Source organism: Marinobacter sp. F4216 (assembly GCF_019931195.1).
Classification (GTDB): Bacteria; Pseudomonadota; Gammaproteobacteria; order Pseudomonadales; family Oleiphilaceae; genus Marinobacter; species Marinobacter suaedae.
This window is the reverse complement of the sequence record NZ_JAIOUO010000002.1, coordinates 630,494-688,164: the sequence shown is the minus strand read 5'-3', so window position 1 is coordinate 688,164 and position 57,671 is coordinate 630,494. Positions and strand designations below refer to the sequence as shown.

The 57,671-nt window shown below is 53.6% G+C and carries 55 protein-coding genes and 3 tRNA genes (1 of these 58 cut by a window edge); 10 read left to right on the top strand and 48 right to left on the bottom strand.

Annotated features, from left to right (window positions below; translation table 11 throughout):
- Positions 1-581: 581 nt before the first annotated feature.
- On the bottom strand, positions 582-1,706 hold the full coding sequence (locus K8I84_RS03695) for a glycosyltransferase (RefSeq protein ID WP_223793361.1): 1,125 nt from the start codon (positions 1,704-1,706) through the stop codon (positions 582-584).
- A gap of 689 nt (positions 1,707-2,395) precedes the next feature.
- Between K8I84_RS03695 and K8I84_RS03690 the strand changes: the two genes are divergently transcribed.
- Complete coding sequence (locus tag K8I84_RS03690; RefSeq protein WP_223793360.1) at positions 2,396-3,259, top strand: polysaccharide lyase; 864 nt, start codon at positions 2,396-2,398, stop codon at positions 3,257-3,259.
- A 20-nt stretch (positions 3,260-3,279) separates the two neighbouring features.
- Positions 3,280-4,278 (top strand): glycosyltransferase, encoded by a 999-nt coding sequence (locus tag K8I84_RS03685; protein ID WP_223793359.1) that lies wholly within the window; start codon positions 3,280-3,282, stop codon positions 4,276-4,278.
- Here K8I84_RS03685 and K8I84_RS16975 read toward each other — a convergent pair.
- From K8I84_RS16975 to K8I84_RS03670, 3 genes are all read right to left on the bottom strand, one after another.
- Entirely contained in the window at positions 4,275-5,618 is a 1,344-nt protein-coding gene (locus tag K8I84_RS16975) for an O-antigen ligase family protein (protein ID WP_223793358.1), read from the bottom strand. The two genes, K8I84_RS03685 and K8I84_RS16975, sit on opposite strands and share 4 nt — an antisense overlap.
- A complete protein-coding gene (locus tag K8I84_RS17035) occupies positions 5,611-6,102 on the bottom strand; it encodes a hypothetical protein (protein WP_223793723.1) in 492 nt (163 codons plus the stop codon). Before K8I84_RS17035 ends, K8I84_RS16975 begins: the two co-directional genes overlap by 8 nt.
- Before the next feature lie 275 nt (positions 6,103-6,377).
- A complete protein-coding gene (locus tag K8I84_RS03670) occupies positions 6,378-7,058 on the bottom strand; it encodes an FkbM family methyltransferase (protein ID WP_223793357.1) in 681 nt (226 codons plus the stop codon).
- A gap of 314 nt (positions 7,059-7,372) precedes the next feature.
- On the opposite strand from K8I84_RS03670, the gene K8I84_RS03665 reads away from it, so the two are divergent.
- On the top strand, positions 7,373-8,548 hold the full coding sequence (locus tag K8I84_RS03665; RefSeq protein ID WP_223793356.1) for an ATP-grasp domain-containing protein: 1,176 nt from the start codon (positions 7,373-7,375) through the stop codon (positions 8,546-8,548).
- Positions 8,549-8,555: 7 nt separating this feature from the next.
- Entirely contained in the window at positions 8,556-9,725 is a 1,170-nt protein-coding gene (locus K8I84_RS03660; protein ID WP_223793355.1) for a hypothetical protein, read from the top strand.
- On the opposite strand, the gene K8I84_RS03655 is transcribed toward K8I84_RS03660, so the two are convergent.
- From K8I84_RS03655 to K8I84_RS03585, 15 genes are all read right to left on the bottom strand, one after another.
- Positions 9,718-10,530, bottom strand: coding sequence for a polysaccharide deacetylase family protein (locus K8I84_RS03655; RefSeq protein ID WP_223793354.1), 813 nt, complete (start codon positions 10,528-10,530; stop codon positions 9,718-9,720). The two genes, K8I84_RS03660 and K8I84_RS03655, sit on opposite strands and share 8 nt — an antisense overlap.
- Before the next feature lie 178 nt (positions 10,531-10,708).
- Complete coding sequence (locus K8I84_RS03650) at positions 10,709-11,860, bottom strand: glycosyltransferase family 4 protein (protein ID WP_223793353.1); 1,152 nt, start codon at positions 11,858-11,860, stop codon at positions 10,709-10,711.
- A gap of 97 nt (positions 11,861-11,957) precedes the next feature.
- Positions 11,958-13,268: a FemAB family XrtA/PEP-CTERM system-associated protein gene (locus K8I84_RS03645; RefSeq protein WP_223793352.1), complete on the bottom strand. Its 1,311-nt coding sequence runs from the start codon at positions 13,266-13,268 to the stop codon at positions 11,958-11,960.
- A gap of 28 nt (positions 13,269-13,296) precedes the next feature.
- On the bottom strand, positions 13,297-14,166 hold the full coding sequence (locus tag K8I84_RS03640) for an XrtA system polysaccharide deacetylase (protein WP_223793351.1): 870 nt from the start codon (positions 14,164-14,166) through the stop codon (positions 13,297-13,299).
- Positions 14,167-14,203: 37 nt separating this feature from the next.
- A complete protein-coding gene (locus tag K8I84_RS03635) occupies positions 14,204-15,487 on the bottom strand; it encodes a hypothetical protein (protein WP_223793350.1) in 1,284 nt (427 codons plus the stop codon).
- Positions 15,480-16,382 carry a polysaccharide biosynthesis protein gene (locus tag K8I84_RS03630; protein WP_223793349.1) on the bottom strand — a complete coding sequence of 301 codons (903 nt, stop codon included), beginning with the start codon at positions 16,380-16,382 and terminating at the stop codon, positions 15,480-15,482. The genes K8I84_RS03635 and K8I84_RS03630 overlap by 8 nt, the downstream gene beginning before the upstream one ends.
- Entirely contained in the window at positions 16,379-17,905 is a 1,527-nt protein-coding gene (locus K8I84_RS03625) for an XrtA system polysaccharide chain length determinant (protein WP_223793348.1), read from the bottom strand. Before K8I84_RS03625 ends, K8I84_RS03630 begins: the two co-directional genes overlap by 4 nt.
- A gap of 53 nt (positions 17,906-17,958) precedes the next feature.
- Positions 17,959-18,600 (bottom strand): XrtA/PEP-CTERM system exopolysaccharide export protein, encoded by a 642-nt coding sequence (locus K8I84_RS03620; RefSeq protein WP_223793347.1) that lies wholly within the window; start codon positions 18,598-18,600, stop codon positions 17,959-17,961.
- Between the two features lie 61 nt (positions 18,601-18,661).
- Positions 18,662-20,074 carry a TIGR03013 family XrtA/PEP-CTERM system glycosyltransferase gene (locus K8I84_RS03615; protein ID WP_223793346.1) on the bottom strand — a complete coding sequence of 471 codons (1,413 nt, stop codon included), beginning with the start codon at positions 20,072-20,074 and terminating at the stop codon, positions 18,662-18,664.
- Positions 20,075-20,523: 449 nt separating this feature from the next.
- Positions 20,524-21,705: a 2-methylaconitate cis-trans isomerase PrpF gene (gene prpF, locus K8I84_RS03610; protein WP_223793345.1), complete on the bottom strand. Its 1,182-nt coding sequence runs from the start codon at positions 21,703-21,705 to the stop codon at positions 20,524-20,526.
- On the bottom strand, positions 21,702-24,299 hold the full coding sequence (gene acnD / locus K8I84_RS03605; RefSeq protein WP_223793344.1) for a Fe/S-dependent 2-methylisocitrate dehydratase AcnD: 2,598 nt from the start codon (positions 24,297-24,299) through the stop codon (positions 21,702-21,704). Before acnD ends, prpF begins: the two co-directional genes overlap by 4 nt.
- Positions 24,300-24,374: 75 nt before the next feature.
- Positions 24,375-25,508, bottom strand: a complete 1,134-nt coding sequence (gene prpC / locus K8I84_RS03600) for a 2-methylcitrate synthase (protein ID WP_223793343.1) — start codon at positions 25,506-25,508, stop codon at positions 24,375-24,377.
- Positions 25,509-25,535: 27 nt separating this feature from the next.
- Positions 25,536-26,423 (bottom strand): methylisocitrate lyase, encoded by an 888-nt coding sequence (gene prpB, locus K8I84_RS03595; protein WP_223793342.1) that lies wholly within the window; start codon positions 26,421-26,423, stop codon positions 25,536-25,538.
- Between the two features lie 62 nt (positions 26,424-26,485).
- On the bottom strand, positions 26,486-27,166 hold the full coding sequence (locus K8I84_RS03590; protein ID WP_223793341.1) for a GntR family transcriptional regulator: 681 nt from the start codon (positions 27,164-27,166) through the stop codon (positions 26,486-26,488).
- A 186-nt stretch (positions 27,167-27,352) separates the two neighbouring features.
- Entirely contained in the window at positions 27,353-28,444 is a 1,092-nt protein-coding gene (locus K8I84_RS03585; protein ID WP_223793340.1) for a ShlB/FhaC/HecB family hemolysin secretion/activation protein, read from the bottom strand.
- A 304-nt stretch (positions 28,445-28,748) separates the two neighbouring features.
- On the opposite strand from K8I84_RS03585, the gene galU reads away from it, so the two are divergent.
- The gene (gene galU, locus K8I84_RS03580; protein ID WP_223793339.1) at positions 28,749-29,585 is read left to right on the top strand and encodes a UTP--glucose-1-phosphate uridylyltransferase GalU; all 837 of its coding nucleotides are present in this window, start codon (positions 28,749-28,751) and stop codon (positions 29,583-29,585) included.
- A 15-nt stretch (positions 29,586-29,600) separates the two neighbouring features.
- On the opposite strand, the gene K8I84_RS03575 is transcribed toward galU, so the two are convergent.
- Positions 29,601-30,017 carry an XRE family transcriptional regulator gene (locus K8I84_RS03575; RefSeq protein WP_223793338.1) on the bottom strand — a complete coding sequence of 139 codons (417 nt, stop codon included), beginning with the start codon at positions 30,015-30,017 and terminating at the stop codon, positions 29,601-29,603.
- Between the two features lie 295 nt (positions 30,018-30,312).
- On the opposite strand from K8I84_RS03575, the gene K8I84_RS03570 reads away from it, so the two are divergent.
- Positions 30,313-30,389: transfer RNA gene (locus tag K8I84_RS03570), tRNA-Val, on the top strand.
- Between the two features lie 81 nt (positions 30,390-30,470).
- Entirely contained in the window at positions 30,471-31,289 is an 819-nt protein-coding gene (locus K8I84_RS03565) for an RluA family pseudouridine synthase (RefSeq protein ID WP_223793337.1), read from the top strand.
- Positions 31,290-31,307: 18 nt separating this feature from the next.
- Here K8I84_RS03565 and K8I84_RS03560 read toward each other — a convergent pair whose 3' ends face one another.
- From K8I84_RS03560 to dapA, 5 genes are read right to left on the bottom strand one after another with little or no spacing between them, the layout of a single operon-like run.
- On the bottom strand, positions 31,308-32,315 hold the full coding sequence (locus K8I84_RS03560; protein ID WP_223793336.1) for an NAD-dependent epimerase: 1,008 nt from the start codon (positions 32,313-32,315) through the stop codon (positions 31,308-31,310).
- 13 nt (positions 32,316-32,328) lie between these two features.
- The gene (locus tag K8I84_RS03555) at positions 32,329-33,069 is read right to left on the bottom strand and encodes a TIGR04219 family outer membrane beta-barrel protein (RefSeq protein WP_223793335.1); all 741 of its coding nucleotides are present in this window, start codon (positions 33,067-33,069) and stop codon (positions 32,329-32,331) included.
- A gap of 35 nt (positions 33,070-33,104) precedes the next feature.
- Positions 33,105-33,818, bottom strand: coding sequence for a phosphoribosylaminoimidazolesuccinocarboxamide synthase (gene purC / locus K8I84_RS03550; protein ID WP_223793334.1), 714 nt, complete (start codon positions 33,816-33,818; stop codon positions 33,105-33,107).
- Between the two features lie 48 nt (positions 33,819-33,866).
- On the bottom strand, positions 33,867-34,964 hold the full coding sequence (gene bamC / locus K8I84_RS03545; protein ID WP_223793333.1) for an outer membrane protein assembly factor BamC: 1,098 nt from the start codon (positions 34,962-34,964) through the stop codon (positions 33,867-33,869).
- Positions 34,965-35,001: 37 nt separating this feature from the next.
- Positions 35,002-35,880 carry a 4-hydroxy-tetrahydrodipicolinate synthase gene (dapA, locus tag K8I84_RS03540; protein ID WP_223793332.1) on the bottom strand — a complete coding sequence of 293 codons (879 nt, stop codon included), beginning with the start codon at positions 35,878-35,880 and terminating at the stop codon, positions 35,002-35,004.
- Positions 35,881-35,954: 74 nt separating this feature from the next.
- Between dapA and K8I84_RS03535 the strand changes: the two genes are divergently transcribed.
- The gene (locus tag K8I84_RS03535) at positions 35,955-36,422 is read left to right on the top strand and encodes a peroxiredoxin (protein WP_223793331.1); all 468 of its coding nucleotides are present in this window, start codon (positions 35,955-35,957) and stop codon (positions 36,420-36,422) included.
- A gap of 7 nt (positions 36,423-36,429) precedes the next feature.
- On the opposite strand, the gene K8I84_RS03530 is transcribed toward K8I84_RS03535, so the two are convergent.
- Entirely contained in the window at positions 36,430-37,509 is a 1,080-nt protein-coding gene (locus K8I84_RS03530; RefSeq protein WP_223793330.1) for an AI-2E family transporter, read from the bottom strand.
- Between the two features lie 16 nt (positions 37,510-37,525).
- Complete coding sequence (locus K8I84_RS03525; RefSeq protein WP_223793329.1) at positions 37,526-37,753, bottom strand: sulfurtransferase TusA family protein; 228 nt, start codon at positions 37,751-37,753, stop codon at positions 37,526-37,528.
- Between the two features lie 165 nt (positions 37,754-37,918).
- Here K8I84_RS03525 and K8I84_RS03520 point away from each other — a divergent pair, with 165 nt between their 5' ends.
- Entirely contained in the window at positions 37,919-39,388 is a 1,470-nt protein-coding gene (locus tag K8I84_RS03520) for a M48 family metalloprotease (RefSeq protein ID WP_223793328.1), read from the top strand.
- Positions 39,389-39,393: 5 nt separating this feature from the next.
- Here the strand turns inward: K8I84_RS03520 and nadA are convergent, their stop codons facing one another.
- The 15 genes from nadA to aspS form a co-directional block, all read right to left on the bottom strand.
- The gene (nadA, locus tag K8I84_RS03515) at positions 39,394-40,455 is read right to left on the bottom strand and encodes a quinolinate synthase NadA (RefSeq protein WP_223793327.1); all 1,062 of its coding nucleotides are present in this window, start codon (positions 40,453-40,455) and stop codon (positions 39,394-39,396) included.
- Positions 40,456-40,644: 189 nt separating this feature from the next.
- Positions 40,645-40,720: transfer RNA gene (locus K8I84_RS03510), tRNA-Lys, on the bottom strand.
- A gap of 71 nt (positions 40,721-40,791) precedes the next feature.
- Positions 40,792-40,867, bottom strand: a tRNA-Lys gene (locus tag K8I84_RS03505).
- Between the two features lie 82 nt (positions 40,868-40,949).
- Positions 40,950-41,717 (bottom strand): tol-pal system protein YbgF, encoded by a 768-nt coding sequence (gene ybgF / locus K8I84_RS03500; RefSeq protein ID WP_223793326.1) that lies wholly within the window; start codon positions 41,715-41,717, stop codon positions 40,950-40,952.
- Between the two features lie 24 nt (positions 41,718-41,741).
- Complete coding sequence (pal, locus tag K8I84_RS03495; protein WP_223793325.1) at positions 41,742-42,311, bottom strand: peptidoglycan-associated lipoprotein Pal; 570 nt, start codon at positions 42,309-42,311, stop codon at positions 41,742-41,744.
- A gap of 62 nt (positions 42,312-42,373) precedes the next feature.
- A complete protein-coding gene (gene tolB, locus K8I84_RS03490) occupies positions 42,374-43,687 on the bottom strand; it encodes a Tol-Pal system beta propeller repeat protein TolB (RefSeq protein ID WP_223793324.1) in 1,314 nt (437 codons plus the stop codon).
- Between the two features lie 15 nt (positions 43,688-43,702).
- A complete protein-coding gene (tolA, locus tag K8I84_RS03485; RefSeq protein WP_223793323.1) occupies positions 43,703-44,707 on the bottom strand; it encodes a cell envelope integrity protein TolA in 1,005 nt (334 codons plus the stop codon).
- A gap of 22 nt (positions 44,708-44,729) precedes the next feature.
- Complete coding sequence (gene tolR, locus K8I84_RS03480) at positions 44,730-45,176, bottom strand: protein TolR (protein ID WP_223793322.1); 447 nt, start codon at positions 45,174-45,176, stop codon at positions 44,730-44,732.
- 35 nt (positions 45,177-45,211) lie between these two features.
- The gene (tolQ, locus tag K8I84_RS03475) at positions 45,212-45,901 is read right to left on the bottom strand and encodes a protein TolQ (RefSeq protein ID WP_223793321.1); all 690 of its coding nucleotides are present in this window, start codon (positions 45,899-45,901) and stop codon (positions 45,212-45,214) included.
- Between the two features lie 14 nt (positions 45,902-45,915).
- Positions 45,916-46,338: a tol-pal system-associated acyl-CoA thioesterase gene (gene ybgC, locus K8I84_RS03470; RefSeq protein WP_223793320.1), complete on the bottom strand. Its 423-nt coding sequence runs from the start codon at positions 46,336-46,338 to the stop codon at positions 45,916-45,918.
- 7 nt (positions 46,339-46,345) lie between these two features.
- On the bottom strand, positions 46,346-47,377 hold the full coding sequence (gene ruvB / locus K8I84_RS03465) for a Holliday junction branch migration DNA helicase RuvB (protein WP_223793319.1): 1,032 nt from the start codon (positions 47,375-47,377) through the stop codon (positions 46,346-46,348).
- 150 nt (positions 47,378-47,527) lie between these two features.
- Positions 47,528-48,160 (bottom strand): Holliday junction branch migration protein RuvA, encoded by a 633-nt coding sequence (gene ruvA / locus K8I84_RS03460; RefSeq protein ID WP_223793318.1) that lies wholly within the window; start codon positions 48,158-48,160, stop codon positions 47,528-47,530.
- A gap of 30 nt (positions 48,161-48,190) precedes the next feature.
- Positions 48,191-48,718: a crossover junction endodeoxyribonuclease RuvC gene (ruvC, locus tag K8I84_RS03455; protein ID WP_223793317.1), complete on the bottom strand. Its 528-nt coding sequence runs from the start codon at positions 48,716-48,718 to the stop codon at positions 48,191-48,193.
- Positions 48,719-48,736: 18 nt separating this feature from the next.
- The gene (locus tag K8I84_RS03450) at positions 48,737-49,480 is read right to left on the bottom strand and encodes a YebC/PmpR family DNA-binding transcriptional regulator (protein ID WP_223793316.1); all 744 of its coding nucleotides are present in this window, start codon (positions 49,478-49,480) and stop codon (positions 48,737-48,739) included.
- Positions 49,481-49,545: 65 nt separating this feature from the next.
- Entirely contained in the window at positions 49,546-51,342 is a 1,797-nt protein-coding gene (gene aspS, locus K8I84_RS03445) for an aspartate--tRNA ligase (protein ID WP_223793315.1), read from the bottom strand.
- A 238-nt stretch (positions 51,343-51,580) separates the two neighbouring features.
- Here aspS and fabR point away from each other — a divergent pair, with 238 nt between their 5' ends.
- On the top strand, positions 51,581-52,201 hold the full coding sequence (fabR, locus tag K8I84_RS03440; protein WP_223793314.1) for an HTH-type transcriptional repressor FabR: 621 nt from the start codon (positions 51,581-51,583) through the stop codon (positions 52,199-52,201).
- Positions 52,202-52,216: 15 nt separating this feature from the next.
- On the opposite strand, the gene K8I84_RS03435 is transcribed toward fabR, so the two are convergent.
- From K8I84_RS03435 to guaB, 6 genes are all read right to left on the bottom strand, one after another.
- Positions 52,217-52,639 carry an HIT domain-containing protein gene (locus K8I84_RS03435; protein WP_223793313.1) on the bottom strand — a complete coding sequence of 141 codons (423 nt, stop codon included), beginning with the start codon at positions 52,637-52,639 and terminating at the stop codon, positions 52,217-52,219.
- Between the two features lie 2 nt (positions 52,640-52,641).
- Positions 52,642-53,985 carry a UDP-glucose dehydrogenase family protein gene (locus K8I84_RS03430; RefSeq protein WP_223793312.1) on the bottom strand — a complete coding sequence of 448 codons (1,344 nt, stop codon included), beginning with the start codon at positions 53,983-53,985 and terminating at the stop codon, positions 52,642-52,644.
- A gap of 63 nt (positions 53,986-54,048) precedes the next feature.
- Positions 54,049-55,038, bottom strand: coding sequence for a UDP-glucose 4-epimerase GalE (gene galE / locus K8I84_RS03425; RefSeq protein WP_223793311.1), 990 nt, complete (start codon positions 55,036-55,038; stop codon positions 54,049-54,051).
- An 8-nt stretch (positions 55,039-55,046) separates the two neighbouring features.
- Positions 55,047-55,574, bottom strand: a complete 528-nt coding sequence (tadA, locus tag K8I84_RS03420; protein ID WP_223793310.1) for a tRNA adenosine(34) deaminase TadA — start codon at positions 55,572-55,574, stop codon at positions 55,047-55,049.
- Positions 55,575-55,584: 10 nt separating this feature from the next.
- The gene (gene guaA, locus K8I84_RS03415; RefSeq protein ID WP_223793309.1) at positions 55,585-57,162 is read right to left on the bottom strand and encodes a glutamine-hydrolyzing GMP synthase; all 1,578 of its coding nucleotides are present in this window, start codon (positions 57,160-57,162) and stop codon (positions 55,585-55,587) included.
- Positions 57,163-57,224: 62 nt separating this feature from the next.
- A protein-coding gene (guaB, locus tag K8I84_RS03410; RefSeq protein ID WP_223793308.1) for an IMP dehydrogenase crosses the window boundary here: on the bottom strand, positions 57,225-57,671 show its 3' end. The gene runs 1,017 nt beyond the window's last position; the window shows 447 of its 1,464 coding nt (coding positions 1,018-1,464); the start codon falls outside the window, past its right edge — the gene reads right to left on this strand; it ends in the stop codon at positions 57,225-57,227.

Genomic DNA, 57,671 nt, shown 5'->3' with positions numbered 1-57,671 from the left:
CAATAAATTAAAAGCCTCTTTACTTAACGAATTGATGGAGACAAAGCCGGCAAGCTCATCAAGGATGATGCTGGATGCCTCCTCCGCAAATCGCACCTTCAGAAAAACTCAGCATAGAAGGACCCGACAGAACTCGCCAATATGAAGCACCGAACTCAATGGTATTGGCTAGGTAGTCGCTCGAAGCGACGCCGAATTGAACCTAGTGAGCTGATGGGAGTGCGCGTATTTGCCAGGAAACCCAACGACGGCACTAAAAGGAAAACGCTTCAGGCAGTGAACGATCATCTATAAGATTGGTAGTTCACTAGACATGGTCTGGCAGAAAATATTCACATTGGCTAGGAATAATCCAGCAATTTTACCACGTTAACTCCCTAATATCCTGAAGAACAAATCAAAAACACACATCGCCTGTCAAGAGGCTAGGTAGAAAAACATAATCCTCATCGGATTGCTTGAATAGTTATAAGACCTGTCACTAAGACAACCCGATTTCATCCCTCGGATTTTTCCTACTGTCCCGTTTCGAAAAGTTATTTTAGGACGGCCATAAATGGAAATGCACCAAAACTAGAAACTCAAAGACGCCTTGTAGGCTCCCAAATCCTATAATCTTTCCCAATCATGAAATCTTTAAAGGCAGAAAATACCGCAAGATTATACGCGACAAACAACCGACCATTTAACAATATTACTTGGCGCATTTTCGGATGCACCAAAATTAATAAAAAAATAAGCGTCACCACCCCAATCAAATTCCAACTAATTTGACCGAATAAATAGCCCAAAAAAATCAGCATCGATAAAGAAAACGCTAATGGAGAAATCCATCTAAGTATTTTATGACTGAAAAGCTGCACCCCATACCATCCGTATTTACGCGCGTTAAACAAGTGTTTATATTGGGCCAGCGTAGCCAGACCATGGGCTATAGTTCTTACCTTTCGATGGTACTCACTTCTCACACTCTCAGTCTTCCGATAGCTTCCAATGGTTCTTTTTTCAACAATAGCCTTATAGCCATCGGTAACACACTGGAAAGAAATTCCAAGATCAGAGCATATCGAAACAGGGACCTTTTCAAACAGGCGCTTTCTTGTAGCGAACAAAGACCCACTCACACCAACACTAGATGTCACAATTGATTCGAGTAATCGGAGGGAACACACATATTTCAAGTGCAATTGCTCAAGCTTTGCAACACCAGTGTCAGAGTGATCTACCGAACTAACAGCACCGATCTTGGAGTCCTCAAAATGGCTGCAAAGATATTGTAAGCCATTCGAGTTGACGCTCGTCCCAGCATCAATGAAACATACGATATCATGAGATGCGGCCTTTACCGCTTCGTGAAGAGCTACCTCTTTTCCTACTCGCTTTGGCAAATAAATAACCTTAATCTCATTCGGGTCAATTTTATTTAGTAAAGCATTAGTGCGATCATTGGAGCCATCTGAAATTATAATTTTTTCCAGATATTCATCGGGATAGTTTATCTGACGCAAATTCTCGACTTTAGAGGCCAGTATATCTTGACCATTATGAATTGGAACAATAAGTGATACAGGGGGTAGTTTTAGGATTTTCTTTTCATTATCTACTGATGGGTATCCTTTTACCATCGAAGCTAAAAATAAAATACCTGGATAAATAAAATAGGCATACAATGGTATCACAATAATAGCAAAGGAAATAATCAACATAACATCTCATCCATAAGATAGTTTCATTTATACAATAATTAAAACGTTTACAATCTCGTTCCTCAAAAAAATCCCGCAAAAAAACCATACAACCACATATCATTTTGCATTAATAAAACTAAACATTAATATAGAAAACCTATTTATCATCCCTTACCAAAAATCGACTAAAATAAATTAACCAAAGCAATAAAAAAACACAAAACGCATAAAAATAACATATTGATCATATACATATAAAAACTGCATTGAAATGATTAGGAATCAATTGAAAATTACACCCATTAACAATAGCTATCGCTAACCTCAAATTAATTACAAAAACTCACCCCTAGATCATTAACTAACTTTTAGTTGAAAAACTTATTTTGTAAAGGAAGTCTTGCTTCCGCCTTATGCCCGAAGGCTTTTTTCTTGCCACCCAAATAGCCCATCCGGTTAGAGACAAACGGCGCTAAAAAATGAAAAGAGATGCGTGGCTTTGAAAAAAACGTTTTTGTCCGTGCTTTGGGTGTGTATCTATCGGGCTTCGGGCTTAACACTGCGTTCTTTATCGCGGTTGCTCGTCCTTTCGGGACACCATGCTTTAGAGCGGAAGAATTCATTTCAGGTTTGGGACGATCAACTATACTTTCTTCGGTACTTTTTAGGTTCACCCTTATTCAGAGACTGGTTTTAGAGGCTGCGCCATGACTCAAGCATCGGTTTTCGCAAAGGTTGTTACGTTGGCAATACTGATCTCACTTACCGGATCAGCTATGGCCTGGACGCGGACACTTACTTTTGAACAAGGCACTATTGGCTCGAAGGCGCAAGGTGGGGGTGATGACGATTTCGATGATGCCGCCGGAGGCTCTTACATCACGAACGAAGAGGTCCTGTTGGGGAGTCAAGCCGCAAAACTGACTATAACCGAGGGGGCAACAGCTTTTGGTAAGTGGGGCGGGATCGTACATTTCCCTGAATTATTGAAGAAGGGTGATGAAATCTGGTTTAGCGTGAATTTGTACTTTCCCTCGGGCTTCAATTGGGATTCGTATGGCAGAGGCAGCCTGCTGAAATTTCTTCGAGTGCACGTACAAACCAGCAGCGGAGACAATTCTGGCTATAACGATTGGTATATGACACCAGAGGACACAGTAATTCCTCACCAGTTTCTCTATGAAGGCCAACAACAGTGGTTCCGGTTTGGGGCGGAGTCGGATGAAATTCAGAGAGGAAGATGGGAACACTATGAAATGTATATCAAGTTCGACAATCGATCGACTGACCAGGGAGGCACAGCGTTAGTGCGCGTTTGGAAAGACGGAAGGTTATTGGACGAAATCACGGGTGCAGAAACACTCAACAGTTCGACAGATACCTCAGACCGCGCTCATCTTTTCACCTATTGGAATGGGGGCGCCCCAAAAACACAGCACATGTATGCCGATCAAATCGTAGTCACTTCCGATCGGCCCTCAAACAGAGATGCTGCGGGGAACTTGATGGTTGGCCCCCCAAGCAGTTCCGGCGTAAGCCGACCACAATCACCCCAGTTAAATGTCCAATAATCTGCGAAAAGAACGCTAGTATGGAGCAGGAAATCATGGAAGATGCAATATGGATTACATGGGAACGCCAGATTCGAAACCAATCCACCAGTCAGTATTTCGGGGTTCCCCTATTTGAAATCATCCGGCCGACCTCCTCCCGAACAGGTCGCTATCTTAGTTGCGCCAAGCAAACCATTTCTATCATTTTCCGACAAAAACCCCGTATCTTATTTGCACAAAACCCATCTATTGTTCTCGCAATATTGGCTGTCGTATTAGGGAAGTTAATTCGGTGTAAAGTAGTTATCGATGCGCACAATACCGGCATTCACGGCCCGGAAAATGGGCCAAATTTCATTTCTCGCGCTAATCGGTATGTAATAAGAAAATCCGACGCCGTTATCGTCACCAATGCGGAGCTCGCTGAGTACGTTCAAAGTCTCGGAGGTCAGCCCATCATCCTTCCGGATCCCCTGCCTCGCCTTTCACCGCCCGACGATTTGAACACTCCTAGTGAACCAACTGATTCCCAAAAACTAAAAGCACTTTGCATAACGTCTTGGAGCGACGACGAGCCATTGTCTGAACTTCTCATTGCAGCAAAACGCCTCCCAGATAATGTAGATTTCTATTTTTCAGGCAATTTTAAAAGGTTCTTAAACTCAATTCCTATGGAACTACCCGAGAACGTTAAGTTAATGGGCTTCGTAGAAGAAGCAGCTTTTCAACGGCAACTTTTCGCATCCGATTTTTGTATCGATCTGACAAAGAGAGCAGCTTGCATGGTCTGCGGAGCATACGAAAGTATTTCAGCAGAGAAGCCCATTCTCCTATCGAATTTCGCTGCCCAGAGAAATTACTTCACAAAGGGAACTGTTTTTTGTGATAACTCAGTGGAGGGCATCATGGCGGGAATTCAGGAGTTGATTGACAAGATTGATGAATACAAAAAAGAGGCTTCTGAATTAAAACAGGAAATCCTCACCAAAGAGGAACAACAACGAGCTCAAGTTTTTTCAGAAATCCATAGCCTCTAGACGGATCGTATAGACGCTACAGAGTTTTGGCCTCGACTAGGCTCCCTCTCTCCTTTTGGAGAGGTTTTCACTGAATCACGATATACGATGTTATTCGCGCAAACAAACAATGCAAGATGAATCCAGAGAAATGGATAATATACGACCGAGACAAACTGTCCTGCGAATATAATCCCGAAAAGAGAAATATTAAAATAGGAGAAAACAAAATAAAAAAAACTCTTATCGTTCGCTTCTTTCAGCCGCTTTCTCGTTGCATTGGTTTTCCAAATACTATAGGCAAACATAAGAAGGTACACTGATAGCCCCAAATATCCGAGCTCAGCGCCAACCTGTATAAAAATATTGTGCGGCAACTCTGCGTATTCATAAAGCATATCTTCTCGATAAACACGTTCGTAATATGGGATGAAGTTAAAGTACCCCACACCTAGGAATGGGTGGTCATTTAACATATCTATTCCATGCTCCCAGTAGAGAAATCTTTGAATGGAAGTCCTGTCAGTGCCTGCATTCTCAAAACGCTCTTTTTGTTCGTCCGGAAGGATCGTCCAGAGAACGGACATTGCCAGAATGCAGGAAATCAGTACGCGAGGCCTGAATACCGCCTTCGCGTTCAAGACCAACAGTTGCAGAAACAGCGCGACCTGCCCTCCCCTTGAGCTAGCGCCAATAACAACCATCACCGCCGTGACAGGCATCAGTAGTACAATTGAATACCACTTTTTACTCGCTTTTTCCTTCAAGAAGTGTGCGAATGCCCAGGCCAACGGCCAAAAAACCAGCATTTGAATAGCAAGTTCTCCGGAATTCTGAAAAAAGCCTTTCGGCCCCATTAGCCCCCAATCGGTAAACGAAAACCCTCGAGCTGCCCATTTTAAGGAGAGTGACAATGAGAGTTTGAAAGAGGCCAGGAAGAAAATGCATAAAAATATAAAAAATCGCTTCTCCGTATTTACAATATTAATGATTAAAAAATAGATAATGAACCAAGTGTAGGAAAACTCGAGCTGTTCGTATGACAACGATGGCCAGTAGGCCAAAAAGCTTGACGAAAGGATGATCAGAAAGAACAAGATGATCATTATATTAATCGGCGTGGATACCCAGCGCACCGTTTTATCGGTGAAGCACCCCACAAGCGCGCCCAAAACGGTTAGCTGAGTCCAAGGCAGGAAATCAAGCCACGGATAAATGGACTGCGGACGAACATACTCAAAGAAAAAGTAGCCGCAGATCATCCAAAAGGCGAAGGACTCGCCTCGAAAATACCGCCACATTTTCATCAGCCGAAGCTGATAAAAATCGTCGATTGTAACCGTCTTCTTTTTTTTACTCACACAACTTCCCTACCGCTTCCATCACTTTCTGTTCACACCGAACAAAGAACTCATCGCTGCAGTTGAATGGGTCATGGATATAGGGATTTGGTGGAGAACAGTACGCGCCGGCCAAGGCCAGAGCATGACTGGGGCCAACTCTTCGTTGAAAAGAATCTATGTGGGAGGGTTCCATTACAACGATCAGATCACTGTCCTGAAACTCAAAGTTCTTCGCATTGACCGTGACATGATCATCAAGACTTAACCCATTAGCGGCCGCAAACTTTCTCGCTCTGGGATCCGCTGGATGACCATCGGTACAGTCCAGCCCACAAGACCGTGCCTCTCGTCCCAGGCTCCTTGCATACACTTCCGCCAAGGGGCTACGGCAAATGTTTCCACTGCAGATGAAAACCAGACGCTGGTTTTCATCTGGCTTCGCAGCAGGATAACGTCGGTAGGCTCCAACCGTCGCGAGTATCCCGTGGCCGATGAACCGCATGAGTCCATTTTTCGATCCGAAATATTCATAGACAAACCGACTCACAACGCAATCTCCATATCTTCCATGCCCCCTGCGAATCCCTCAATCACCTTCAAGATTAAGTCCCAAGGAGCAGCCTTTACGAAAACGCTCTCAGGAGCTTTCGAAAGACAGCTAGCGCATACTTTGGGTTATCTCACCAACCGTCGCAGTTACCGCGGCTATCAGGTTGATCAAAGTATAGTAAAGGACCTGCCTAAGGGACGCTCCTGAAGGTCATGACCGTCCTGTGGTTAATTATTCAGATTGCTGGGTTTAAAAAGGATATTGGGTGAATTTTTCAGTTTTTCGTACTCGTATCCCAAGCCCTTCAGATCGTTGATGATTTCCTGCGATCCGGTTTCAACAATGAGCACCGGACGCCAGCGCTCAATGAGCTTTTGCATTCCCTGTAAAACAAACGCTTCATGACCTTCCGCGTCTATCTTTATCAGGGCAACTTTTCGGCCTATCAGGAATTCATCCACCGGAACCGTTAACACTGACAAGCCAGTACCGCTGTCAAACTCAAGATGCGCCCGATAGTAATTACTCAGTCCGGTCGAAAACGCCGGCACCGCCATACCAGCCAAACCCAACTTGTCCGATACTGCTGCGTTGAAAAGAGAAACATTTTTGAGAGGAAACTTCTGGACGTTAGCCGCTAACAGGGAAAATGTTGTGGGTACCGGCTCGAATGCAATGACTCGCCCGGTGGGACCAACCAGCTCTGAAAACTTCTTCGTGTAATGCCCGACATTCGCGCCTATGTCGATAACCCAGTCGCCATCGTTGATCAGTTGGTCAAGAATTTCGTACTCTGGCTCGTCGGCAACGAAACTTCCTTTTTTAATCTGGCCACCGTAGTGGATACGTTTTAATTCGTCCTGCCAACTGTTCGGCAGTCTTGCAGCGAGTTTCTTAAGCGCATCCACACAGAGGCTCCTTCCTGGTCGTGTGCCAATCGATCATCCTGATTAATCATTGAACAATATAGCCTTATTACGGGCTTTGTCCATGCCAATCCTGCACCCGCACGAGGAAGATACAGGCCCGTTATTTTTTTCAGGCAAAGCAGTCGCGCCCAAGATCTGAAAACCTTCAACAGGGCAGACAGCAGCAAAAGTCCCTTTTCTCACATCCCTTCAGAAGCCAACCTTGAATATTGCTTTAATTGGAATTTGCAGCATTTTTGAAAGATAATAAAAGTGCTGCCTTAGCAAGGGAAAAACACAGGACGTTGCGATCCATGGAACCCAGAATTCTGGTGCTTGACGGAAACCAGAGAGCCTCTCTCGCAGCGGTCAGATCCCTTGGAGAAAAGGGATTGTGGGTAGCAGTCGGTGACAGTACTGACCGATGTATGGCCGGATTATCTCGGTTTTGCCAGAGGTCGATTACTTACCCCGACCCTTTTGAATCTCCTCGTTTCTTCTTCGAGGAACTGCTTCGTCAAATCGAAGCCCTGAAGATTTCCTTCATTCTTCCCATATCTGAAGCGACGACTTATGTAGTCCTCAAATATCGACAGGAGTTGCCGCCCCATCTGACACTTCCCTTCCCTGACGCAGATTCAATGGAACAACTTGCCGATAAGAATAAGCTGTTCAAGTTTGCTGACGAACACGGCATCCCGATTCCCGAGACAATCTTTTGCAACAACGTCGCTGAAGGGCTTCAAGCGCTTGAGAAAATCCACACCTACCCTGTCGTCTTGAAACCAGCCAAGTCGCGAATCTTGTTGCCAGATAGAATTTTCTCAACCCGCGTCATGACAGCGCAGTCGGCCGAACAGGCCGCTTCCCTTCTAAAACAGAACGATTTCTTCGAATTCCCCTACTCCATCCAGTCATTCATCGAGGGTGAGGGGCAAGGCGTATTTGCGCTGTTTAACCAGGGAGAGCCGGTATGCTATTTCTCGCATCGCAGGCTGCGTGAAAAGCCCCCTTCGGGCGGTGTCAGTGTTTTGAGCGAATCAGCCCCACTTGATGACAGGCTCAGAGAGTCAGCAGAAAAGCTGCTCAGGACGGCGAACTGGCACGGTGTGGCAATGGTTGAGTATCGGGTATCCAATGACGGACTTGGTTACTTGATGGAGGTTAACCCAAGGTTCTGGGGGTCTCTGCAACTGGCCGTAGATTCAGGTATCGATTTCCCCTGGTGGCTTTACCTGGTGAGTACAGGGAAATCAGTGCCTAAGGTCGAATACCAATATCGGCGTTTGCGCTGGATACTCGGGGACCTGGACAGATTGCTGATAATCCTTAAATCCCCGAGAAACAGGTACTCGATAAAGAGCAAACTTCTTGAACTCATCCGTTTCTTCAAGCCTGGCTTCAATACACGCCACGAAGTTAATCGCTGCCGCGATTTTAAACCCTTCGTGTTCGAACTGAAGCAGTACCTCCGGGCGCTGAGAGGCTAATCATTTCATGGAACAAGCCTACGTCATTATTCTTGCAAACGGGTTGAACGGCCTCGGTGCAGTACGATCAGCTGTTTATGCGGGGATTAAGACGTACACGCTTGTGGCCAACCCGAAGGACCTCACCGCCTATAGCCGATACAGCAAGCCCTTCCAGCTCATCCCGCTGAATCCCACGGTTTCTGAGGTAAGGCCTGCTCTGGACCGAATACGCAGTACAGAGGGGGCGCCCGGGGTCGTCTTGGCTTGCTCAGACTCGTCCGCAGAACTGATTGGGCAACTGAAAGACAGCGGGTATTCAGCTCACCACCTTATCGGTCCGACATCGGAAGCCACGAACATTCTCAATGACAAGAGGCAGGAGTGTCAGGTCATGGATTCCGGCGGAGTAACGTTGCCCAAGACCTATTACGACCTGGAAAGCGCCCCCCCGGAATCCTTTCCGGTTCTCGTCAAACCGCGATCCTTTCGCGAATACGAAGCACTGGGTTCAAAGAACCTAGTTCTGGATAGTCCGGAGGCGGCAGATGAATTCAGAGAAAAGTTCAAGGGCCAGCTGGACAAATTTATCGCCCAAGAAATCATCCCTGGCGACGATAACAATCTCTGGGTCTGCAATGTTACTTTTGATCTGAACCAGAATTTAAGCTCTTGTTTTGTATTTAACCGGCTCGGCACGATGCCTTCCCACTACGGCGTCACGTCGCTCGCTATCAGCCGCGACAACCAGACTCTGCGGGAAGAATGCGAACGCATCGGGAGAGCCCTTGGCTATACGGGACCCGCTATGATCGAATTCAAAAGGGATCCGTCATCCGGGAAGTACTACTACATCGAAACGAATCCCCGCCTCGGAATGTGTAATTGGTTCGACACCCGTTGTGGAATCAATAATGTGCTGGCATCCGCCAGGATTGCGAATGGTGATTCGGTTGATTTTCAACCTCAGAAAAATAATCGGATTTACTGGAATTTTTTGGGTGACCTTATCGCCAGATTGGAGAATCGCGAGAATATTCTTGCGATCGCATGGCTTTATCTCGGTCTATTAAGACGTCAACGGGTTGGCGCTCTTTTCTATTGGAGAGACCCGGTTCCGGCATTCAAGTATTCCTGGGATACGATGAAAAACACCGCATTACGAGTATTCAGAATAGTTCGAAACAAAGTTATCTAATCGCCCGAAGCCTCTCCTTAAATGCCTCAAACCGGTTTACGATCTGCTTAAACTGATCATGGTCCTCAGGCAACGAGAATCTTGGAATTTCATAAGGATTTCCGCCTTCCCTTACATACCCCGGAATGGTGCTGAACGACATGTTTACTCCCGCTTTCTTAAGATACTCGATAGCGATGGAGTCGTAATCTGATCTTCTTCCGGTTGGATAAGCAAACACTCTCACTGGGCCACCAACTTCATCCTCCACTCGGCGGAAGGACTCCCTGATTTCGAATGCCTGTTCTCCCGGCTCGAGTGACGCCAGGATCCTGTGAGAGTGGGTATGGGGATATACGCCGTGCCCGTTCCGAACCAGGGTTCTTGCATCATCCCAGGACATGGGAGAATAGTCTTCAGGGATATCTTTTGGAAAAGGAACATCCAACTGCTTGTACAACTCGGACTCCAACCAAGAGTACACCTTGGTTTGAGTCTCCTTTTTCAGACGATCTCGCAGGCCCCGGATCTGCTGGCCTTTACTCTTCGCATTCAGATCAATGGAATAACAATCACCCGAGGGAAGCTGTAGCTTCACCTCTTTCCGTTCCGAATGCGCCAGGCCGTAGGAAAGCTGATCGTCCCAGGGCCACAGTTTCTTGTCCAGAAAGCCCGTGATGACAAAAAAATTGAGTACGTATCCAAACTCATCGAATACTTTTGCGGCTAGCTCCGAGTGATCTGCGAAACCATCATCTATGGTAAACACCACGGATTTCGACGGAATGGACTGCCCTTCAGCGATAAACCGCCAGAGGTCCTCCATTGAAAGCACCTGATAGTTTCTGTCCCGCAGGTAGCTCAAGTGATGCCGTAACGTGTTTAACGACAGCCTTCCTGGCGCCTTTGTACCGTCTGTCGCAACCCGGTGAATCATGAAAACTGGTACAGACGGAGCACAGCACAAGCGAAAAACGCCGGTTTCGCCAAGGAGGTTAGCGACTCTAAGTGCGACACTTTTCATCATAGGACTGGTTCCCAAGGAGTTCCCTGTAGAGGCTCTCATACTCACGCAGCATGCGGGAGAGCCCAAATTTTTCCCTGGCCACTTCCGCTGCGCACCGGGTTATCTTTTCCCTTACCTTTTGGTTTCTTAACTCCATGAGAGCCGCGGAAATTGCCGCCGGGTCTCTGACAGGAACGAGCATGCCAGTCTGATGGTCATCGACGATTTCCTCCGGCCCCCCGCTTCGAGTGGCAACGATGGGGGTGCCGGCCATCATGGCTTCTACCGTTGATATCGAAAAACCTTCCGATACTGAGGGAAGCACAAATGCATCTGCCTGTCTGAGGATGTCTCTTATATCCTCCCGAAACCCCAGCCAATGGATATTAGGCACGCCTTTGGCGGACGATTCAGCTCGTTTCTGAAGCTTTTCGAATAGCCCCTTTCGTTGGTGTCCGACCACCACGAAATGCATTTTCGGCTCGACCGTGGCCATTTCGATCGCCGCATCAACGAGGTATTCATACCCCTTGGCAGGCCGAATGTTTCCCACCGACACGGTGAGGATCGAATCCTGGTCCAATCCCAGTTCCGCTTTGAGATTCTTGTCCGAAGATCCAGAAAATAAGTCTGGATCGACGCCATTGTATATGAGCTTAAGTTTGCTCTCGGGAAGCGTGCTCCGATCAGTGAGCTCCTGTTGAAGACGTTTCGATACGCAAATGATTTTCGAAGCGCCCCTGCCGATGCAGAAAAATTTTGCGCGAAGGAATCGCTCCTTCGCTGCGACGTCGACCGCTCCATGGAAGGTCGCAATCATGGGTTTTCTGCAGATTAACGCGAGTAAAGCCCCATACACATTGGAGCCCAAGAGGTGGCCATGAATCAGGCCCACGCGTTCCTGAGAAACGAACCTTCTCAGGACATTAATATAGTTGAGGTTAAAACTTCCCTTTGAATCAATAATATGGGGCTCTATACCGACCTCGCGAACCTTGTCAGCGACCCAGCCCTCACCTCTCAGAATTACAAGGTTACGCTGACCGACTTTCTGAAAGTGTCGCAAAAGGTTGATAAAGACCGTTTCCGCCCCCCCTGGCCCTGTTGTATCAATCAGATGCAGAACGGTTGCTTGGGAATATTCCTTCATTCCAAAAAAAACCTCCATGCCCCTGGCAGGCCGGTGTGACAGTCCCCACTGTTCACGATGCGGACCCAGATTTGAGAATCCTAATCTATGAATAACATCAAGGTAACGAATTCACGATCTTGGGCCCAATCAACCTGGTAATCCACACAGGCAATCTTCGCCAGACTTCTATGACCATCTTGAATTTTGGGTTATCGGGGTTCAGCGCCGGCAACTCCCCGCCTTCTGGCAAGACGTAATCCCAATGCATGGAAAGCTCTTGGGCTCCCCACTGCCTTTTGAATTTGTAGGTTCCGGACTCGGGCGAGCAGCGACCAAAATCGAAGTAGCGGAAGCCTTGCTCCATCGCGAACTCAAGGATGCGCCAATACATCGCCATATTTGCCCCTGTTTGGCTAACCCTACGAAGACTGGATGCCCAGGGAATCTCCATCCTGTCTCCGGATCCTGTCAGAAACGCACATGTGACTGCTTTACCATTCCTTCTCCCTATAACCAGCCAGACATTGTTACCCAAACTATCGAGCAGGTTACGAAAAAAGGGGCGTCCATAAACGGGCGTTCCGAGGTCTCGCATGTTGATGGCAAATACTCGATAAAATTCGTCCAGGAACTCTGCCCCGCCGATACTGAACTCGATGGACTCCCTCTGACCGCGGCGGATCTGTGCCCGGAGCTTCGGTCTGAAGCTATCCCAAAGGTCCCTGGGATTCGTGGGTAGTGGTAGCCAAAAAGTAACCTTGTGACTACGTTGGCGGAGCCCTAATCCACTGTCCCCAAAGTGCCGCAACTCCATATGTTTTGACTGCATCTCTGCTCGCCAGCAATCTGCAGCCTGAATCAGTTTTCGAGCCACATCTCCATTGTCTGCCAGCACTCCCCCGTAGTTGAAATACGGCACGGAAACCATGAAGTTCCCGAACAGATAACTGTTCATTTGGGTAACCGGGAGTACTCCGACCACCTGATCGCGCTTATCAATCGCCAAAAAGTAGCGAATCTGGTGTTTGCAGGTTGCCCCAATGAAAGAGGTCACAGCAGTACTATGCCAGATGGACCCGGCTGGATGGCCAGCCACGTACTGGTCAATGGGCAAGGAATGCTCATGACTCGCAACTTTCACCTCAAGAGGTTCCGTAACCGATTGATTGAGGATCGCCTGCGGCACAGAAATTTTGGGCGGAGACCAGGACTTTTCAATAGATTTGTTTTGGTTTTGCTTTACACGTTTCTTTAGGGCTTTTATTTCTTTGATATTTCTCTGTAATTCACCCAGCAAATCTTCAGCGGGCGCCGTCGACTCCCGGGCCTTATCAACCAACCTGCCAAGGCGTTTGTTCTCCTCTTGAAGAAAGGAAAGACGAGATTCCAGTTCTTCGTGAGGATTTGAGACGCTCTCCAGCTGCATACACCTTCCCCGGATGAAGTGGAACTCCTCAGACGGCAACTGGCTCTAAGGGAATGTTTGAACCTGACAACACCTTCGAAACCGGTCCGAAACTGAAGTCCCCCAACAATTTCTCCAATCGGCCATAACAGCGGTCAAGATTGTTATAGTGTCTGAAGCGAGAAAATGCCTTCACGTCGAGCCGTGGCTGACCCGGATCAATTTCCCAGGGGTGCAAATAGAAGATAAACGGCTCTCCAAGCCGGTTAATCTGGCCCAACCCCCATCGGCTCAACCAGTACGGAAACAGTCGAAAATAGCCACCACCTGCAATTGGTAGGCGATAACTACCAATGGAACAGGTGGAGAGTGGAAATTCCGTCAACTGGCCACCATTGGGGGCCTGAATTCGGTAAGGGGTGAAAGGGGTCCCGGGCATACCGTATCGATCATGGTGAACGGGAAATATCGAAGAATCCCAAGTGAAACCCTCATCGCAAAGCACATCTAGTGCCCAGAGTGACTTGGCCGTAATGGAATAACTCGCGGCTCTGTATCCTGTAACAGGCGCCCCGGTGATGTCTTCGAGAATGGCCTTGGATCTACGTGTTTCCTCTCGAAACACTTTTTCTGTTTGGGAATAGACCAACTGATGACTGTAGCCATGGCTGGCGATTTCATGCCCCGCTTGCTGTATCCGACGAACAAGGTGAGGCGAACGCTCCGCTACCCATCCGAGCACGAAGAAGGTTGCCTTCGTATCAAACCGTTCAAATAGCTCAAGAAGCCGATCCGTGTTCGATTCGACCCGATACTCCATCTGCGGCCAGTCGTCCCGGTCGACTGCTTCCGCCAGAGCTGCGACCTGAAAATAGTCCTCGACATCAATAGTAAGCGCATTTCTGATTTCACTGCTCACGACGGTTTCCCTGTCCTCGGTTTGCTGATCGAGCGGATTAAAGGTTGTATTCCAAGCCGAACAAGAACCAGGCTTCATCGTATCCCCGGTTATCTACATCACTTCTACGTTGCTCAAAACCGAATTGGCTCACAAACTCCAGCTGGCTGTTCAACCGAAAATCTATTCCCGCCACACCACGAAGTCCCTGATCCTCTGTTTCGTCGACCGTATAGCTTCTGTTGTCGTAGGAGCCTTCAAACCGGGCATTCATCTGACGTGTGATTGGCTGTAAAAACTCAACCCGAACGCCTTCCCCGGTCTCCTGATTGCCAATATCGAGGTAATCCGTCTGGTTGGCGAACAGAATGCCAGAGAGAGAGGATCCAGCACCGAAACGCTTCTCCAGTTTGATCTGTATCGCCGACACTTGAACCGCACTGGTTTCTTCCAGGTCAAAAATGACTTCGCCGAAACGAACGTCAAAGTCTGATGTCTGGTCCGTCAGTTCACTGCTCGCCTCTATCGACAGTGATGTGGTCGGATTGATGTCCCTGAGCAGACTGAAACTTCCGACGAATCCTTCGCTTTCCTGAACACGATCAATAAAAGATGTTTCAAGCAGGCTGTAACCAATAGAACCCGCCATACGAGTTGCAGCCCATTCCTTTGTTAGAGGAATCGACAGCGTCAACTTATCAATTTCTTCCTCTGTATCCAGAATTGCACGTTCGACGCTGGCGCTGAGACCGGCAGTAAAGGACTGACTGAATGAGTGGTTCCAACCAACAGTCCCCGTATACCTATTGCCATCGGTAAACGAGGGTTCCCTGTACTCTGTATTTTCGTATTGCAGGGAAAAAAACAGGTCATCGACAGAGGTGAGCCTGAAAGTCACGATGGGGCCGGTGCGAAAAATGTTTTTCTGGCTTTCCTGATCGGGAGTGCCAGCAGCGCGGCTACTCTGGAGCACGTCATCCAGGTAATCCTCGAAACGCCAGACGACGTTGCTGCCGAGACTGCAATCAGCAATGAAGTTCAAATAACCTGCCACTTCGGGATCAAACGTTTCATCAAGCCAGCGCTCATAACGCGCCTGGGAAATCAGGTCCGAATCACATCGGCCGGTATCCGAGGAATGGCTTATTCCGAGCAAAAGTCGTGATTCAACATCAACCACTTCATCTTGAAAGCTCTTTCGAGCGTTACTCGTTAACCTCGAATCAAAACCCAGCGACACGTTGGCCGGAGCAGCACTAACGCTGCTCACCGGTATTGTCGATGCCGCCAGCAGGACGGCTAAAACCTGTAGAAATCCCCTGCCCATCCTTGGCTCACCCATTTATCACGGCTCCAACGAACTTTTTTGGATTGAACGATGCTGCCGCATTTTCGACCACTCCCGAAGTCACACCACCATGGGGAACAACCAGCATCGAGTAATCACAGATTTCTGCCAGAATTCTTGCATCAGGCGATTCAGTAACCGGTGCCGTATCCAGAATAATAAACCTGTCGGGATACCGGCGCCTCACGGCCATTAGAAACTGCTTCATTCGAAACGACGTAAAAAACTCTCCCGGGTGTTCTCTTCGATTACCTGCTGGGATAAGCCTTAGCCTGGGAATACCCGTCGGGTAGATAATTCTTGAGATATCCAGATCCGGCTCGTCCAGAAAATCTGTTAACCCGGCTTCTGGTAACACGTCCAGTGTTGAGTGGAGGGTGGGCTCGCGAAGGTTACAATCAATGATAACGGCAGTTTTCGCCTGATCAAACGCGAAAGCAGCAGCCAGGTTAAGTGCAACAAAAGAGGCTCCGGCGCCCGTTTTTGTACCAGTAACAACCATGGTGAAGTTGTTGCCACCGGAATTCTCAAGCAATCGGGTTCTCAAATCCCGAAATCGATTGACCAGAGCCATATTGCTGGATTCCGGATAAATTATACGCCGCTCATCCATGTCGCCAGGCGTTAATCTCCGAGGCTCCTGCATTCTGACAATCTGTTTACTGATGACGTAGCGGTCGACTGCGCCCGGGCCTAACTCCAGCGAACTCGGCACCAACATGCGAGAATCATCCCACTCCCCATATGGGACCCCGTCCTTGTTCAACTCGCCCTTTTTTCTAAGCCAGTAGTTCCCTTCTTTATTGGCTGGTCTTTCTTCATTGCTGGATTCTGACAGCTCTTCGTTGAGGTCCCTAAGAGGGCCGCTGGTACCTTTCCGTTCACTCATCCGATCACTCCCATCACACCAGCTATGGCCACTGCCAGGTATGCAACAACCGCAACGACAGCCAACAAGCCCACTAATGTCGTCACTCGGCTGTCACGCCGTTTTTCAAAGGGGGTCTTTACCTCCGGCAGCTGAACCAAGACCGGAATTTCCATTTCTTCTTCCAGCTGTTCTCGAGCTCTGACTCGGGGATCGATCTGCAGAAGTCCGGCAACCAGCCCGAATGGCGCGGCCAATCCCAAAAAGAGGCCGGCGACAGCAAACATGGAGAACTGTGGCCCGGAGGCTGAGAGTGGGAACTGAGCCTTTTCATTGATGTGGTAGTTCAGGCCCTGGCCTTCAACATCCAGATGCATGGAAACCCGAGCCCTTTCACGACGCTTCAGAAGGTCATCATAAATTTCCTTGTTTACCTCCATGTCCCGGGTAAGCTCTGCGTACTGGGCATTGTTTGCTTGGACACGCTCCATCCGCTCACTTTGCTCATCAAGAAGTCGTTGGTAGGACCGAATTCTGGTACTGATCGTCTGAATGTTTGCTCTGGTTGAAGTAAGTTCTGACTGCACTTCCTGGTAAACCGGATTTGCAATTGCTTCGCCAGCGAGGGACTGAATCGGTTCTCCATTAGCTATGGCCCGCGCTCGCTGCTTGCGCAACTCTTCAAGCTGCTCACGCAATATGACGATATCCGGGTAGGTGTCGTGGTACTTGAGACGGAGATTGTCCAACTGCTCTTCCAGAGCACTGATTCGGTTTTGGAAGGCATCAGCAGACTGCCCCTGCATAATCATTGGGTTTAGCCGATCAAGCTCATTATCAAGGGAAACGGCGCGAGTCTCCAACTCGGATTTTTCCATTTCCGCCTGTTCGAGTTCAGCCCTGAGGTTCGCCAATCGATCATTGGCCTCGCCTTCCGTCCCTTCGACATTCTCCGAAAGAAACTGTTTGAGCCGCTCTTCGGCAGCAGCTAACTGAACCTCGTAACTTTTTACCTGCTTGTTGATAAAATCGTAGGCATTGCGGCTTTCAATCCGCTTACGCTCACTCGTTTCCTCGATAAAAAGCTGAGCAGCCTTCTGTGCGATCTGAAATGCACGCATCGGCGACCGGGCTTTGTAGGAAATAGAGAAGTAGCTGTCGCCACGAGGGACAACCTCGATATTCGTTCGTAAACCCGCAACCCTGGCCTCAAGTTTCTCCCGGGATATATCCGCAGCGTCTTCGCCAAATATTTCTTCGTCCTTGGCGATTTTCTCAATCACACTGCGGCCCCAAAGCAACTCCTGCGCCGCGGACGCCCGATCATTGATCTCCGTGGTAACGGCACTGCCTTCCATCAGGGGCTGAATAATGTTTTTATCGTCAATAAAAATGACGGTTTCAGAAGTATATTTGTAGGGCCATAAAAAGCCCGCAGCTAAAACACCGAAGCTCACAAGCACGAAGATCAGTAAAGCAAGCCATTTTCGACTACCGACCTCCCTAATCACTTCGCTCGGCAACTGGGAGAGAGGCACTGGCATAAGCTACATACCTACGGTTGGTTTTTGCTTGAACTCGCCCAAAACCTCAACGATCAAAAACTTCGCTCAGGAATACTGAGAATGTCGCCCGGACGAATCGCGTAATTGGTGGAGACATCTCCGTCGTTCAAAATGTCTTCCAGTCGTATAGGAATAGCGACAATCTCACCACCTACTTTCCTATACAGCATAGATTTGTTGAGCGCGGCAAAGGGAGTCGTGCCACCTGCACTCAGTACGATGTCCAGCACCGTCATTCCGGGCCTGTGGGGCATCGAAATGGGGTCTTCTACCGCTCCGGTAACCCTGACCCGATGGCTGAATTCGTGGCTTCCCATGGAGGTAACAACGATGCTGACCTGTGGCTGGCGTATGTATCTGGCAAGGCTGTTTTCTATGTCATCGGCCAGGGCCTGTGGTGTTCGACCCGCTGCCTGCACATCGCCGACCAGCGGCACGCTGATCTTTCCGTCCGGCCTGACCGGCACGGTGATGCTCAGGTCTTCATTGCGCCAGACAGAAACCTGCACCACGTCAGTGGCACCAAGCAGGTATTCGTCGACGCTTGTCGTGGTATTGACGCTGAGGGCTCTCTGGATTTTATCCCTTGAAGAGGCTGAGGGACCGACACAACCTGCCGCCAGAGCAGCTGACAGCAGGACAACAACAGCTGCGATAGGGAACTTCCTTGACATTGAAAATCCTCTTAATCAATCCTTGCTTTTTCGCGATGGGAGGACGAACACCGCCCCCGAACTACCGCGATCCTTTTTTGAACAGTACCACTTCTACTGTTTGAATTATAATCAACAAATCCAAAAGTAGACTTTGATTCTTGATGTAATATAGGTCATAACGCAGCTTTTCTTTGGTGTCTTCTTCATTATCTGCGTAGGCAAAACAAAGCTGCGCCCAACCCGTTACACCCGGCTTCACCCGATGTCGTTCACTGTAGAATGGGATTTTTTCCGAGAGTTCCTCAACAAAGACCGGCCTTTCGGGCCTCGGGCCTACAAAAGCCATCGTACCGTTCAGTACGTTGAAAATCTGGGGCAATTCGTCGATTCGCACTTTCCGGATAAAGTCCCCGACACGGGTAACCCGGGCATCATTTTTACTCGCCCAGACGGCACCGTTCTTCTCAGCGTCCGTAACCATGGACCGGAACTTATGAACCTTGAACACTTTTCCATTCAATCCGACGCGTTCCTGGCTGTAAAAAATCGGCGCCCTCAGACCATCCTCAATTTTGATGGCGATAGCCGTAAGCACCATGAGGGGAAGCGATACAATCAGAAGTGCCAGCGAGGCAAGAATGTCCAGTGAGCGCTTTCCAAAACCAAAGACCGAGGACACGGTGAACCCATCCGAGAAAACCAGCCACCCGTGAGTGAGCATTTCCAGGGCAACCTTACGTGACTCGCGCTCATAGAACGACAGAGCTTCAACGATTTTCACCCCTTCCATCTTGCACTCGAGAAGGTCCTCCATCGGCAGCCCCTTGCGGCGATCATCGACAGCCACGACGATTTCACTGACCGGATGTTCATGGATATAACGCTGCAGAGTGGTCGCCGGATGGAGCAAAAGCTCTTCTGGGACCTCCGTTTTTTCATCCGGCAGCGGTACGAAACCGGTTAACGTAAAACCTTTACGGTTAAACGGCGTTTTCAAATCCTCAAGTAACTGCTGAGCACGAAAGCCGGAGCCGAGCACCAGCACCTTACGCTTGAAGGCGTCTTTGCCCGCAACCGCGAAGAACACATACCGGACAATACCCAGCAGGAAGAACCCGAACACGGAAGCAGCGGTCAATACGCCACTCGACCCCAGGTACCAGAGCCACTCGCTGGCAAGAAGATAAGAGAAACCGGCGGCCGGAATCCCGATCACCAGCGCCATGATGGTCCTGAGCATCATGCCAGACATCCCCTCTTCCAGTCGGGACTGGTGAACCCCGACTGCAATCATGGTGAGAAGATTGACCGAGGAAAATACCGCTGCGGAAGGGAGGATCAAGGAGAGGTTTTCAAAGAAATAGGCATCGTCACCGAAGTAACGAAAAAAAGTAGCGAGCAGAAAACTGCAGACCAACACGGAGAAGTCGATCAGGCCCAGAATGACAAAGGGGACGTGAATGTAATGCCTGAACAATCTGACGTGAGCCACGTCGACTCCTTTTGTTATCTTTTACGGCCCCGTTCATCCATTGCAACGAAGCGTCGAAACAAGCATGAGTGTAATGCAATTTTTTGTAACTGCAACCACCTGTATCACGTTTGGTACGCTAGTTCTAGAGGCGACATCAAGCCCCCCAAGGCAGCGAGCAGCCTGTAAATAATCTTGACACAAGCCGAAAAAGGAAAAACAACAGAAATTAGTACGCTTTGACCAGAATCGTGCCGCCGGAAAACAAGGGGAAAGTTCTGAAAACGACTGTCGTCCCCGTGCTTAATTGGCAGAACAAAGTTTTCGGAGCAGCCATCACCCTGGCATCAATGGATGCACCGGGCCTTGCTGCAAAGTGGTGGGGAACCGGGAGAATATCCGAATCTCAGTTGGGCCTTTACCTGGAGTACCGCCGATCGCTGCCGACGGTACTTCAGGCAACGATAGCGCTAGGCCAGATGGTCCGAAGGGACGCGAACCCAGCCCTCCATCAGGATACGGGCACTTCGACTCATGGAGGCTTTTTCTGCCACCCACGCGTCGCCGTCTTTCCGAGCTGAAGCACCAACCCGCAACGTCCCTGAGGGATGACCAAAGGTCACCTCATGCCGCTCTCCCCCACCTGCAGCCAGATTCACCAGCGTGCCCGGTACGGCGGCGGCCGTGGCGATCGCGACGGCGGCCGTTCCCATCATGGCGTGGTGCAGCTTGCCCATGGATAGAGCGCGAACCAGAACATCAATGTCATCGGCTCCAATATCTTTACCACTGGAGGACACATAATCCGAGGGTGGAGCGATAAAGGCCACCTTGGGCGTGTGCTGTCGAGCCGCGGCTTCTTCGACACTGGAAATCAGCCCCATCCGCACCGCCCCATGGGCCCGGATCGCCTCGAACATGGCCAGCGCCTTCGGATCTCCGTTGATGGCATCCTGTAACTCGGTGCCGGTGTATCCAATCTCCTGGGCGTTGATGAAAATGGTCGGGATACCGGCATTGATCATCGTTGCGTTCAACATGCCAACGCCCGGAACCTCCAGCTCATCAACCACGTTCCCTGTCGGGAACATGGAACCCTCCCCGTCGGCCGGGTCCATGAAGTCGATTAGAACCTCAGCAGCAGGAAAAGTGACACCATCTAACTCGAAATCTCCGGTCTCCTGGACCTCGCCTGCCGTGACAGGTACGTGGGCAATAATAGTTTTCTTAATGTTTGCCTGCCAGATTCGTACAGTACAGATTCCGTTTTCCGGAATCCGCCCAGCATCAACAAATCCGCTGTTAATGGCGAACGCACCAACGGCAGCCGTGAGGTTCCCGCAGTTCCCGCTCCAGTCCACAAATGGCTTGTCGATCGACACTTGCCCAAACAGGTAGTCGACATCGTGCTCCGGCTGGGTGGGCTCGGACAGGATCACCGTTTTACTGGTGCTCGAGGTAGCCCCGCCCATTCCATCGATCTGCTTCTGGTAGGGGTCCGGGCTGCCGATTACCCTGAGTAGGAGCTTGTCCCGGGCTTGTCCCGGGACTTGCGCTGCTTCCGGCAAGTCCTGCAGCCGGAAGAACACGCCCTTACTCGTTCCGCCCCGCATGTAGGTTGCGGGGACCTTGATTTGTGGTACGTGTGTCATGCCGCCCCCTCAGCTTCGAGGAAGTCCTTGGCGAAGCGCTGGAGCACGCCCCCAGCCTGATAAATGGAGACTTCCTCGGCCGTATCGAGGCGGCAGATCACCGGAACATGCTCGGTGCTTCCGTTCTTTCGATGAATCACCAGAGTCAGCTGGGCCCGGGGAGCCGGCGTACCCTCGACGTCAAAGGTTTCGGTTCCGTCGAGAGCCAGCGTCTTGCGAGTCGTTCCTTCTTCAAACTGAAGAGGCATAACTCCCATTCCCACTAGATTGGTGCGATGGATACGCTCGAAACCTTCCGCCACGATGGCTTCCACGCCAGCCAGAGCCACACCTTTGGCAGCCCAGTCACGGGAGGAGCCCTGCCCGTAGTCAGCGCCAGCAATAACGATCAGAGGCTGCTTGCGGTCCATATAGGTTTCGATCGCTTCCCACATCCGGGTGACCTTACCTTCCGGCTCGACCCGAGCGAGGGAGCCCTGCTTAACGTTGCCACTGTCGTCCGTCACCATTTCATTGAACAGTTTCGGGTTGGCAAATGTGGCCCGCTGGGCAGTCAGATGGTCGCCCCGGTGGGTCGCGTAGGAGTTGAAGTCTTCCTCCGGCAGGCCCATTTTCGCCAGATACTCGCCGGCCGCACTGCTGGCCAGGATGGCATTGGACGGCGACAGGTGATCCGTGGTGATGTTGTCCGGCAGGATCGCCAGTGGCCGCATACCCTTGAGGGATTTCTCGCCAGCCAGTGCGCCTTCCCAATACGGTGGGCGGCGGATATAGGTGCTCTGCGGACGCCACTGATAAAGCGGGTCACTTGCAGCCTGGGCCTCCCTGGTCACATCGAACATCGGGATGTAGGTTTGACGGAACTGCTCCGGCTTTACCGAACTCTTGACGATGGCATCAATCTCTTCGTCACTCGGCCAGATATCCTTCAGGGTGACGGGGTTGCCGTCTTTGTCGTAACCAAGCGCATCTTTTTCGATATCAAAACGGATGGTTCCGGCAATCGCATAAGCCACCACCAGCGGCGGTGATGCGAGGAACGCCTGCTTGGCGTACGGGTGTATCCGGCCATCGAAGTTACGGTTGCCGGACAGTACGGCCACTGAGTACAGGTCCCGATCGATGATTTCTTCCTGAATCTTCGGATCAAGCGCTCCACTCATGCCGTTACAGGTGGTACAGGCAAACGCCACGACACCAAAGCCCAGGTCTTCCAGCTCTGGCAGCAAGTTGGCCTCTTCCAGGTACATTTTGACCGTCTTGGAACCCGGAGCCAGCGACGACTTGACCCAGGGTTTGCGAGTCAGGCCCAACTTGTTGGCATTGCGGGCAATGAGGCCCGCCGCCACCATGTTGCGAGGGTTGGAGGTGTTGGTACAGCTAGTGATAGCGGCAATGATGACGGCGCCGTCCGGCATCTTGTCGTCTTCCTGCTCCCACTCACCGGCAATGCCGCGCTGTGCCAACTCGGATGTCGGCAAGTGTGCATGAGGATTGGAGGGGCCTGCCAGCGTTCGCTCAACGGAAGAAAGATCAAACGTCAGGACGCGCTCGTATTCCGCGCTCTTCAGACTGTCCGCCCAGAGTCCCGTATGCCTGGCGTACTTCTCGACCAGCTCTACTTGCTCATCATCGCGGCCGGTCAGCTTCAGGTAATCGATGGTCTGGCCATCGATGTAGAACATCGCCGCCGTGGCGCCATACTCCGGCGTCATGTTGGAAATCGTGGCACGGTCGCCCACGCTCAGGCTGTCAGCGCCAGAACCATAAAACTCCAGATAGGCGCCAACGACACGCTCTTTTCGCAGGAACTCGGTCAGCGCCAGAACCATATCGGTACTGGTAATACCAGGTTTCAGCTTGCCGGTTAACTCGACACCAACGATATCCGGAAGCCGCATCATGGAAGCACGACCCAGCATCACACTCTCGGCTTCCAGGCCACCAACACCAACCGAGATAACGCCAAGAGCATCTACCATCGGGGTATGGCTGTCGGTACCCACACAGGTGTCCGGGAAGGCGACGCCATTACGAACCTGTACCACCGGCGACATCTTCTCCAGATTGATCTGGTGCATGATGCCGTTGCCAGGGGGAATCACATCCACGTTCTTGAACGCGGTTTTGGTCCAGTTGATAAAGTGGAAACGGTCGTCATTCCGACGATCCTCGATAGCCCGGTTCTTCTCGAAGGCATCCTTCTCGAAACCGGCATGCTCAACCGCCAGCGAGTGATCCACGATCAGCTGGGTTGGCACCACCGGGTTAACCTTGGCGGGATCACCGCCCTGCTCGGCAATGGCATCACGCAGTCCGGCCAGGTCCACCAGTGCCGTCTGGCCAAGAATGTCGTGGCACACCACACGCGCAGGGTACCAGGGAAAGTCCAGGTCACGGCGGCGCTCGATCAGCTGTTTGAGCGCGTCAGTCAACAGTTCGGGGTTGCAGCGGCGCACCAGCTGCTCGGCAAGAATTCGGGAGGTGTATGGCAGTTTGTCATAGGCTCCCGCCTGAATGTCCTCGACCGCCTGCCGGGTGTCGAAATAGTCGAGTTCGGATCCGGGAAGCTGCTTGCGATTTTGGGTATTCATGATCAAAAACTCACAAAAGAATGCTTTGACAGAAACAGAAAGGGCACCCTCGGTTCAGGGTGCCCAGGCCATGCATCAGGCCCGCTTCTCAATGGGCTGCCATTCACAGGATTCCGGCCCTGTGTAGTCAGCGCTTGGACGTATAATGCGGTTGTTGGCACGCTGCTCTTTCACATGAGCCGCCCAGCCAGACACCCGGGACATCACGAAAATCGGCGTGAACAGCTCGGTCGGAATGCCCATGAAGTGGTAGGCGGATGCGTGGAAGAAATCGGCGTTACAGAACAGCTTTTTCTCGCGCCACATCACTTCTTCACAACGGACCGAGACCGGATACAGCACGGTATCCCCCACTTCCTCGGCCAACTGCTCAGACCACTTCTTGATGATCGCGTTACGGGGATCGGAATCGCTATAGATCGCGTGACCAAAGCCCATGATCTTCTCTTTGCGCTCCAGCATGCCCATCAGGCCCTGCTCTGCCTCTTCCGGCGTCTGGAACTTCTGGATCAGTGCCATGGCCGCTTCGTTGGCTCCACCGTGCAGCGGACCGCGCAGTGAGCCGATAGCGCCGGTCACACAGCTATGAATGTCGGAGAGTGTCGAGGCGCAAACCCGTGCGGTGAAGGTGGAAGCGTTGAATTCATGCTCTGCGTACAGAATGAGCGAGACATTCATAACGCGCTCATGGAGCGCACTCGGCTTTTTGCCATGCAACAGCTCCAGGAACACACCACCAATGGAGTCGCTTTCGGTATTCGCAGTATCAATACGAACACCCTCTTGGGCAAACCGATACCAGTAGGTAATGATCGCCGGGAATACGGCCAGCATGCGGTCAATTTTGTCGTCCTGCTCGCTGAAGTCATTCTCGGTTTCGAGATTACCCAGCATGGAACAACCGGTCCGCATTACATCCATCGGATGGGCGTCTTTGGGAATCTGCTCAAGTACCAGCTTCAACGCATCCGGCAGGCTACGAAGGCTCTGCAGCTTGTCTTTGTATTCGTCCAGCTCCTGCTGGTTGGGCAGTTTGCCGCGCAGCAGAAGGTAGGCTACTTCTTCAAACTGGGCATTTTCCGCCAGATCCGTAATGTCGTAACCACGGTAGGTCAAACCAGCACCGGTCTTACCCACGGTGCACAGTGCCGTTTCGCCCGCCACCTGGCCGCGCAGCCCGGCACCACCTAATTTCTTTGCTTCTGCCATTGTCTCTCTCCCTTAATCTTTCGTGGTTTACGACTTGTTCTGGGCGAACAGCTGATCCAGCTTTTGCTCGAATTCGTGATAGTTCAGGAAATCGTAGAGCTCCATACGGGTCTGCATGAGGTCTACCACATCCTTTTGATCGCCTTTTTCGAGAATGTTCTGATAGACCGCAAGCGCTGCCTTGTTCATGGCCCGGAAGGCACTGAGCGGATACAGGACCATGCCGGCGCCAGCATCTGCGAGCTCCTTCTTGTTATAGAGCGGCGTGGCACCAAACTCGGTGATATTGGCGAGGAGGGGCACATCCAGCGCATCGGCGAACGCCCGGTAGTCCGACAGCTCATGAACCGCTTCGGCAAAAATGCCGTCAGCCCCAGCTTCAATACAGGCCTTGGCGCGATCAATCGCCGCTTCAAGCCCCTCTTTTTGGAAGGCATCGGTACGCGCCATGATGAAGAAATCCTCGTCCTGGCGAGCGTCGGCAGCGGCCTTGATACGGTCGACCATTTCTTCCTTGGAGACGATCTCCTTATTTGGACGGTGTCCGCAGCGCTTCTGGGCTACCTGATCTTCGATATGAACCGCGGCAGCGCCGGCTTTTTCCATCTCTCGAATGGTGCGGGCAATATTGAACGCGCCACCCCAACCGGTATCGATATCCACCAGTAAAGGCAGGTCCGTGGCGTTCGTGATCCGGCGAACATCCTCTACCACATCGTTCATGGTGGTCATGCCCAGATCCGGCAATCCATAGGAGGCATTGGCGACACCACCACCGGAAAGGTAGATGGCCTGATGGCCAACGCGTTCGGCCATCATGGCGGCGTAGGCGTTGATGGTGCCCACAATCTGCAGGGGCTGGTTCTCTTGCAGGGCCTTACGAAAACGGGCGCCGGGAGTCAGTTTGGTGGACATGTTATAAGCCTCTTGTTTGATTCTTTGTTTGTATCGGAATGCCATTTCCACATCCGATCCCACTAGATGGTTAAGACACCTTCCTGGATTTTTTTCTCAATATTCAGGCGCGCGGCGTTGATATGCCGCTTCATCAGAAATTCGGCGAGTTCGCCGTCTCTCTGGGCGATTGCCTCGACAATACGACGATGCTCACCCAGAGCCATGTGCGGGCGTCCTGCGGACGTACTCAAGCGGTAGCGATACATGCGAACCATGTAATAAAGGTCGCCCAGAAGCATTTGCGCCAGTTTGGTGTTCCGGCTTCCTGTCGCGATGCGGTGATGGAAATCATAATCGCCCTCGGCCTGGTAGTACGCCTGGCCACGGGCCTCGTCGATCATCCGTTCGTGACTGTCGAGGGTTGCCTTCAGATCAGCAATTTCGTCATCCGTCATGCGCTCTGCGGCCTGACGGGCAGCCAGCCCCTCCATGACCTCCCGAATTCGATAGAGTTCAACGAGTTCGCTGGCACTGAGAGAAACCACCTTCACGCCAGCATGAGGCCGCCGCACCAGCAACCCCCGGGACTCCAGCCGCCCCAACGCTTCCCGAAGCGGGCCACGAGTGAGATTGAAGCGGGAGCAGAGCTCCACTTCACCAATTTTTTCGCCCGGTGCAAGTTCACCTTTCACGATCGACGTTTGCAGACAATCAAACGCTTCATCGGCTCGGGTTTGGGACTGAATTGCCGCTTGAGACATATTTTGTTAACAATAAAAGTGTTTTCGAGAAGAAAACTACGCCCAACGGCATTTTTTGTCAACAAACTAACGCAGTCGGGCGGAAATTTTGTCGACAACACAGCCGACCAGCACGGCCAACGGTTGGAGGAATATAGAAGAGAGAACAAAGAACGCCGCCCTCAGGCGGCGCGGGAGTGCGTTCAGTTAGAGCGTGACGCGCACGGAAAGTGAAAAATCGGGGGAGTCTGGTTGCTCAATGGAATGGCCAGACGACTCAACCATGCGGCCTACGGAAAGGTTCGTTTCGACGTTTCGGGATTCCAGCTGCAGGGAAGCCTCAACAGAGCTTGCCCGCCCAAACTGGCCAGAGTTGGCCTCGTTACCCGGAATCCATCCGCGCAACGCAGCAAGCTGCAGCTTACTCTGAACGCCTTTAGCGCCAGGAACTTTGAACAAGGGGCTGTCTGCCTTGAGCTTCAGCCACCCGCCCTCTGGGCTGGACAGCGAACTGCCATTCAACCCGGATATCATTGACGACGACGCAACAACCACGTGCTCGCGACCTGGCAACTCAGACGGCGCAATCTGGTAATGCCCGTCCAGAGCAAACAGCCAGTTATTCAAAGGACGGCTGATTGACGAGGACAGGGAGGCTTTTTGGAAAACCGCAGACGACTCCTCCACCCCGGCTGAATCCTCGACCCGATGGAACTCGGAACCCGCGGATACCGCAAGACGGGTGCTCGCACTGAAACCAGCAGGCAGATCTCGGCGCCCATAAGCATCAACCGTCAGGGACGAGCGCTCTTCATTAGCGCTCTCATCCCAGCTTCCGGCCTCGAATCGTTGTTCATACTCACTTGCGTGGCGAACAACGGTTTTGAAACGGAGATCATTCCAAGTGAAGAGCGGGCGGGCAACGGAAACTACCATTGATTTCTGGTCCTGACGGTGATTAAAGCGCTCACCGCCGGACGTGGTGTCACCCTCAAAATCACGGCGCAGCATTTCAACACCAACTTGCGCGCTACCCATCGGAAAGCCGTAGCTAAAGCCAAGATTATCGGAGTCCTGATCGGCAAGACGGCTGACCCCGTTCTTGAACTTCACCCCAAACACGTGGTCGGTAAAAAAGAGTCCCCGGGTGTTCAGATTCAGATGACCATTAAAGTTGTCGCTGCTTTTCTCCGACGCGCCCGAAAGCTCAACCCGGGATTGCAGCCAATGAGGGAGACCGTCACTTGACGAAGTCGCCCATGCCTGCCCCGATAAAACGCACCACAACAGTGCAAACATTGAAACTTTCTTCACACGCCTACCTGAGTTTGCGACCCGCCTGCACGATCCGCGCAGAACTGTTCAAAAACCAACCAGGCGGCAATTTATTGGCTGGGAGGCCGCAAAACCAGAGCTGCTTTCCAAAAATAACAATTTGATTAACTTGGAATTATTTGGGCAAAATTTAGCCACTTTTCGACATGGAAAGCTTCAACTGTCCACATCCGGAACCAACTTGGCTACACTCGGCACAGTTCGTGAATAAATCTCAGTAAGCCGCGCGTTTGGCGCCCTGACTGACAAGGAAAAAAAGGATATCCAAATGATTAAAAAGTGCCTGTTTCCCGTGGCCGGCTACGGTACACGCTTCCTACCAGCCACCAAGGCCATGCCCAAGGAAATACTGCCGATTGTGAACAAGCCGCTGGTGCAATACGGCGTTGAAGAAGCCTCGGAGGCGGGCATCCATGAATTTGGATTTGTGACCGGCCGCGGCAAGCGGGCAATTGAGGACCACTTCGACATCAGCTACGAGCTGGAGCACCAGATTGCTGGCTCGGGCAAAGAAGACCTCCTGACCTCCATTCGCGATCTGATCAACCACAGTTCGTTTGCCTTCACCCGGCAGAACGAAATGAAAGGCCTGGGGCATGCAATCCTCACCGGGCGCAACCTGATCGGGGACAACCCCTTCGCCGTGGTACTGGCAGACGACTTCTGCATGGGACCTGAGGGGGATGACGGCGTCCTGGCCCAGATGGTCAAGCTCTACAACCAGTTCCGCTGCTCCATCGTGGCGATCGAAGAAGTTCCCGAAGACGAGACCCACAAATACGGTGTGATTGCCGGTGAGCCGATGAAGGACGGTCTCTACCGCATTACCGACATGGTCGAAAAACCAGCACCCGAAGACGCTCCCAGCAACCTCGCCATCATTGGCCGCTACATCCTGACTCCGGACATTTTCGAAATCATCGAACAGACCCCGCCCGGCAAGAACGGCGAAGTACAGATTACCGACGCTCTGCTCCATCAGGCGCAGAATGGCTGCGTACTGGCGTATCAGTTCAAAGGACGTCGGTTTGACTGCGGAAGTATCGATGGTTTTGTGGAGGCCACGAACTACGTTTACGAGAACGTGTACAAGAAAGGAAAATAATTCCTGAGGGCGCGCCTAGCGCCCCAGTGCCTGCATTACTTGGCGCCGGCTCTTGTTGGAAGCATGACGGAACCGGCGCACCAGATCGTACTCTTCATCCGTCAGCTGAACCCGCTTGATCTCCTGTTCTAGCTCCTTGAGTGCCTCAAACAGGTCGTCACTGTTGCTGAATGCCAGACCGGGCAGCTCAAGCTGACCATCTCCGCCCGGCTCTTCCAGGTCCAGCAACTCCTCCAGCGGCGTTTCTGTCTTGATGCAAAAATCCAGCAACTCCGTCACGCCTGGATAACTTCTCTGCCGGGCGTCCGAGGCCTCCCAGCTTTTCACCCGCGCCTCGTCTACGCCGCACAATTGCGCCACATCCCAATGGGAGAGCCGGCCAGTTTCCCGAACCTGGCGAAGGCGACGATTGAACGTTTGCAGATACCGCATAACTGACGTCTCACTGTGTGCAGGAGTTCTGAATTCGGGAAGGCCCAGTGACTCACCCAACCTCAGTACCACAAGATACTGAATTCCAGAACAAATGTAACCTCACCCGCCTCCATAACAGGGAACCCATGAAAGCGCCAGACGAATATGAGACCAGCTGCCGGGGCACCAAATCCCGGTTTTACCAACGTCTGAGCACGGAGTGACACGTACAGCCATGGCACACAAGTACCAGCCCAAAAAATTTGTTGACCGAAAAATGGAGAATCAGTATAGTGCGTCCCCGTTACGGGATAGGACCATAGCTCAGTTGGTTAGAGCGCTACCTTGACATGGTAGAGGTCCCCAGTTCGAATCTGGGTGGTCCTACCAATCCCTGAATTAAAGTCAGTTACTTACGGAAGACGTAGGAACTGGCTTTTTTTATGTCCGGCCATTTTCCGGAACCTGCCTATGAGAACAATCATCGACCTCACCGCAGAGCGCCCTCAGACAGCCGTCGACGCACTCAGCGAAGCCTCCGACCTCCCCAAGCAGCGCATCAAGGACGCCATGGCCAAAGGCGCCTGTTGGTGGACACAGAAAGGCAAGCGGGTTCGTCTGCGCAAGGCCAAGCGCGAGGTGAAAACCGGGACACGGCTGGAGCTGTACTACGATGACACGGTTCTAGCAAGAACCCCTCCACCGGCACAGCTCATTGCCGACTTCAAGCGCTATTCGGCATGGTTCAAGCCCCACGGCATGCTGTCCCAGGGCTCACAATGGGGGGACCATTGCAGCCTGCTTAGATGGGCAGAACAAGAACTCCAGCGAGACTGCCACCTGATCCACCGACTGGACGCCGACGCTGCCGGGTTGATGCTCATTGCCCATGACACAAAAGCTGCCGGTGCCCTGTCCCAGCTCTTTTCTGGCCGGCAGATGACCAAGCGATATGAGGCTCAGGTGATCGGTAAACTCGACGCCGAGAATCTTCGGGTCAAACAGCCCATCGATGGCAAGGAAGCGATCAGTGTTATCAACACGCTCTCATACAGCGAGCCAGATCACTCGACGCTGGTCAGCGTGGATATTGAAACAGGCAGAAAACACCAGATCAGAAAGCACCTCGCCCACCTTGGCCATCCAATTATTGGCGACCGCCTGTATGGCAAGCCGGCCAGCTGCTCTTTGCAACTGACCGCACGCTTTCTGGAGTTCGATTGCCCGTTGACAAGAAGGCGGATGACGCTGGAACTACCCGGTGATATCGGCAGCTCCAACGACGCTTGAGGACAAGCTCCAGAGGAGTTAAACTTGGTAGAAGTCACGATACCAGTCGACGAACTTCGCAATGCCTTCTTCAACCGATGTGTCGGGCTTGTAGCCCACGTCAGAGATCAGGTCATCGACATTGGCGTAAGTAGCCGGCACATCGCCCGGCTGCATCGGCAAAAGGTTTTTCTCGGCCCTCTTGCCGACTCGCTCCTCAATAATCTCGATAAAACGGGACAGTTCGACCGGATTGTTGCTGCCAATGTTGTAAAGCCGGTAAGGCGCCTTTGAGGTGCCCGGATCCGGTGTTTCACCAGACCACTCTGCGTTGGGCTCAGCGACATGATCCAGCGTTCGGATCACCCCTTCCACGATATCGTCGATATAGGTGAAATCCCGCTTGTGGTGGCCGTGGTTGAACACGTCAATGGGCTCACCGGCAAGAATCTTCTTGGTGAAGATGAACAGGGCCATGTCAGGCCGTCCCCAGGGACCGTACACTGTAAAGAAGCGCAGGCCAGTGGTGGGCAGGTTGTAGAGATGGCTGTACGTGTGCGCCATCAACTCATTGGCCTTCTTGGACGCGGCATAGAGACTGAGCGGGTGATCCACGTTGTCATGCACCGAAAAAGGCATGGCCTCGTTGGCACCGTATACGGAGCTGCTCGACGCATACACCAGATGCTTGACATCATGGTGACGACAACCTTCCAGGATATTCATGAACCCCACAAGGTTGGCGTCAATATAAGCGTGAGGATTCTCGAGGGAGTAGCGGACACCGGCCTGGGCAGCGAGATGCACCACCCGCTCCGGCTTGTGTTCCACAAACAGGGCTTCCATGGCACTTCGATCCGCCACATCCTGCCGTACCTCGGTGAAACCCGACCGGCATGTCAGACGCGCCAGTCGAGCCTCTTTCAGGCTAACATCGTAATAATCGTTGACGTTATCGACACCGATCACCTCGTCACCCCGGTCGAGCAACCGGTGTGCCAGGTGTGAGCCAATAAATCCCGCTGTTCCAGTAACGAGAATCTTCACCGTTTTCCTCTCCTTAGAAAGCTACACCGGCGCTGATAAACGGCCCGTCCAGCTCCACGTCCAGCCTGTCGCTGTCGTCTTCATAGTCGATTGCCATCTGGCGGTAGCCGGCTCTCAACTGAAGCACCGAGATTTCGTACTGACCATAGGCGTTGAAATCATGCACCGAGTCGCCGTCGAAGCTGATGAAGTTGCCCTCTGCACCAACAGAAACACCGGTCAACGGCAGTTCAAAACGTCCTGCAAGGTAACCCATGGGTACGACCGCATCCACCTTGGTTTCACTGACACTTGCGCCAGCCACCTGCTGAACGATCAACTCACCTGACAGGTCCCGCGCAGTAATACCAAGATCAAGGTTCACCCAGTTGTCCAGGACCTCGTAATACAACGTCAGATCCAACTGCTCGAGATCAAGCTCGGACCTGACGTCAGCACCACCGACTCCGATATCGATACCATCAAAATTGGAGCTCAGGCTGCCACGCCCATCAAGCTGTACCAAAGTGTAGTTCAGCCGCACGTTAGGCAGAACAGGAATTGGATGTTCCAGGTACAGAGAGGTATTTGCGTTGGAATCACTCTCAAGGTTGAGATCATTTTCGACATCAACCAGATCGTTACCACTGGCAGCCTGACCCGAAAGACCAGAATCCCAGTAGCTTACATTTGCGCCAAGTCCGACAACGTCCGCATGGACCTGATGAGGCGCCAGGAGAGCAGTTCCTGCCGCCACTACCATCAACTTACGCATAGCACACCCTTTTCGCTTTTTATTTGGACTGAGGATCAGTCGAATTGAATGCCCAGACGGCCTCCGACTTCCTCGTAGGTTTCAATGACTTCTCCCAATCCCTGGCGAAAACGATCCTTGTCCATTTTCTTCCTGGTTTCCTTGTCCCAAATCCGACAGCCATCCGGGCTGAATTCATCCCCAAGCACAACGGCGCCATTGCTGCGGCCAAACTCCAGTTTGTAATCCACCAGCAACATGCCAGCCTCATCAAACAGGGCCTTGAGCACGTCGTTCACTTTGTAGGTCAATTCCTTCATACGAGCGAGTTCATCGGCGCTCGCCCAGCCAAAACTGACCGCCAGAGATTCATTCACCATCGGGTCATGCAGTGCATCATTCTTGAGGAACAGTTCGAACGTAGGAGGCGTCAGCTCTTTACCTTCCTCCACCCCCAGTCGACGGCAAAGGCTGCCTGCCGAGACATTCCGCACTACACACTCGACGGGGATCATATCCAGGTTCTTGACCAGGGATTCGGTGTCCGAAAGAAGACCCTCGAAATGCGTCGGGATCCCGGCCGCTTCCAGCTTTTCCATGATGAAGGCGTTGAACTTGTTGTTCACCATGCCCTTCCGTTGAAGTTGTTCTTTCTTTTCGCCGTCAAAGGCAGACGTATCGTCCCGGAATTCGAGTACGAACAGGTTCGGATCATCGGTCTTGAAAACAGACTTGGCCTTGCCGGCGTATAGCTCTTCGCGCTTTTCCATCGAAATCTCCAGTGCTCCGAATTGGTTACGGGCACGCAGTAGCTGAATCTAGTAAAGGTATTCGAACAGTTCGCCCAGAAGATCCGAAGCGTTTCGATCCCCGTCGAAGCTCGCTTCCTGCTCAGCCGTCAAGGTGACAACCTCGGGCGATTCCTCAAGACGCAACGTGTGAGTATGTTGCGGCTGACTGTCGTCTCCGAACCAGTCGAACCAGCCAGAGTCACGCTCCTCTTCTGTCCGAAAATCGACGTGGAACCAGCCTTCGCTCCGGTTCAGGTCAACCACAGCAATACCGGCCTCTGTCAGTGCCCGGCGGATCTCAGCCCACGACCGACCAAAGTCCAGGTCCAGCCGGATGGCAACCGCCTGATCCTCTTCCGACACAAGTTTCACCAGCGGTTGGCTGACAATCCCGGAAGCCGCCCGGGAAAACGATTTCTGTTCGTCCCTGCCCTGCAGGAACTCCGCCATATCTGCCAACAGACGCTTCTGGAAGGCCAATTCGTCGGGCGAAGGCACCTCATTCCCTGACCAGGGCTTCAACACGGCCTCGTCACCAACTTCCAGCTTGCGTACCTGAATTTCCGTGGTTTTACGGCGCACCCCGGGCGACATCATGACCTGCAGTACAACCCTGGCCTCTTCCTGCACAGCCTCTTCGGGCAATTCCGCCAGATCCCGGGCTCGCTTACTGAAGTTAAGCAGATCGCTCTGAATAAGCCCCTGCTTCGGGTTATCACCGCTAATACCCAACCCACGGTCAATCATGTAGGCATTGGTCGCCGGCCACAGGCGTCCGGGAACGTCATTCACCAGCAGCCAGGCCTGCCCGTCCAACTCTTCCACCACATAATTTTCCTCAAGGATTTCCGACGTCATATCGGGTGGCTCGGGAATTTCGGCGGGGTAGAATTTGCTGGCATCGGCAACATTGATATCCCGAATGGGCATTGCCTGACTTATGCGGGATGAATCCGCCCCCTCAGGCACTTCCAGAGGAGGCAGTTCTCGGGCATCGACGTAGCGTTCAGAGCGGTCATCCATCAGACCGCAACCAGAAAGTGCGACACTGGTGAGCAGCATCCCGGAAGCCAGTGTCCGGGATTTCGACAATAGGTTGTTACGGGTTCCAGAAAGAACCGACATCAAGTTACTCCGGAGATAAAGGGCTAGTACAGTGAGCTCAGAGGGCGCCAGAGGCTCTCATCGCGTCCTCCACCTCACTGTGAAATTTTTCACTGAGCGGTGTCAGAGGCAAACGAATACCTTCGCTTATCATCCCCATTCGTCCAAGCGCCCACTTAACGGGAATCGGGTTGGCCTCAAGGAACAGCTTCCGGTTCAGCGGCATCAGCAACTCGTTGAGTCGCTCGGTCTCTTCGCGATTACCCGCGATCGCCGCTTCGCACAGATCAGCCATGCCTCTCGGTGCCACATTGGCGGTAACGGAAACATTACCCTTGGCACCGGCCAGCATCAGTTCAGCAGCGGTCGCATCGTCGCCCGAGTAGACAGCAAGACGTCCGTCGAGGGCCTCGATTAACTCGATCCCACGAGGAATATTGCCAGTCGCGTCCTTGATTCCAACAATGTTGGGGATATCAGCAAGACGCAACACCGTCTCGTTGAGCATGTCGCAGGCCGTGCGCCCCGGCACGTTATAGAGCATCTGGCTGATGCCCGGAACGGCCTCTGCAATGGCTTTGAAATGCTGGTACAAACCTTCCTGGGTTGGCTTGTTGTAGTACGGCACAACCAGCAAGCAGGCATCTGCACCCAGCTTGTGAGCCTCGGTCGTCAACTCGATTGCCTCACGGGTACTGTTACCACCGGTACCGGCAATCACCGGGATGCGTTTATTGACACGTTTTATGATGTGGCCAATGGTCTGACAATGTTCTTTAGGGTCCAGGGTTGCAGATTCACCTGTGGTGCCCACAGCCACGATGCCATGGGTGCCGTTTTCGATATGAAAGTCCACCAGTTTGTCCAACTCCTCCCAGTGAATCTCACCGTTCGGATGCATGGGCGTGACCAGTGCAACAAGGCTACCCGTAATCATAAAAGCTCCGTCTCAATAAAAGCGATATGGTAATGTTGGGCTCGAACTGACACAAGGGAATTCAAGGAGAAGTCATGTCATCCGTTGAACTGGGAAAACCCGTACCAGACTTTGAAGCCCAGGCCACAGGAAACCAGACGATTCGACTGTCCGACTTCCGCGGCAAAAATTTGGTCCTGTATTTCTACCCGAAAGACAACACCCCCGGATGTACCACCGAAGGCCAGGACTTTCGGGACCGAATGGATGCGTTTGCCGAGCTTAACACTGACATTCTGGGTGCCTCCAGAGATGGACTTCGTGCCCATGAAAATTTCAGAGCCAAGCATGACTTTCCATTCCACCTGATTTCAGACAAGGACGAGACTCTCTGCAAGCTGTTTGATGTCATCAAACTCAAAAAACTGTACGGCAAAGAGTATCTCGGCATCGACCGCAGCACTTTCCTGATCGACGGCGACGGCTTGCTTCGAAACGTCTGGCGTAGCGTCAAAGTAAAAGGCCATGCTGACGAAGTGCTGGAAGCCGCCAAGACGCTCTGACTCTCCGTTATGAGTGCTTTGGCTCCGGTGGGGGTACAAATTCCTTCACCGGCCAGGCAGCAAACACCGCCTTGAGCATAGTCGCCAGTGGAATGGCAAAGAACACCCCCCACAAGCCCCAGATACCACCAAAAAACAAAACCGCCACGATAATGGCTACCGGGTGAAGATTATTCACCTCAGAAAACAGGATCGGGACCAGCACGTTACCATCCAACCCCTGAATCACCCCATAAACCACCATCACCCAGATAAAATGGCTCCCCCAGCCGAATGCAAACAATGCGATCATCGCTACCGGTATGGTTACCACCGCTGCGCCAATGTAGGGAATCACCACACTCAGCCCTACCAAAAGTGACAACAGCGCGGCATAGGGCATTCCAAGGAACTTGAACGCCACATACGTCGCTATGCCGACAATAAGGATTTCAACCGCCTTACCCCGGACGTAATTGGCACACTGAAGGTTCACCTCATGCCAGATCCGAAACATCATGGGTCGTTGCTGGGGAAGCAGTTTGCCGACGGCGCCCAGCAGTACCTCCCGGTCTTTCAGGAAGAAGAACACAAGGATCGGCACCAGGACCATGTAGATCAAAAGTGCTACGAGATCCGGGATACTGGAGAGCGAGAACGAGACCAACCATTGGGTCATGTGACCGACCTCGGTCGATACCTGCTGATAGACCGTGTTAACCGCCTCGGCCGAAATCAGATGGGGATACTCATCCGGAAGCAGTTCCATATAGGACTGCATTTCCCGAATGATTCGGGGAGTTTCACCAGCAAGATTACTGACCTGCGTCCAGATAAGCGGCAGCAGGCCAAAAATGAATCCGACCAGAACTCCGAGGAAAACAAAGAAAACACTGAGAATGGCGACCAGTTCGGGAACACCCAGCTTGATCAGTTTGGTCACCAGCCCCTGAAGAATGAATGCGATGATGAGCGAGGCAATCGCTGGCGCCAGCATGGCGCCAAACCAGATCACAAACACCGTTCCTATCACCAGGATCAGGAACAGGATGACAGCCTCTTCATCCGAAAAATATTTGTGAGCAAGACCCCGTAATACGTTAATCATATGTGTCTCCGAAGCCCTATCCGCCGCACTTGATGACAAACCGGTACTTTCCCCCACCCTCACTGCTGCTCACCAGAGAGTGACGGGACAGCTCAATAAACGCAGGGATGTCGCGAGCCGAGCCGGAGTCTGTGGCAACCACCTCCAACTCCTCTCCCGCGACCATGGCGTTGAGCTCCAACTTGGTTTTCAACAGAGGCATCGGACACTGAAGCCCTGATGCATCCAACGTGCGATCAGCCATAAAACGGAAACACCTTGCCTGATATCAGTGTAAAAACATTCATGCAGGCATTATGCCGAGAGTGGTAATGTATTTCACTACAATAGTTTTTAATCGACGACACCGAACTTTTTGTCAATTATTCCTGTCACTAGGGCCACCGGAACCGAGGACGCTTTGCTGTACATGATCCGAAAGAAAAGCCTGCGATCCAGCCTGGTGCCAGCGGCAAGTCTGGCTCTCATGCTCACTCTGCCTTTCGATGCCGCGAAGGCCCAGGAAAATCCGCTCCCCACCATCGGCGGCGCTGGTGGCGGACTGATCTCGGACAAGCTCGAATCCGATATCGGCCGGCAGGTGATGACCTCGATACGACGGTCGACACCGAGAATCACCGACCCGCTGGTGTATGACTACCTGACCAACATAGTATACCGCCTGGTGCCATCAGCCCCGCTTCAGAACCGGGACCTCACCCTGACACTCATCGACAATGCGGGGATCAATGCGTTTGCCGTGCCGGGAGGAATTGTCGGCGTCAACGGGGGGCTGTTCCTGAGCGCGGGAACGGAGCAGCAGTTTGCGTCGGTGCTTGCGCACGAACTTGCCCATCTGAGCCAGCGACACTTCGCGCGCCGGATGGAACAACAGGAAGCCAGCGCACCACTGGCCATGGCTGGCATGATTGCAGGCATCATACTGTCTGCCGCCACGCAATCTGACATCGGCATTGCCGCCATCGCCGGCTCCCAGGCCTTGGCAATTCAAAACATGTTGGCCTATAGCCGCGCGCATGAGCAGGAAGCCGACCGTGTCGGGCTCGAGATTCTTGCCAATGCAGGCCTCGACCCCCGGGGCATGCCCGAAATGTTTGAAATCCTGATGCGTGAAAACCGGCTTCAGGGCAACCAGATCCCCGAATACCTGTCGACCCACCCCCTGAGCCAGAGCCGGGTAGCCGACACGCGCAACAGGGCCGAACAGTATCCTGAAGAACGCATCCGGGATGATCAGGAATACCACCTGATACGCAGCCGCCTGCAGGTAAGGTACGCATCCTCTCCACAGTTAGCGGTGGACACCTTCGAGGCTTACCTGGCACAGACTACAGAAACACGGAACGATGTCGCTCGCTACGGCCTCGCCGTTGCCTATCAGCGCAACAACCAGGCTGGGAAAGCGATTGAGATTCTGAGGGACCTGCTCACACAGCAACCAGAGAGCATCACCTACACAGTAACCCTGGCAGAAGCGCTGCTCAGTGAAGAGAAAATGGCCGAAGCCAGGGCCCTGCTACGAAGCGCGCTTGACCGGAATCCTGGCAACTACCCGATCACCTACCAGCTGGCCGAGACCGAACTCGCAGACGGAAGCGGCAAACAAGCCGCCCGACTGCTCCAGAGCCTGACCCGGGATTTACCAGGCCAGGAACACCTGTGGCTGAAACTCGCCGATGCGGAGGGTATGGCTCGCAACGTGGTGGGGGTTCACCGGGCGCGAGCCGAATACGAAGCGCTGATGGGGGATCTGGAGTCCGCTCAACGACAACTGAGACAGGCCCAGGAAAAACTTCCAGCCGGCTCTCCTGAGCGGCAAATCGTCACTGAGAGGCTGGCCGACATTACCCGACGCCTGAACGCCAATCGAAGCGGTTAGCAGCCTCAGGCGTTGCCAGCGGCCTTAAGATTCATGTTGGCCGTGAAATCCAGCATGCGCCGCAGGGGCCTGAGCGCCCGTTCGCGAAGCGAGTCATCCACAAAAACTTCCTGATCGCCCGTTTCCAGAACGTGCAGGAGGTTCTCGAGACCATTCATGGCCATCCACGGGCAATGAGCACAGCTGCGACACGTGGCACCATTTCCAGCGGTCGGAGCCTCCAGCAGGGTCTTGTTGGGCGCCAACTGCTGCATCTTGTAGAAAATGCCGTTATCGGTCGCGACAATGAACTTGTCATTGGGAAGTGTCTGAACGGCGTGAATGAGCTGGGACGTAGAACCAACCACATCCGCCATTTCCACAACCGCGTCAGGCGATTCGGGATGAACCAGGACCGCCGCGTCAGGATACAAGGCTTTCAGATCCTCAAGCCCACGATACTTGAACTCCTCGTGGACAATGCAGGAGCCATCCCACAACAGCATGTCGGCACCGGTTGTCTTCTGAACGTAATGACCAAGATGCTTGTCAGGAGCCCACAGAATCTTCTCACCGCGCGCATCGAGGCACTCAACAATAGCCTGAGCACAACTTGACGTTACCACCCAGTCAGCCCGCGCCTTCACAGCAGCCGAGGTGTTGGCATACACCACCACGGTCCGATCCGGGTGCTGATCGCAGAATTCTGAAAACTCATCCGCAGGACAGCCTACGTCGAGGGAACAGGTCGCCTCCAGTGTCGGCATCAGTACGGTTTTTTCAGGATTCAGGATCTTCGCGGTCTCACCCATAAAGCGAACGCCCGCGACGACCACGGTAGAAGCGGGATGCTCGTTTCCAAAGCGGGCCATTTCCAGGGAGTCAGCGACGCAGCCGCCGGTTTCCTCAGCCAGCTGCTGTAGCTCGGGATCTGTGTAGTAATGCGCAACCAGAACCGCGTCCTTTTCTTTCAGCGCGGCTTTTATCTTCGCAATAAGCTCCGCCTTCTCGTCAGCACTCAGCGGCTTTGGCTCCGCTGCGTGGGCGAGATGCTCCTGGACTAGAATGCGGTCTTCGGCTTGTGTCATTACTGCGTCTCTGTGTTGTTCACTATTGCCGGATTATACCATTTCAGGCCCGGTTTTCATGAATCACTCAACCCCGCAATGGAAACATTCACGGGGCACCTAAAAACCTACTTGGGAACTTATACGCAAAAAAAAAGAGCCCGGAGGCTCTTTTTTCAACGGATCTCTAAAATTGGAGAGATCCGGTATTGGTGGGTCGTGATGGATTCGAACCATCGACCAATTGGTTAAAAGCCAACTGCTCTACCAACTGAGCTAACGACCCGTAAACGGTGACCAGTGCTCATCCTGATCTGACCGAAAGCGAACACGGGGTATCGCTTCCAGACTTAAATATGGTGGGTCGTGATGGATTCGAACCATCGACCAATTGGTTAAAAGCCAACTGCTCTACCAACTGAGCTAACGACCCAAGCGAGGCGCATATAGTAATGATTTTTTTGTGTTGATCAACCCCCATTTCGAAAGTTTCTCAACATTTTTTTCACGACGGCTCAGCCTGCCTCAGCGCCAAGGAATTTCCGAGCCAAATCGGCCGCACTGCTATCCGGATAACTGTCTATCACAGTCTGCATCCGCACTCTGGCCTGCTCTGCCTCTCCCAGTTTGTCCAGGGTCACACCGAGCTTGTAAAGAGCATCGGGAGCTTTCCTGTGATCCGGGTAGCGCGTCGCGACGATGGTAAATGCTTGCTTGGCCTGTTCGAGCTGCGGTTTCACCAGGTAAACCTCACCCAGCCAATAATAGGCGTTTACGGTTAAATCGCCTTCTGGATAAGTATCGATGAACCCGTAAATCTGCGTGATGGCCTCATCGTAGTTTTTATGGTTCCGGATCAAATCCTGAATCTCAGCATAGGCCTCACGCTCTTCCGCATCAGGCTGCCGGTATTCCCTGGCTTCGATCACCGGTGCTCCAGAGCCTGCTGACGAACCGGCCGATGCCGGCGCAGATGGCTGCTCCGCGAGTTTCTCTGACAAGCTCAGGATTCGCTGGTCCAGGTCGATATATCGATCCCGCCCCTGCTTTTGCAGACGGTCAATCTGGTACCGCTGCTCCTCGACTTCACCTCGTAGCCGACGAACCTCTTCCTGCAGCTGCTGAATCATGTAGAACAGTTCGGCAGAACCCTGATTGTTGACCGCATTACCCTGGGCCGCCGAGTTGCCGCTCTGAAAAGAGGGAGTAGATTGCGCCAGAGCCACTCCCGTCTGCCCCAGGGCAAACGGGAGTACCACTGTCGCCATGAGCGTCTTTCTCATGGACATACCTGTCATCAGGAGATCTTATTCAAACACCAGCTCCACACGACGGTTCTGAGCCCAGGAACTTTCGCTGGAACCCATAACAGCTGGCTTTTCTTCACCATAGCTGACGGTTTCGATCTGGCCACGCGAAGCGCCGTTCACGATCAGGAAACGCTGAACCGCGTTGGCACGACGCTCACCCAGTGCCAGGTTGTATTCCTTGGTGCCGCGCTCATCCGCGTGGCCTTCCAGACGAACCTGCTGACCCGGGTTGGATGCCAGGAAACGGGCATGGGCCACCAGAACATCACGAGCTTCCGGCTTGATTTCAGCCGTGTCGAAGTCGAAGTAGAATGTGGTAATTTCACGCAGCGCTTCCTGCTGGGCCTGCTGCTCGGCAGCCAGGCGCTCTTCTTCGGTCATCGCGGAAGAAGAAATGCCGCCATCCTCGCCGCCACCGTATACGGTAGCGCCGCCATCCTGATCAATTGCCGCCACGTCAGAGCCGTACTCACCTCCATCAGCTGTGTCACCAGTGGAGCTACATCCGGCGAAGAGGCCGACAGACAACATAACTGCAAAAGCCTTTGATTGGGCTGACAACTTCATAGTGCTTTCCTTTCGGTTGGTTAACTTTATGAATGAATCAATTGGCAGACGTTTTCGGCCTGCTACCGCACCAGCGGCCCCCACGCGGGCTCACGCACATCGCCCTCCGACGCGGGCAAGCTGTAAGCTGCACCGCCGTCCGCAGAAATAACGGTGAGCACGCTGCTACCACCTTGCTTTGTGGCGTAGATCAGCATACGTCCGTTCGGGGAAACGCTTGGGGATTCGTCGGATTCTGTTCTGGTCAGAACGGTCTCCTCACCAGTTTCTAAATTGGTTCGTGCAATATGGAACGCCCTGTCACGTTGGTGAACATAGTACACGTATCGTCCGCTACTGTCCGGCCGTGGACGAGCGTTATAGCGACTACCAAAAGTGATACGTCTGGGCGCAGCATCAAGACGCTCCATGTAGTAAATCTGCGGGCCACCGGAACGGTCTGAGGTGAAAAACATTCCCCTGCCGCTGGCATCCCAGCTGGGCTCGGTGTCAATGGCCCAATGATTGGTTACCTTGGACAGCTGCCGGCTGGCCAGATCCATTCGGTAGATTTCCGCGTTGCCATCCTTTGACAGTGTCATCAGCAGCGAACGCCCGTCATCGGACCAGGCCGGGGCTGAATTAAGACCCGGAAAGTCGGCAATACGGGTACGCTGGCCAGTCGCCAGTTCGTGGACAAAGATCGCCGGCTTACCGGTCTCAAAGGATACATAGGCCAGCTTCTTGCCGTCCGGCGACCAGGCCGGTGACAGAATCGGCTCCCGGCTCTCGAGGCGGACAGACGCCCGCTTGCCGTCGACATCGCTCACTTGCAAGCGATACCGGGGCTGCCCATTAATCGATTCAAGCGTGATATACGCCAACTTGGTGGAAAAAGCACCGGGTACGCCGGTGATCGCCTGGTATACCTGGTCGCTGATGGCATGAGCCAGGGAACGGATGTTGGACAGGGAGGCTGAACTCGTGCGGCCCAGCAGGCGTTCCTCGGTACTCACATCGAACAATTCGTATCGGGCATTCACCCGATCGGCCTGGCGGGTGAGTTCACCCACCAGAACATAGCGTTGGCCAAGCAAACGCCAGTCCCGGAAAAACACCTCGGCACGCTTGGACGGCAGGCTGAGCATCTGGGACGGCGCCAATGGCTTGAATTCGCCACTCATGGCGAGATCGTCCTGAACGATGCTGCTGACTTTATCGCCCGGCGGAAAAGCGCTGCTTTCTGCAAATGGCACCACCGCAATCGGAATCGCGGCGTCAGCCCCTTCGGTGATACGAATGACCAGTTCCGCCCGAGCCACGCTGGCGCCCAGCAGGATCAGGCATGCGACAGTAGCGATGCCGCGTAACGATGCTTTCCAGATCCGTTGTCTCATAGAGCCGTCCGTTCCTTATTGCAATCCGCCCGGGGTGAATTCCAGGGTGAACTGACGAAAATATTGTTCAAATGTCTGCCGATCATCAGGGACCGGATATCGCCCAACAGCGCGGGCCGCGCTCAATGCCGTATTATCAAAAGCAGCATTTCCGCTGCTGCCAACCATCCGCACGTTAGCCAACTCGCCTGTTGGCAACAGCGTAATGCTCAGAGTGGTCTTCAGCCCCTCTGTGGCCGAGGATGGCTTGTACCACTCGCGCCTGACCCTCTCATAAATCAGGGCCCGGTATTTCTCGGCCTCGGTCAGCATCTGCGCCTCTTTGGCTCGTGCCGCTGCTGCCTCTGCCTGTCGACGAGCCTCGGCTTCCTCAGCCTTCCGGGCTTGCTCCGCCAATGCTTCCAACTGCTGTTCTTTCAGCCGACGTTCTGCTTCCTCGCGCTTTCGTTCCGCTTCCTTTCGCCGAGCCTCTTCTTCGCGACGCCGCTGCTCTTCCTGGCGCCGCTTTTCTTCCTCGGCTTTACGGCGAGCCTCTTCTTTGCGTTTTTCTTCCTCGGCCTTTCGACGTTCCCGCTCCTTGGCTTCCGCTTCGGCCTTTAGCCGCGCGGCCTCTTTGGCCCGCGCAGCCTCTTCCTCGCGCTTTCGACGCTCAGCTTCCTGTTTTTTACGTTCAGCCTCCTTGCGGGCGGCTTCTTCCTGTCGCTTTTTCTCAGCCTCGGCTTGTCGACGGGCTTCTTCCTGACGCTTCTGCTCATCCCGGCGCTTTTGCTCTTCAAGCTTGTGTTCCTGCTCACGATCAACCTGCTCCACAGGTTCCACAATCTCGCTGGGAATTGGTTGCTGCTGAGTAATCAGGCGCGCGGAAATACTCCGGGGCGGCGGCTCCTGTTCAGGGCTGGTCCAGGACCACCCGGCCAGAGCTACACCTATAATGAGCGCATGAAGCCCGACCGAAAACGCTATCGGCGATTTCCATGGCGCATGCCCCGTGCTGATGTCTTCGCGTTCGTGGCCTATCACAACGTTCCTGTCTGCGCCTGCATCACTTGTCCATGGCGGGAGCTTCGGTAATCAGCCCCACACTCGAAGCACCTGCCGCCTGTAATTCAGCCATGAGCCGAACCACAACCCCGTATTCCACATGCTCGTCTCCACGCACCAAGACCTCACTGTTGGCGCGCTGGGACAGGATTTTCGTGATTTGCTCGCGGATTTCCGGTAACGACATCGGGTCACTGCCCTGGTCCCCGATTTCCATGTAATACGCCCCATTGGTATCAACAGACACCACAATGGACTCGACATCTTTGTCGGCCTGGATTGGCTCAGAGGTTGTTTCAGGCAACTCCACCTTCACGCCCTGGGTCAACATGGGCGCCGTCACCATGAAGATAATCAGGAGCACCAGCATCACGTCGATATAGGGTACGACGTTAATCTCCGACATCGGTTTGCGCCGATGCTGCGGCATCATTCCCATGCCTTTCATCGCGTCACCTCGGGGAACATATCGGAATCAATCACTTATACACCGCTTGCATCGCTACTGTGGACCCGGCGATGCAAAATGCTGGAAAACTCTTCCGCGAAGGTTTCGTAGTTCTTGAGCAGCGCATCGGCCATGGCCGAGAAACGGTTGTAGGCAATGACCGCGGGGATCGCGGCAAACAGGCCCATTGCAGTCGCAATCAACGCCTCCGAGATACCGGGCGCAACGGTCGCCAGTGTCGCCTGCTGAACCTGGGCGAGACCACGAAACGAATTCATGATGCCCCAGACGGTGCCGAACAGCCCAACATAGGGGCTGGTTGAACCAACGGTTGCTAAAAACGGAAGGTGAGTTTCCAAACGCTCCTGTTCCCGGGAGAACGCCACGCGCATAGCCCGTTGCGCGCCTTCCATCACGGCATCCGGATCACGGCTCTGCTGGCGAAGCCGGGAAAACTCCTTGAATCCCGCACGAAACACGGATTCCATACCAGAGAACGGGGTCGGTTCGGCACTGACCTCCCGGTACAACTGGCCCAAATCCATACCGGACCAGAACCGCTCTTCAAACTCATACTGTGACTGCTTGGCCTGACGGAATACCTTGATGCGCTGAAAAATGAGCGCCCAGGAAATGATTGATGCCAGCGCGAGCAGCAACATAACGAGCTGCACCAGTACGCCGGCGTTGGCAATGAGATACCAGACTGAAACTTCCGATTCCACCTTCTGCTCCTGGCTTATTGTTCGATCTGAATGTGTTTTTTCAGCATGTGCTGCATACTTTCAGGAAAGCGCCGGGGCCTACCCGTGTCCAGCGCCACACAGGCCACCCGTACATCGGCCGCGCAAAGCAGCTGCCTGTCTTCCGCCATCAGGACTTCCTGGCGCAGATCCATCCAGGCCCGCCCATAACCCACGGGCTCAGACGTGACCAGCAACTGGTCATCCAGTCGTGCGGGCCTGGCATAACGAATATTCATCTGACTGACCACATAGCTGATGTTCTCTGCCAGCCCTGCCCGCAGCCCGACTCCACAACTACGAACCCATTCGGTTCTTGCGCGTTCCATGTAATGCAGGTACTTGGCATGAAACACAATACCTCCTGCGTCGGTGTCTTCTATATAGACACGCAGAGGCAACTCAAAGACGTTGGTCACACCCTCTTCAACCAAAAGGCTCGCCCCCCGAACCAGATTTCGGCGGCACAACCCCAAAGTGCTGGTACGCACTGGAGGTCACCATCCGCCCACGAGGAGTTCGGACCATGAATCCCTGCTGAATCAGGAATGGCTCCAGAACGTCTTCAATCGTTCCCCGCTCCTCGCTGATGGCAGCGGCCAGGCTGTCAACGCCCACGGGACCGCCATCAAACTTTTCAATCATGGCCAGCAACAGGCGACGATCCATGTGATCGAAACCTTCGTTGTCCACTTTCAGCATGTTCAACGCCTGATCTGCCACCTCGGCACCAATGTGCCCGTCAGCTCGCACCTCGGCAAAGTCTCTGACCCGCCGCAACAGTCGATTGGCAATTCGGGGTGTACCTCGGGAACGACGCGCTATCTCGAACGCACCGGCCTGGTCAATATCCACGGAACTCAAACGCCCGGAACGCTCGATGATATGGGTCAGATCAGCGGTATTGTAGAATTCGAGCCGCTGAACAATGCCAAAGCGATCCCGAAGAGGCGACGTCAGCAAGCCGGCCCGGGTGGTAGCTCCCACCAGCGTAAAGGGCGGCAGATCCAGCTTGATCGAACGGGCAGCAGGCCCTTCACCGATCATGATATCCAGCTGGTAATCCTCCATGGCCGGATACAACACTTCCTCTACAGCCGCGTTAAGCCGGTGGATCTCGTCGATAAACAGGACGTCGCCTTCCTCGAGATTGGTCAGCATGGCCGCAAGATCGCCGGCCTTCTCCAGCACCGGCCCGGACGTGGTCTTGATGGCCACACCCATTTCGTTGGCAATGATGTTCGCCAGGGTGGTTTTACCCAGCCCCGGCGGACCGAATATGAGCACGTGATCCAGTGCTTCCTGACGGGTGCGAGCGGCAGAGATAAAAATATCCATCTGTTCGCGCACCGTCGGCTGTCCGACGTATTCGTTCAGGAGAGTGGGCCGAATCGCCCGATCCTGTACTGCTTCGTAATCACCGGCCTGCGCTGAAATCAGTCGGTCGGATTCGATCATGAGATTGCCCGAGTGAATAAAAACAAAAATCGCCGCTTTCGCGCTTACCTGAACGATAACCTATTGTGACAATTGTACAAACCGTCCATCCGGTGTCACGTTACGCTCTATACAGGTTTGGCACCATAGAGGCGACATAGCAAGAAACGATTACTTGGTGGGAATCATGCTCCGGAGTGCCAGGCGAATCAGATCTTCACTAGACATGCCCTCCTCCGCAACGCGCGTGATTGCCTTGGCAGCCTCCTGAGGCTTGTAGCCCAGAGCAATCAGAGCCGATTCAGCTTCATCGCGGGCATCCGATACCGACCCAGTAACCGGCTTAACAGCACCTTCCGGAAGCAAACCGCCCGCGGCGGACGGCACAAACTGTCCTTCAAGCTGCTTGATGCGATCCGCCATATCGATCAGAAGCCGCTCCGCCGTTTTCTTGCCCACTCCGGGCAACTTGACCAGCGCGTTGACGTCCCGTGCTTCCACGCAACGAATGAATTGATCGGCGTCCAGCCCGGACAGAATGCCCGCAGCCAGCTTCGGGCCGACGCCATTGACCTTGATCAGCAGCCGGAAGAGGTCGCGATCCAGTCGCGATGCGAAGCCAAACAGACTCTGCGCATCTTCGCGAACGGCAAAGTGTGTATGGAGCGTGACTTCCTGCCCAGTGTCAGGAAGGTGAAAGAAGGTGGTGTAGGGAATATCAACTTCGTAACCCAGCCCGGAACACTCCACCAGGGCCTGACCAGGTGTTTTTTCTACCAGAATTCCTCGAATACGACCGATCAACGGGAATCTCCTGTCGCTCTTCAGAGCGGTTTATTGTTGTCTTACTCGCCCACCCCGCGCCCGGCCTTCGCCTCCGGCCACTCGCAGGATTCCTGCACTCATATGGGCATGACACAGCGCGATGGCCAACGCATCGGCGGCATCCGCCTGGGGCTTTCTAGACAGCCCCAATAGCGCCTGCACCATGTGCTGGACCTGGGACTTGTCTGCCCCACCCTTACCCACAACCGCTTGCTTTACCTGACGGGCAGAGTATTCATGAACGGGCAATCCACTGTTAGCAGCACTGACTATGGCCGCCCCCCGTGCCTGCCCCAGCTTGAGGGCAGAGTCCGGATTCCGGGCCATGAATACCTGCTCAATGGCAAACTGGTCGGGACGATATTCTCCAATCAGCGTGGCGAGACTGTGGAAAATAGCCTGGAGCCGCTCTGCCATGTTCTTGTCACCGACACGAATACACCCACTGTCGATGTATTCAATGCGCCGGCCCTCCGCGCGGATAACGCCGTAGCCGGTAATTCGAGATCCGGGATCTACGCCCAAAATAATGGCCAAACTGCTTCCCCAGCCACGTTAAAGTGACTCCATGATATCGGCAGATATGTCGGCGTTGTGGTAGACACTTTGAACGTCATCCAGATCCTCGAGCATATCGATCAACCGGAGGTTGGCTTCAGAGCCATCCTGATCAAGCTCGACCCGGGTTGCCGGGACCCAGGTAACCTCAGCGTTATCTGGCTTGAAGCCGGACTCGACCAGGGCATCTTTCACGTCCATATATCGATCAGGCGTGGTAACGATTTCAAAGGAACCATCACCCTGTTCCGCCAGATCCTCAGCTCCGGCACTGAGAGCCGCCTCCATCAGAGCGTCTTCCGATACATCCGGACCGTAACTGATCACCCCCTGCTTGGTGAACAGGTACGCAACCGAGCCATCGGTACCAAGATTACCCCCCATCTTGCTAAAGGCATGACGGATTTCCGCCACCGTGCGGTTTTTATTATCGGTCATCGCCTCGACGAATATGGCGACCCCACCGGGCCCATACCCTTCGTACGTCAGCTCTTCGTAATCACTGTCGTCGCCACCACCGGCACCCCGTTCGACGGCACGCTCGATGGTGTCTTTCTTCATGTTTGCATTCAGCGCTTTATCGATCACCGCCCGCAAACGAGGATTGTCTTCGGGGTTGCCACCACCCTGCCGGGCGGCCACGGTCAGCTCCCGGATAATCTTTGTGAAGATTTTGCCCCGCCTGGCATCCTGAGCTGCCTTGCGGTGTTTGATGTTGGCCCATTTACTGTGACCAGCCATGAAACGCCTCCATCTTCGTAGAGCCGGGGTGTAAAAACACCCCGGCCTATTACCACTTTCCGAACTTACTCGCCGTCAGCCTTGTTGCCTTCAGCCTGCTTGGCAGACTTGCGCAGGCGGATATTCAGCTCACGCAACTGCTTTTCATCGACTTCACCCGGCGCCTGAGTCATCAGGCATGTGGCGCTCTGGGTTTTCGGGAAAGCAATCACGTCCCGGATCGAGCTGGAACCGGTCATCAGCATCACCAGACGATCCAGACCAAAGGCCAGTCCACCGTGGGGCGGGCATCCGAACTTGAGCGCGTCCAGCAGGAAGCCAAACTTCTCCCGGGCTTCTTCGTCACCAATGCCGAGGATACGGAACACCGTTTCCTGCATGGTTTCGTCGTGGATACGAATGGAGCCACCGCCCAACTCGGTGCCGTTCAGCACCATGTCGTAGGCGCGGGACAGAGAGCCAGCCGGGTTCGCCTCCAGCTCTTCCGGCGTGCAGGAAGGCGCGGTAAACGGATGGTGGATAGCGGTCAGGCCGCCATCCGGCGTCTCTTCAAACATCGGGAAGTCCACGACCCACAACGGTGCCCACTCGCTGGTGAGCATGCCGAGATCGTGGCCCAGCTTCACACGAAGCGCACCCAGCGCCTCATTAACCACCGTAGCCTTATCCGCGCCGAAGAACACGATGTCACCGTCCTCAGCACCGACACGCTCCATGATCGCCATGGCAATGTCATCGCCCAGGAACTTGACGATCGGAGACTGCAGACCTTCCACACCGGCCGACAGGTCATTGACCTTGATATAAGCCAGCCCCTTGGCACCGTAGATGCCAACGAATTTGGTGTAGTCATCGATCTGCTTACGGGTCAGGTCGCCGCCCTTGGGCACGCGCAGTGCAGCAACACGACCTTTCGGGTCGATAGCGGGCCCCGCAAACACCTTGAAATCCACACTTTCAACGAGGTCGCCCACGTCCACCAGCTCCAGCGGAATACGCAGGTCCGGCTTGTCGCTACCAAAACGCTCCATAGCCTCGGCGTAGGGCATGCGGGGGAACTCCGGAAGATCAACCTCAAGCACGTCCTTGAACAGAGAACGAATCATGTCTTCGTTCAGCGCCATCAGGGAGGCTTCATCGATGAACGATGCCTCGATGTCGACCTGGGTGAACTCCGGCTGACGATCCGCCCGCAGGTCCTCGTCACGGAAGCACTTGGCAATCTGGTAGTAACGATCAACGCCCGACACCATCAGCAACTGCTTGAAGAGCTGGGGAGACTGGGGCAGCGCAAAGAAAGAACCCTGGTGAGTCCGGCTGGGAACCAGGTAGTCACGTGCGCCTTCTGGCGTGGCCCGGGTAAGAATTGGGGTTTCCACATCCATGAAGCCATTGGCATCCAGGTAGTTACGGATATAGCTGGTGATCCGCGAGCGGAAGCGCAGGCGATTGATCATCTCCGGACGACGCAGGTCGACGAAGCGATAGCGCAGGCGAACATCTTCACCGACATCCACGTGCTCATCCAGCGGGAAAGGAGGCGTGGCGGCCGCATTCAGAATTTCCAGCTCTTTGCCCAACAATTCAACCTGACCGGTCGGCATGTTGTTGTTCTCGGTACCGGCAGGACGACGACGCACCCGACCGGTGACCTTGACCACGAACTCACTGCGAACTTTCTCCGCCAGCGCAAAGCTTTCCGGGGTATCTGGGTCCACGACCACCTGTGACAGGCCATCCCGATCCCGCAGATCAAGGAAAATAACGCCACCATGATCGCGGCGGCGATGAACCCATCCGCAAAGAGTGACTTCTTGATCGATGTGGGATTCGTTGATCCCACCGCAATAATGACTGCGCATACCGGTTCCCGTTATGTCTGATATGTACTTGGTTTCTAGCAGGCAAAGATTGACGGCGGCCTGCTCTTCGAAAAATGCCGTGGCCGCAGAATAAGGCGACCACCTACTGGAAAAGCGGCCCATTATAAACACAATGACACCGAAAATCAGGCGGGATTCTACCCATCCTTGCGGGCAGGTGACTCACTGCGGACAGATGGCTAAAATGCCCCCTTACAGCAGTTAACGGAGTTCCACTTTGTCGTCCCGAGCCGAACAAAAATTACGCACCCGACGGGCACTCATGGACGCTGCACTGGCCCAGCTCAGTGCCGACCGCGGATTTGGCAGTCTAAGCCTGCGGGAAGTCGCGCGAGAAGCCGGTATTGCACCGACATCGTTCTATCGTCATTTCACCGAACTGGATGAGCTGGGTCTTGCCCTGGTTGACGAGGGAGGTGTCGCCTTGCGGCAACTGATGCGACAGGCCCGCAAGCGCATCGCAAGAAATGGCAGTGTCATATCCACGTCAGTTGATACCTTTATGGAGTATCTGGGCAACAATGCGAACCTTTTCAGACTCATGCTGCGTGAGCGCACGGGGGTCTCGAAACCTTTCCGCACAGCCATAAAAGCCGAAATCGATCACTTTGTGACGGAACTGACCGTTGATTTAACCCGCGTCGCCGATGAGCGCAATCGACCTCTCTCCGATGCGCGGGCAGCTGCAGAAGCCATGGTTACCCTGGTTTTCAACCAGGGTGCTGAAGCGCTGGATGCGACGGCAAAAGAAAAAGAGGAACTGAAAGAAAAGCTCAAGATCGAGCTGCGGATGATTCTGACAGGCGCACAGACCCTGGCCCAAAAGAAACCAAACTGATCTCGCTGCCCTGACCTACTGAAGCTTGGTCACAATCGGCGCCAGCAGGCCCCGTACGCGATCCAGCTCAGCACTCGCGTACGGCACCGGCGCCTGCTTACCCCACACCGGCCCCGGCCAGGCCGGATCGTTCTCATGACGCACGATATGGTGCAGATGAAGCTGAGGCACCATGTTGCCCAGCGCCGCCACATTCATCTTGTCGCCGGAAAAAACATCCATCATGCCGCGACTGAGAAGGGATGACTCCCGGAGCAACCGCTGCTGCTGTTGCTCCGAAAGCTCATAGATTTCCCGGATGCCAGCCACCGCCGGCACCAGGATGACCCATGCCCAGGTACGATCATTCATCAACCGGATGTCACAAAGCTGGCTGCGGCCGAGACTGATTGTATCCGCAGCCAACCTGTCATGGAGATGAAAATCGGCGCCAGCCATCATCACTCCGGGCTGAACTGATTGGCACCACGACCGATGGCGTAATAGATCAGGTCGTGACGGTCGAGCATTTCCGGCTCATAGAGATTTCGACCATCAAAGACAACAGGCTCATTGAGCGCAGTTGCGATAAGCTCAAAGTCCGGCGAACGGAATTCCTTCCACTCCGTGCAAATGACCAGAACATCCGCGCCCTTGAGCGCCTGCTCCTTGGTACCACACAAGACGAGCCCGTCGCGATCTCCATAGATCCGCTGGGTTTCTTCCATGGCTTCCGGGTCAAACGCCTGAACACTGGCACCCGCTTTCCAGAGGTTTTCCATAAGCGTTCTGGACGACGCTTCTCGCATGTCATCCGTATTCGGCTTGAACGCCAGCCCCCAGAGGGCGACAACCTTACCTTTCAGATCACCCTGGAAATAGTGACTGATCTTGTCGAAGAGCACATGTTTCTGGGCATAGTTTACGGCTTCGACTGCATTCAGAAGCTTCGCCTCATAGCCAATGTCGCCTGCCGTTCTCGCCAGGGCCTGAACGTCCTTGGGAAAACACGATCCACCGTACCCGCAGCCTGGGTAAATGAAGTGGTAGCCAATGCGGGGATCCGAGCCGATACCCTGACGCACTGCCTCGACGTCCGCACCCAGGCGCTCCGCCAGGTTGGCAATTTCGTTCATAAAGCTGATTTTGGTGGCCAGCATGGCATTGGCCGCGTATTTGGTCAGCTCGGCCGAGCGGATATCCATGAAGATCATCCGGTCATGGGAGCGGTTGAACGGGTAGTAGACTTCCCGAAGCAACTCCGCAGCCTTTTCACTGTCGGTACCCACCACAATCCGGTCAGGCTTCATGAAGTCCTGGATGGCAGCGCCTTCCTTGAGAAATTCAGGGTTGGACACCACGTCGAAATCCAGGTCCAGTTTTCGCTGGTCAAGCTCAGCCTGGACTGCCGCCCGAACCTTGTCCGCCGTGCCGACCGGCACCGTGGACTTGTCGATAACGACCTTGTAGTCATCCATATGCTGACCAATGGATCGGGCTACAGCGGTCACGTACTGAAGGTCGGCGGAGCCATCCTCGTCCGGGGGCGTACCTACGGCAATAAACTGCAAAACCCCATGAGCGACGGCCTCTTCCACATCCGTGGTGAAAGAAAGGCGGCCAGCCTCGACCGTGTGACTGACGATACTCTCAAGTCCCGGCTCATAAATGGGAATCTGCCCGTTCTTCAGGCGCTGGATCTTGCCTTCGTCCACATCCATACACAGGACTTCGTGGCCAACATCAGCCAGACACGCGCCCGTCACCAGGCCAACGTAACCGGTACCAAAAATCGTAATTTTCATTCGCTAAATCCCAATTCCTTCTCTGTAAACGGGTACACGCACCAACAGAACGTTCATCAGCTCTTAATGCGCTATTTTCTTCTTCTGCCAGATGGATTCCCAGTTAAGGGCGGTGCGCACGATGATCTGGAGATCATCATAGTCCGGCGACCATCCCAGCACCTCGGTGATGCGCGTATTGTCGGCCATCAACGCAGCCGGGTCTCCCGCTCTGCGCCCTGTTTCCGTTACCGGGAAATCCGCCTCGGATTCCTGCTTGACCACATCAATGACTTCACGCACCGTAAATCCGCGGCCATAGCCGCAGTTCAGCACCTGGGACTCACCACCCGCGGCCATATAATCCAGCGCCATAACGTGCGCCTTGGCCAGATCCTCAACGTGGATATAATCACGAACGCAGGTACCGTCCCGGGTATCGTAGTCCGTACCGAAGATGTTCATCCCCTCACGCTGACCCGTGACACACTCGCAGGCCACCTTGATCAGGTGAGTGGCCTCCGGCGTGGCCTGCCCCAGCAACCCGTCCGGATTGGCTCCGGCCACATTGAAGTAGCGCAGAATGACATAGTTCAGGCTGGAGGCAGCGGATAGATCCATAATCATCCGCTCACTCATCATTTTGGAGGCACCGTAGGGATTGATGGGCGCCAGAGGCAGATCCTCGGTCAGCACGGTCTCAGCCGGCATGCCGTAAACGGCTGCGGTCGATGAAAAGACCATGTACGGAACCTGGTAGGCCTCAACGGCCTTAAGGAGGTTCAGCGTGTTACGCGTATTGTTACTGTAATACTTGAGAGGATTTTCTACCGATTCCGGCACCACGATGTTCGCGGCAAAGTGAAGCACTGCTTCAAACTTGTGAACCGCAAAAAGGTCGTTCAGGGCCGCTTCATCCGCCAGATCCCCGACCACGAGCTCGCCCGCTGTCACTGCCCACCGGTAACCGGTCGACAAGTTGTCATAAACAACGATGTCGTGCCCTGCCTGTGCCAATTGCCGAACAACATGGCTTCCGATATATCCGGCACCGCCGGTAACGAGAACTTTCATAAACTGTGTTACTCCTTCCCTGAGATTCCTTTACCCGGGATTGCTTTGCGCCTCTGTCGGATTTCCTTGCGCCGTGCGCTAAAAAAATCGCTCAACATCTGGCTACATCGATCCTGCAGCACACCGCCTGCAGATGACACATTCCAATTGAGATGCGGCTCGTCCAGCGTGCGACGGGTGGATTCTACCGCGCCCGCCTTGGGTTCTATAGCACCATACACCAGCCGGCTTACACGGCTGTGAACCACCGCACCAACGCACATGGTGCAAGGTTCCAGTGTTACATACAGTGTGGCACCAGAAAGCCGATAATTCCCGACTCGCGAAGCCGCATCCCGAAGCGCGCGGATCTCCGCATGGGCGGTAGGGTCGCAACCGGTAATCGGCGCATTGAATCCCGCGCCGACCTCCCGCCCATCCAGAACCACAACAGCACCCACGGGCACCTCCCCTTTGCTGGCTGCCATGGCAGCCAGCTCAAGGGCCCTTTCCATCCAGTGCTCATCAGTGTTTTTTGGAGTCGATGACGATGTCATCTGTGACCGATCATTCCCACTCAATGGTCGCAGGCGGCTTGGAGGAAATGTCGTAGGTGACCCGAGACACACCCGTGATTTCATTGATGATCCGGTTGGATACGGTCTCGAGCAACTCATAAGGCAAGTGTGCCCAGCGGGCAGTCATGAAATCGATGGTCTCCACCGCACGAAGAGCGATTACATACTCATAGCGGCGGGCATCCCCTACCACACCGACAGACTTCACCGGCAAGAAGACCGCGAATGCCTGACTGGTCTTGTGGTAGAGGTCGGCACGATGAAGTTCTTCGAGGAAGATCGCATCGGCCCTACGGAGAATATCGGCGTACTCCTTCTTAACCTCGCCCAGAATCCGCACACCTAGGCCTGGCCCGGGGAACGGGTGGCGGTATACCATGTCGTAGGGCAAGCCGAGCTCCAGACCAATCTTACGCACTTCGTCCTTGAACAGTTCACGAAGCGGTTCGACCAGTTTGAGCTTCATGGTCTCCGGCAACCCACCCACATTGTGATGCGACTTGATCACATGGGCCTTGCCGGTTTTGGCGGCGGCGGATTCAATAACGTCAGGATAAATGGTGCCCTGGGCGAGCCAGTCCACGTCAGTGATTCGTGCCGCTTCTTCGTCAAACACATCGATAAAGGTGTTACCGATAACCTTCCGCTTGTCCTCGGGATCAGACACACCCTTCAACTTGGACAGGAACAGGTCCTCGGAATCCGACTTGATGACCTTGACCCCCATATTCCGGGAGAACATGTCCATCACCTGTTCGCCTTCGTTCAGACGCAACAGGCCGTTATCAACGAACACACACGTCAGTTGATCACCGATGGCCTTATGCAGCAGGGCGGCGGTTACCGAAGAATCCACACCACCGGACAGGCCAAGCAGCACTTTGTCGGAACCTACCTGCTCACGAATCTTCTCAACCGCATCCTCGACAATCTTGGCCGGCGTCCACAGCGCTTCGCAACGACAGATGTTCAGGGCGAAGTGCTCGAGAATTCGTTTACCCTGCAGAGTGTGGGTCACCTCCGGGTGGAACTGAACGCCGTAAAGGTGTCGGCTAACGTCCTGCATCGCCGCGATCGGCGCGCTTTCAGTAGATGCCAGCAGTTCAAAGCCGTCCGGCATGGCAACAACCTTGTCACCGTGGCTCATCCAGACATCCAGCAACGACGTGCCATTGGCGTCGAGATGATCCTTGATGTCCTTAAGCAGCGGCCCCTCGGCGCGGACTTTCACCTGCGCATAGCCAAACTCACGCTTTTCAGAGCTCGCAACACGCCCGCCAAGCTGTTCCGCCATAGTCTGCATGCCGTAGCAGATACCGAGGACAGGGATATTCCGGTCAAACAAACCCTCGGGAGCACGCGGACCGCCAAGCTCGGTGACCGACTCCGGTCCACCCGCCAGGATGACCCCTTTTGGATTGAATTCGTTCAACTCTTCGTCGGTAATGTCGAACGCTTTGATTTCACAATAAACGCCGATTTCCCGGACACGGCGCGCAATCAGTTGCGTGTACTGGGAGCCAAAATCGAGAATCAGGATGCGGTGGTCGTGAATGTTCTGGGCCATGGATTCCTCGGGTGCAGAATGAACAACGCGGCTCCGGGAGCCGCGTTCAAATATAGCGTTGATCAGCCAATACGGTAGTTTGGCGCTTCCTTGGTGATAGTCACATCGTGAACGTGGCTCTCACTCATGCCGGCGCTGGTAATGCGAACAAACTCGGGCTTGGTCCGCATTTCCTCCATGTTCGCGCTGCCGGTGTAGCCCATGGAGGCACGCAACCCCCCGACAAGCTGATGCACGATGTTGCGCATCGGCCCCTTGCAGGCAACCCGGCCTTCAATGCCTTCCGGAACCAGTTTTTCTATGCCTTTACTGGCATCCTGGAAGTAGCGGTCACTGGAACCCTGGCCCATTGCGCCAAGAGAGCCCATGCCACGGTAGGCCTTATAGCTCCGGCCCTGGAAAAGCTCCACTTCACCGGGTGCCTCATCCGTTCCTGCCAGCAGGCTACCGATCATGACACTGTGGGCACCTGCCGCAATCGCCTTGGCAATATCGCCAGAGAATCGGAT

Coding starts and splice junctions, on each gene's coding strand:
- K8I84_RS03585 (WP_223793340.1), bottom strand. CDS start 28,444: ATGTTTGCACTGTTGTGGTGCGTTTTATCGGGGCAGGCATGGGCGACT.
- pal (WP_223793325.1), bottom strand. CDS start 42,311: ATGAAGTTGTCAGCCCAATCAAAGGCTTTTGCAGTTATGTTGTCTGTC.
- tolR (WP_223793322.1), bottom strand. CDS start 45,176: ATGAAAGGCATGGGAATGATGCCGCAGCATCGGCGCAAACCGATGTCG.
- K8I84_RS03430 (WP_223793312.1), bottom strand. CDS start 53,985: ATGAAAATTACGATTTTTGGTACCGGTTACGTTGGCCTGGTGACGGGC.
- K8I84_RS17035 (WP_223793723.1), bottom strand. CDS start 6,102: ATGCGGTTCATCGGCCACGGGATACTCGCGACGGTTGGAGCCTACCGA.
- K8I84_RS03565 (WP_223793337.1), top strand. CDS start 30,471: ATGAGAACAATCATCGACCTCACCGCAGAGCGCCCTCAGACAGCCGTC.
- tadA (WP_223793310.1), bottom strand. CDS start 55,574: ATGACATCGTCATCGACTCCAAAAAACACTGATGAGCACTGGATGGAA.
- K8I84_RS03520 (WP_223793328.1), top strand. CDS start 37,919: ATGATCCGAAAGAAAAGCCTGCGATCCAGCCTGGTGCCAGCGGCAAGT.
- K8I84_RS03450 (WP_223793316.1), bottom strand. CDS start 49,480: ATGGCTGGTCACAGTAAATGGGCCAACATCAAACACCGCAAGGCAGCT.
- acnD (WP_223793344.1), bottom strand. CDS start 24,299: ATGAATACCCAAAATCGCAAGCAGCTTCCCGGATCCGAACTCGACTAT.
- K8I84_RS03655 (WP_223793354.1), bottom strand. CDS start 10,530: ATGGAGGACCTCTGGCGGTTTATCGCTGAAGGGCAGTCCATTCCGTCG.
- K8I84_RS03645 (WP_223793352.1), bottom strand. CDS start 13,268: ATGCAGCTGGAGAGCGTCTCAAATCCTCACGAAGAACTGGAATCTCGT.
- K8I84_RS03590 (WP_223793341.1), bottom strand. CDS start 27,166: ATGTCTCAAGCGGCAATTCAGTCCCAAACCCGAGCCGATGAAGCGTTT.
- ybgF (WP_223793326.1), bottom strand. CDS start 41,717: ATGAGAAAGACGCTCATGGCGACAGTGGTACTCCCGTTTGCCCTGGGG.
- K8I84_RS03620 (WP_223793347.1), bottom strand. CDS start 18,600: ATGTCAAGGAAGTTCCCTATCGCAGCTGTTGTTGTCCTGCTGTCAGCT.
- K8I84_RS03660 (WP_223793355.1), top strand. CDS start 8,556: ATGGAACAAGCCTACGTCATTATTCTTGCAAACGGGTTGAACGGCCTC.
- K8I84_RS03650 (WP_223793353.1), bottom strand. CDS start 11,860: ATGAAGGAATATTCCCAAGCAACCGTTCTGCATCTGATTGATACAACA.
- K8I84_RS03575 (WP_223793338.1), bottom strand. CDS start 30,017: ATGCGGTATCTGCAAACGTTCAATCGTCGCCTTCGCCAGGTTCGGGAA.
- K8I84_RS03625 (WP_223793348.1), bottom strand. CDS start 17,905: ATGCCAGTGCCTCTCTCCCAGTTGCCGAGCGAAGTGATTAGGGAGGTC.
- K8I84_RS03685 (WP_223793359.1), top strand. CDS start 3,280: ATGGAGCAGGAAATCATGGAAGATGCAATATGGATTACATGGGAACGC.
- K8I84_RS03535 (WP_223793331.1), top strand. CDS start 35,955: ATGTCATCCGTTGAACTGGGAAAACCCGTACCAGACTTTGAAGCCCAG.
- tolB (WP_223793324.1), bottom strand. CDS start 43,687: ATGAGACAACGGATCTGGAAAGCATCGTTACGCGGCATCGCTACTGTC.
- K8I84_RS03665 (WP_223793356.1), top strand. CDS start 7,373: ATGGAACCCAGAATTCTGGTGCTTGACGGAAACCAGAGAGCCTCTCTC.
- K8I84_RS03635 (WP_223793350.1), bottom strand. CDS start 15,487: ATGGGTGAGCCAAGGATGGGCAGGGGATTTCTACAGGTTTTAGCCGTC.
- dapA (WP_223793332.1), bottom strand. CDS start 35,880: ATGATTACGGGTAGCCTTGTTGCACTGGTCACGCCCATGCATCCGAAC.
- nadA (WP_223793327.1), bottom strand. CDS start 40,455: ATGACACAAGCCGAAGACCGCATTCTAGTCCAGGAGCATCTCGCCCAC.
- K8I84_RS03555 (WP_223793335.1), bottom strand. CDS start 33,069: ATGCGTAAGTTGATGGTAGTGGCGGCAGGAACTGCTCTCCTGGCGCCT.
- prpB (WP_223793342.1), bottom strand. CDS start 26,423: ATGTCCACCAAACTGACTCCCGGCGCCCGTTTTCGTAAGGCCCTGCAA.
- K8I84_RS03695 (WP_223793361.1), bottom strand. CDS start 1,706: ATGTTGATTATTTCCTTTGCTATTATTGTGATACCATTGTATGCCTAT.
- K8I84_RS03435 (WP_223793313.1), bottom strand. CDS start 52,639: ATGGCTGGCGCCGATTTTCATCTCCATGACAGGTTGGCTGCGGATACA.
- guaA (WP_223793309.1), bottom strand. CDS start 57,162: ATGGCCCAGAACATTCACGACCACCGCATCCTGATTCTCGATTTTGGC.
- K8I84_RS03690 (WP_223793360.1), top strand. CDS start 2,396: ATGACTCAAGCATCGGTTTTCGCAAAGGTTGTTACGTTGGCAATACTG.
- prpF (WP_223793345.1), bottom strand. CDS start 21,705: ATGACACACGTACCACAAATCAAGGTCCCCGCAACCTACATGCGGGGC.
- prpC (WP_223793343.1), bottom strand. CDS start 25,508: ATGGCAGAAGCAAAGAAATTAGGTGGTGCCGGGCTGCGCGGCCAGGTG.
- K8I84_RS03530 (WP_223793330.1), bottom strand. CDS start 37,509: ATGATTAACGTATTACGGGGTCTTGCTCACAAATATTTTTCGGATGAA.
- galE (WP_223793311.1), bottom strand. CDS start 55,038: ATGAAAGTTCTCGTTACCGGCGGTGCCGGATATATCGGAAGCCATGTT.
- ruvB (WP_223793319.1), bottom strand. CDS start 47,377: ATGATCGAATCCGACCGACTGATTTCAGCGCAGGCCGGTGATTACGAA.
- bamC (WP_223793333.1), bottom strand. CDS start 34,964: ATGTCGGTTCTTTCTGGAACCCGTAACAACCTATTGTCGAAATCCCGG.
- K8I84_RS03525 (WP_223793329.1), bottom strand. CDS start 37,753: ATGGCTGATCGCACGTTGGATGCATCAGGGCTTCAGTGTCCGATGCCT.
- galU (WP_223793339.1), top strand. CDS start 28,749: ATGATTAAAAAGTGCCTGTTTCCCGTGGCCGGCTACGGTACACGCTTC.
- aspS (WP_223793315.1), bottom strand. CDS start 51,342: ATGCGCAGTCATTATTGCGGTGGGATCAACGAATCCCACATCGATCAA.
- K8I84_RS03630 (WP_223793349.1), bottom strand. CDS start 16,382: ATGAGTGAACGGAAAGGTACCAGCGGCCCTCTTAGGGACCTCAACGAA.
- purC (WP_223793334.1), bottom strand. CDS start 33,818: ATGGAAAAGCGCGAAGAGCTATACGCCGGCAAGGCCAAGTCTGTTTTC.